Origin of the sequence: Vulcanococcus limneticus LL (assembly GCF_002252705.1) — a bacterium.
GTDB classification, from domain to species: domain Bacteria; phylum Cyanobacteriota; class Cyanobacteriia; order PCC-6307; family Cyanobiaceae; genus Vulcanococcus; species Vulcanococcus limneticus.
The window spans coordinates 1-49,741 of sequence record NZ_NQLA01000022.1 but is presented as its reverse complement, the minus strand read 5'-3'; the positions used below and the strand labels follow the sequence as shown (position 1 = coordinate 49,741).

Genomic DNA, 49,741 nt, shown 5'->3' with positions numbered 1-49,741 from the left:
AGCCACCAGCTTGCGACGCTAGAGGCCAATCCAGGCTTAAAGAATATTGGCTGATCTAAGCGGGCACTCAAGCCTCTATTGTCCAGAGTTTCCCTAGGCGACGACCAGCTTCATTGGCAGCGAATGTCCACCCTCTCGGCGAACTTCATACTTCGTATCGATGGGCACTACAGATTGGCGATGCCAGAATGATTGAGGCCCAAATCCTGTGGTCAGGATGGATCTGACGCTGCAACCGGTTGCCGAGTCCCGCCTGGTGGATGGGTCGCTTGTGACCACGCCGGCCCTGGCGCCCACGGGCACAGAGCCGCTGCTGGAGTCGCTGCTCTGCAGGGCCAGAGTCCAAAACACCAGCTACAGGGCCTGGTGCGTCGCCTGCCAGACCCCTCGGGATCTCATCATCGACCTGGAGTGGGGCGGCAGCCGGGAGGGGGCCCGCTGGCGCCCCAACTGGAGAGAGCGGCTGGAATGCCCTGTCTGCAGGCTCAACAACCGCATGCGGCTGTCGCTGCAGCTCCTGCGCCAGGCCGCCTTTGAGCAGCGCCCAGGCACCGCCAGGGTGTACTGCATGGAGCAAGTCACGCCATTCTTTCAGTCCGCAGGCAACCTGGATGATCTGGAGCTGATCGGCAGTGAATACCTGGGGCCCGGCATCAGCAGTGGCACCACCAATCCTGGGGGCATCACTCACCAGGACGCCTGCCATACGAGCTTTGCCGATGCCTCGTTCGACATCATCGTTTCCAACGATGTATTTGAACACATCCCCGAACCGGACGTTGGCTTTCGCGAAAGCCACAGGATTCTGAAGAGCCACGGAACCCTGATCGCCACCTTCCCCTGGAATCCAGCCTTGCTACACTGCCGCTCCAGGGCAAAGCTGAAGCCCGATAGCGGCGCGATCGAACACCTCGAGAAACCGCTTTACCACGGCAATCCCCTATCCTCCAAAGGCAGCCTGGTATTCACGGACTTTTCCTCCAGGGTGTTGCACACCATCCAAGAAGCAGGCTTCAGCGATGTTCGGGTGTACTGGTATCGATCCGAAGTCTTTGGGCATCTGGGTGGCTATCAGTCCGTTTTCATGGCATCAGCCTGATCCGCGCCATCGCCCCCATGGGATCAGCTCACGAACGTGAAGCGGATCGGCGCAGCAGGGCGGCCATGAGCCAGCCGAGCCCGGCAGCAGGCAGCATCCGCAACGGGGGCCGCAACACCAGCAACAGCACCACCTGCGCCCAAGGCAACAGGCCCTCACGGCCACAGGCCCAGAGGAAGGCCACCTCACGACGGGCATAGCCCCAACCCTGGCGACGACCGAGGTGGGCCGGGCCCACGCGGGCCAGCACCACCGGCTCAGCCAGGTTGTCGAGGCTGTCGCCTCGGCGCAGCAGGCGCAGCCAGAGGTCGTAATCCTCGAAACCAGATCGGGCACGGTAGTTGCCGGCGGCCAGGACGCGCGAACGACGCAGAATCACCGCAGGGTGGTTGAGGGGATTGCGCCAGCGGCTGAAGCGCCGCAACCGATGGGCGCCCCGGGGCACTGTGCGGCAGCCGCTGGCCTGCTGCGGATCCACCTGGAATTCCGCAAGAGGCGCGCTCAGGGCAGCCAACTCGGGGCGGCGGACCATCGCCTGGACCTGCCACAGCGCCCGATCGTGCAGGCAGAGATCGTCGGCATCAAAACGCAGCACCAGCTCCTCACGGCAGGCCAGCAGGCCCCGGGCCAGCACCGGGCCCAGGCCCTCGCCCCCAGGGCCCAACACCAGATCCATGGGGAGCTCGGCGCGCTCCAGCTCCAGGGCCAAGGCTTCGGGGGGCGGACCATCGCAGCTCACCACCACCTGGGCAGGTGGCAGGCCCTGGGCCACCAGGCTGGCCAAGGCCTCCCGCAGCACCGGCGGCGACTCCCAGGGTGCCAGGGGCAACAACACGCTGTAAGCAGGCAGGGCGGCGGGAGACACGCTCATGGATGGGGCCCCGGCAGCGGATCGGTCAGGCCGGCACAGATCGCCCGGGCATTGGCTGGCCGCCGGGGCTCGAACAGCAGCCAAAGCCAAGGTTTGACCAGCATCTTGAGCACCTCCTTCACCTTGAGATCCAGGGGTACCTCGGGCTGGCGGCAGAGCCAGCGCAGGTTGCGCAAGCCGTAGTAGTGCCGCTGCGGGCTGTAGAGCTTCATTCCAAGCCAGCGACACAGGGGCTGGGGGTGGGGAGCGCCAAAGCGCTGAGCCAGCTCCACCCGCCGGTCCTGGAGCAGGAGACAACCCCTGGCAGCAGCGCGGAAGCACCAGATATGGTCCAGGAAATCGATGAACAACTCGGTGTGGAAGGGGCCGAGACGGTCCCAGTCCCGACTGCGGAAGGTGGTGCCGGAACTGATCAGCAGACGCGGGCGGTCGTAGGGATCCCCAGCGCTGACGTCCAGCACAGGCGCGGCCGCGCCATCCAGATCCCGGATGCTCGGACCCACCAGCAGCAGGCGATCAGGGAGAAGCTGCCAGGCCTCCCGCAGGCGCAGCAAGGACAGCGGATCGATGGCGCTGTCCTGGTCCAGCAGGGTGACCCACTGGGCACCCGCCGCGATCGCGGCACGGATACCGGCATTGAAGCCCCCCGCCAGACCGCCCCGGTTGGCCCTGTGGACCACGCGGATGCCGCCACCCTCCAGGGCCATGATCCGGCTGTCTGCCAACGGGTTGTTGTCCACCAGCACCACCAGGCCGAGGGCTTGACGCAGGGCCTGGATCCGTCGCTGGAACTCCGTGAAGCCCGGTCCCTGCGGCAGGCCGTACACAGGCACAACGACCCCGTGGGTGCCGGCGGCCTCAGCCAAGCGCTCGTGGGTGGTGCAGCAGCCGCGGGGCGATCCTCTGCTCCATCAGTCGATCCAGCCGCTGCTCGAACACGGCCTGGGAAAAGCGGGCCTGGAACACGGCCTCAGCCCGGTCCGATGTGACCTGCCACAGCTGGGGATCCGTGCTGAGGGCCATCAGCTGGGCCACCATCTGCTCCGGGCTGTCGGCAATGACCACGGAGGACTGATCCGGCAACTCCAGCCCCTCAGCTCCGATCGTGGTGGTGACACAGGGCAGGCCATGCTGAATGGCCTGCACCACCTTGCCCTTGATCCCGCTGCCATAGCGCAGGGGCACCAGCATCGCCAGCGACGTGGAGAACAGGGGCATCACATCTTCGATATAACCCAGAAACGCGACATGAGGATTAGACAGAAGCTCGGCATCCTCGCCACGAGAAAAACTCTCGTACAGCTCCTGGCCAATCACATTGAGCCGATACTCAGGCAGGCTTTGCTGCAGCAAAGGATGGATCGCGGCCTGAAAATAACGCAGAGCATCCACATTGGGCTGATGTGCGGAGCCAATAAAGAGAAAATCACGGCGCTGCTCAAAGCCCTGCGTCGCACCGATGAAGGGCCGACACTGAGGCACATGGAAGACCGAATTCACCTCAGGCAAGATATCCGCCAACAGATCCCGCTCGTAGGAACTGATCACGATGCTGGCATCGGCTCGCTGGATGTAGGCAAGCTCCCTCTGCCGCAACTGCGCCAGACGGACAGAGGAACCACCAGGACTGGCCTTTAGAGGCTGGCGACCAGCCAACTGCGAGTCCACAAGCCCAGCCTCCCGGCTCTCACGCAGGAAATGCAGATCCACCGTGTTATAAATCAGCGCCGCATCCGGGAGAGCACGCTCGATCAAGGGCAGGAAATGATCAAGCTGATAGTAGCGAGAAACAAAGACTAATCGGATTGCATCGGATCTCTCAGCCAGCAGAGAGGGCAGTGACTGGAAGTTGTCCTGAAGCACCTCGACACCAATCGCCTCAAGGGATTGGCTATAGCCCTCAAAATAGTTATTATGGTGTTGGGCGTAGAAAACTACATGATAGCCCCGGGCTATGAAATACTCCAGGTAGGCCATGGCATCAATACTGCCGGACCCCTTGTCAGGCATCGGCAGATAGGCATCGATGAACAGCAGCTGGGGCTTGGCCTCAAATCGCTCCTGGGTGGAGATCGGTGCAGGATGGAGCTGGTTGAACAGCGCTCGCTTCTCCTCCTGCACTGCAGCAAAGGCATGCTTCCCAAAGGAGGCACCCTCCTCATGCAACAGCAGGGAAGCCGGCTGGACATAGGTTCGACAGCCGCGCTGGCGCAATCGCTCACACAGATCTGGATCTTCGTAGTACCCAGGACTGAATCGTTCATCAAATCCGCCTAGCTCCAGAAACAACTGGCGAGGCACCAACAGGGAGCAGGCCGAGACGAAATCCACCTCGCGCAGAAAGCTGAAACGCGGATCAAAGGCGTGGGCACCCCGTCCCAGGGGACTGGGGTGCCCACCGGCCTTCATCAGACAGCCACTCTCCTGGATGCGCAGATGGCTGTGGAGAACCTTGGAACCCACAGCTCCCACCTGCGGACTCGATCCCAGCCTGCGATAGGTGGATACCAGCTGATCAAGCCAGAGAGGGTGGCAGAACGTGTCGTTATTGAGGATGACTAACAGCTCTGCCGAAGCGCGACGGGCAGCAGCATTGACATTCCGCGTAAAGCCGAGATTTACCGGGTTACGATGATAGTGAATGTTGGCAGCCTGTAGCCGGGCCGCATAGCCAGAAAGGGTGGGATCGCTAGGCAGATCGTCCGCAAGATAAATATCGAAAGCGACATCAGTCTGCTGCCTGAACAATGAGTCCAGACAGAGCAGCGTGTAAATTGCATGACCATGGGCCGGGATAATCACCGACACCTGGGGAACCAGGGTTTTGGTCAGATGACTCGCCCGCAGCCGTCTCTGCAACATGGGCAGCAGCCAACCGGCAACCTCTTCAGGCGGCAGGGCCAACAGATCAGTCCAGCGTTGCTGTATCCCATACAGAAACAGCTCATCTTCACCGCCATAGATCGCATCACCATTCTGGGCAATGAGCCGACGGCGGCGCTCAAACTTTTGCTTTGCCTGCCAGGCCTTGAGAAATCCCGCCTCAGGATTCACCAAAGAGACAGCACCAAAGCAGGCGTCTTTAACAGCGCGCTTGAACCCGAATCCAATCGGAGCCGCCAGATACAATTCCCTGACGACGTTATAGGCCTTCCCTGCAATCCCACGATTTGAGGACGGGGAGGGCATGGGTCTCAATCAAGAGCGAACGTGAACCGTCTCATTGGCCCCTTGGGCCAGCTAGCCAACCTACCACGGAGATGTAGGAGCAAAACCCGAAGGTGTCAACGTCCCTTGGCCTTGAGAACCGTCTTGATGGTCTTGGCAAGAATCAATAGATCGAGCCAGGTGCTCCAGTGGCGCAGATAGAAGAGGTCATAGCTCAGCTTGAGCTCCGCCTCTTCCACACTGGCTGCATAGGGTGCGCAGACCTGGGCCCAGCCGCTCAGCCCCGGCCGCATCCAGTGGCGTTTGCGGTAATGGGGGATCCGCAGCTCCAGCTCATGCTCCAGTTCGGGGCGTTCCGGCCTTGGGCCGATCAGGCTCATGTCGCCCCAGAGCACATTCAGCAACTGGGGCAGCTCATCCAGGCGCGTACGGCGCAGCAGCAGGCCCACCGGCGTGATGCGCTGATCCCCCGGCTGGGTCCAGGTGGCTGGTGCGTCGGGCCTGGCGCAGGCCATGGAGCGGAGCTTGAGCAGCTGGAACGTCTGCCCCATCCAGCCACTGCGCTCCTGGACATAGAACACCGGACCCCTGTCCTGGAGCCAGATCAACAGCGCGGCCAGGCCGATCACCGGCAGGGTGAGCAGCAGCAGCAGCGCAGCCACCGCCACGTCGGCCATGCGCTTGAGCTGACGCTGGACGCTGAACGTATCCGCCCAGGGGATCTCCTCCATGGCCAACCACTGCTCGGGCAGCAGGGAGGGAGGCAACCGCTCCAGCTGATCTTCCACCAGCTCCAGAACCATGGCCAGGGGCACGGCTCCCTCAGCTCCGAGGGTGGCCAGCCGCTGCTCCGGGGCAGGATCAAGGCGAAGATCACGGTCCAGCAGCAGACCGCCGGGAGGAACCGGCCGCCAGCCAGGGGGCAGGGCCAGGGGCGACGGCGTGCGGGCCCACTCCAGCTGGATGCGTCGCACGTGCTCCGGGTCAGCCAGCAGTGGCCAGGGAGGTTGGGGCCAGCGGCGATCCAGCCAGCGCAGCCCCAGGCGCAGCAGCAGTGACCAGACCGCCAGGGCACCCAGAAGCATCAGCAAGGTGCTGCGGTGGGTGAGAGAGAACGAGGCCGGCAGATTCAAGGACCAATCCACCAGGATCACAGCGGCCAGCGTGGCCAGGGCCGTGAGGCCGAGGCGCAGCAACACCAGGCGCAGGCGCAACCACGGCCAGCGCAGCACGGTGTAGCTACCGAACAGCCAGCCGAACAGCAGATAGAGCAGCCCCAGGCCCAGAACCCAATGGGGGCGGCTCAGAACATCAACACCCCTGAACCGATCCAGCAGACCCACCAGCACGAACAGCCCAGCCAGGTCGAGGCAGGCGCAGAAGGCAAGCTGCTGGCGAGGCCGGCGCCAGGGCATGGGCAGGAGGTCTGTACTGGGGAAACCCTACGTCTGCAGCCCGGCCTCACCCCGGCAGCGCCGCCATCAGGCTCCCCATCTCAATGGCCTCCAGGCCGTAGTTCCAGCCCAGGTTGCTCTTGATGCCGGCACGCTCCAGGGCCTGCTGCAGCGTGTCGGTGGTAAGCACGCCGAAGATCACCGGAACACCGGTATCACGGGCCACGGCGGCAACGCCCTTGCTCACCTCGGCCACCACCACGTCGAAGTGGGGGGTATCGCCGCGGATCACGGCCCCCAGGGTGATCACCACCTGGTAGCGGCCGCTGACTGCCAGCCGCTGAGCCACAAGGGGGATCTCAAAGCTGCCGGGCACCCAGGCCACATCCAGCTGGCTGCTGCTGGGGCTGGTGTCGATGCCATGGCGGAAGAGGCAATCGAGGCAGCCGCTGAGGAGCTTGTCGGTGACCAGATCGTTGAAGCGGGCGACAACAACAGCCACGCGCAGGCCGCTGGCCTCGGTGAAGCGTCCTTCGAAAACCGTCACGCGGGTTCCCTGAGCCAGTGGCACCAGCCTACGGAAGGGGGCGAGGCCGGCCTCAGACCACGAAGAAGCTCACGCCCCAGTTGAGCAGCACCAGGGCCACCCAGGCCAGGCCGCCCAGCAGGATCAGGCGGTTGGAACGGCCGGCATCTTCGCTGGAGGCGTAGAGCACGGGCACCGCCACGATCAGCGCGAACGACAGCACCACCAGGGCCAGAACGGTGAGGGTGTTGAGGATCTGCATGGATCGGTGGCAGGGGGATCGGCGGCGGCGCCAGCCGGTCAGTTTCGGGATTCTCACACGCCGGATCGGCTCGCCCTGGGGCCGGCCGGGGGTTCCTTCACAAGTTGTGGGAGGGGCTGGCCGGGGCAGCGACCGCGCTCCCGGGCGGGGCCCAGGGAAGGGCGGACCGGCGCCCCTACGATCAGTCCCCCCTGCCCCTGAGCGCCCGTGGCCGCGGAAGCCGAGCAGCAGCTCTCGCTCGTGCCGGAGCTGGGCCTGCAGGGCGATCTGTTCGGCGGGGCGTTCGGGGAGTCGGCAGCGCCGATCCGCGCCGGAGGCGCCCGATCTGGAGTCGAGCCCGCAGGGCACGCCAGGGAATCGCGCAGGCCGGACGCCCCGCCTGAGCCTGGCGACCTTGACGCCAACGATCTGGAAGCCGATGCCCGGGCCCGGCCGCGCCGCCGCCGCACTGGCGCCAGGGGGAAGCCGGGCGCCGCCGATCCCGGCAGCAGCACCGCCGCCAGTGAAGGCACCGCTCCCGCCCCGGAAGCCGCCGCCGCTGCAGCCGAAAGCGAGGTCGGCGAGCCCAGCGACCTGCCGCGCTGGCATCACCACGGCCTGGTGGAGCCCGAGCAGCTCACGCCGATGCTGCGCCACTACGTGGAGCTCAAGCGTGCCCATCCCGAGCGGGTGCTGCTCTACCGCCTGGGCGACTTCTTCGAGTGCTTCTTCGAGGACGCCATCCGCCTCTCCCGCCTGCTGGAGCTCACCCTCACCGGCAAGGAGGCCGGCAAGGCGCTCGGTCGGGTGCCGATGGCGGGTATCCCCCACCACGCCGCCGAGCGCTACTGCGCCGAGCTGGTGCGCCGCGGCCTGAGCGTGGCCCTGTGCGACCAGCTGGAGGAGGCCGCGGCCCGGAGCCCGGCCAAGGGCGCCCTGCTCAAGCGCGACATCACCCGCGTGCTCACCCCCGGCACCGTGCTGGAGGAGGGGATGCTCGCCGCCCGCCGCAACAACTGGCTCTGCGCCGTGGTGCTGGAGGGCGAGGGCAGCGGGGCCGCCCGCTGGGGCCTGGCGGTTGCCGATGTGAGCACGGGCGAATTCCGCGTGACCGAGCGGCGGGGCAGCGACCAGCTGCACCAGGAGCTGCTGCAGCTGGAGGCGGCCGAGGTGGTGTGGCCCGCGTCCGAGCGCGCCGCCGCCGATGGCGGTCCGGAGGCCATCCCCGCCTGGTGCCCTGACGCCCTGCGGCTCACGCCCCTGCCCCGCACCCCCTTCGCGGCCCCCGAGGCCCGCGCCAGCCTGCTGAAGCGCTTCCGTCTGGCCAGCCTCGACGGCCTGGGGCTGGGCGAGGCGCCCCTGGCCCTGCGGGCCGCCGGCGGCCTGCTCCGCTACCTGGACGACACCCAACCCGGCAGCGCCATCCCCCTGGAGCTGCCCACCACCTGGCACGCCGGCGACCAGCTGGTGCTGGACGCCCAGACCCGCCGCAACCTGGAGCTGACCCGCACCCAGATGGGCGGCGGCGTCCACGGCTCACTGCTCTGGGCCCTGGATCGCACCCTGACCGCCATGGGAGGCCGCTGCCTGCGCCGCTGGATCGAGGCGCCCCTGGTGGACCGCACGGCGATCCTCGCCCGCCAGGACGGCGTGGGCGAGCTGGTGGCGGACCGCTCCCTGCGGCTGGCCCTGCGGCGACTGCTGCGGCCCATGGGCGACCTGGAGCGCCTGGCGGGCCGGGCCGGGGCCGGCACCGCCTCGGCCCGGGACCTGGTGGCCCTGGCCGACGGTCTGGAGCGACTGCCCCAGCTGGCGGGGTTGCTGGCCGGAACCAGCAGCCCGCCCCTGGCGGCCCTGGCCCGCCCCTGGCCGGAGCTGGCCGCGCTGGCGGAACTGCTGCGCCACACCCTGCTCGACAGTCCGCCCCTCTCCCTCAGCGAGGGCGGCCTGATCCACGACGGCGTGGATCCCCAGCTGGATGGCCTGCGCAACCAGCTCGACGACCAGGAGGCCTGGCTGGCGGAACAGGAGGCCGCCGAGCGTCGGGCCAGCGGCATCAGCACGCTGCGGCTCCAGTACCACCGCACCTTCGGCTACTTCCTCGCGGTGAGCCGGGCCAAGGCCGCGGCCGTGCCCGGGCACTGGATCCGCCGCCAGACCCTGGCCAACGAGGAGCGCTTCGTGACCCCCGAACTCAAGGGGCGCGAGGGTCGCATCCTGCAGCTGCGAGCCCGAGCCGCCCAACGGGAATACGAGCTGTTCTCCGCGCTGCGGGCCAAGGTGGGTGAGCAGGCCGGCCCGATCCGCGCCGCGGCCCGCCTGGTGGCGGAGCTGGATGCGCTCGCCTCCCTGGCAGAGGTGGCGGCCACCGGCGGCTACTCCCGGCCCGAACTCACCGATCCCGCCGGCCCCGATGCCCGCCTGGTCGAGATCAGGGCCGGCCGACACCCGGTGGTGGAGCAGCTGCTGGTGGAGGAGCCCTTCACCCCGAACGACATTGCCCTGGGTTCGTCGGGAGCCGAGTCGGGAGCCGAGAACGAAGCCGCCGCGGCCGATCACCCCGATCTGCTGGTGCTCACCGGTCCGAACGCCAGCGGCAAGAGCTGTTATCTCCGCCAGACGGGCCTGCTGCAGCTGATGGCCCAGATCGGCAGCTGGATTCCGGCCCGCTCGGCCCGCCTCGGCATCGCCGACCGCATCTTCACCCGGGTCGGTGCCGGGGACGACCTGGCGGCGGGCCAGTCCACCTTCATGGTGGAGATGGCGGAGACCGCCAACATCCTCCACCACGCCACCGAGCGCTCGCTGGTGCTGCTCGATGAGATCGGCCGCGGCACAGCCACCTTCGACGGCCTCTCGATCGCCTGGGCCGTGGCCGAACACCTGGCCGGCTCCGGCGGAACCGGCATCCGGGCCCGCTCGGTGTTCGCCACCCACTACCACGAGCTCAACGAGCTGGCAGACCTGCTGCCCAACGTGGCCAACGTGCAGGTGCTGGTGGAGGAAACCGGCGACGAACTGGTGTTCCTGCACCAGGTGGTGAGCGGCGGCGCCAGCCGCAGCTACGGCATCGAGGCGGCACGGCTGGCCGGGGTGCCGCCAGCGGTGGTGGCCCGGGCCCGCCAGGTGCTGGGCCGCATCGAGGCCAACAGCCACGTGGCCGTGGGACTGGAGCGGCAGGACACGCGGCGCGGCCAGAACCGCCGGCTGGCGGCCTGAGCGTTCAGGCCTCGGGCCTCAGCGCGCCCCCTACCCCTGAACGCCTGGCAACGCACCAGCGCGATCCAGCCAGGCGCGCCGCAGCAGGGCATTGGCGGCGGCCCCCACCAGGCCAGCGCCGCCGCGGCTGCCCTCGAGGCGGATCTGGGGCAGGGCGCTGGCCGCCAGGTGGGCCTTGCTCTCGGCCACCCCCACGAAGCCCACCGGCATGCCGATCACGAGGGCGGGGGGGGCCAGGCCGATGACTGCCTCGCTGGTCCGGGCTGGATCCACCAGCTTCAGCAGCACCTCCAGGGCGGTGGGGGCACTGCCGATCAGCACCACCGCGCCGGGGTGCTCGGCCAGGGCCAGGGCCATGCCGGCCGCGGCCCGGGTGCCGCCGGGAGGAGGCGTAGCGGGCGCCCAGTCGAGCACGCTGCAAACGGGGTTGGCGAAGGTGCGCCGGGCCATGGGGGCCACGGCCGCCGCGGCCATGGCCGTATCGGTGAGGATCACGGCGCCGGCGGCCAGGGCTGCCAGCCCCCGCTCACAGGCCTCGGTGGAAAAGCGCAGGTCGGGGGCGATGGTCAGGTCGCCACTGCTGTGGACCAGGCGCTCCAGCACGTCCTGCTGCACGGGGCTGAGACCCAGCAGGGCTCCGCTGGGCTCCAGGGCCGCCCGGATCAGCCGGATGCTCTGCCGGAAGATCGGGTGATCGAGGGGGAAGGACTGGCTGCCAGAGGCGGTGGTGGGGGAGGGCTCAGGCAAGGGGCAGGCGGCGGCCAAGGGCGGAGACGGCAGTCCCCCATGGTGAAGCCAGGGACGGCTTGGGCGGCAGGATCCGGCCCTCCATGGCACCTACGCGATCGAGCTGGCCTCGGCCTTTCAGGCCAACGCCGCGGTGCTGGTGAGCAACAACTCCGCCCTGACCCACACTGGGCTGGCCGCCACCGAGTACCTGCCGGTGCTGTCAGCCCTGCGCCGCCGACCAGGCACGGCAGGGGTACTCCGCTGATGCGCTCCCCCGATGCCGATCCACCTGTACTGGGGCGACGACGAGGCGGCCCGCAACCGGGCCGTGGAAGCCCTGATCGAACAGGTCACCGATCCGGCCTGGCAGAGCATCAACCTCACCCGCCTCGACGGCACCGACCCGGCCCAGGCCGCCCAGGCCCTGGAGGAGGCCCGCACCGCGCCCTTCGGCGGCGGCGATCGGGTGGTGCTGCTGCAGCGGAGTCCCTTCTGCCACCAGTGCCCGGCCGAGCTGGCGGAGCGGCTGGAGGCCAGCCTGGAGCTCGTGCCCGAGGGCTGCCACCTGCTGCTGGTGAGTCCCAACAAGCCTGACGCCCGCCTGCGCACCACCAAGGCCCTGCAGAAGCTTGTGAAGGGCGGCCAGGCCACGGAGCACAGCTTCAGCCTGCCGGCGGTGTGGGATGGGGCCGGCCAGGTGGAGCTGGTGGCGCGCACTGCCCGGGAGCTGGGGCTGGCCCTGGAGCCCGCCGCCGCCGAGGCCCTGGCCGAGGCCATCGGCTCCGACAGCGCCCGGCTCGCCAGCGAACTGGAGAAACTGGCCCTCTACGTGGGCGCAACGGCCACCCCGGGGGAGAGGCCCAGCGGCCCGGCGATCACGGCCGCGGCGGTGGCGGCGCTGGTGGGCAGCCACGCCACCAACGCCCTGCAGGTGGGCGATGCGCTCCTGGCGGGCCGGCCCGCCGAGGCCATCGCCCTGGTGGAGGCCCTGCTGACGGCCAACGAACCGGCCCTGCGGATCGTGGCCACCCTCACCGGCCAGATCCGGGGCTGGCTGTGGGTGAGCCTGCTGGATCGCCAGGGCGAGCAGGACGTGGCCGCCATCGCCAAGGCCGCCGGCATCGGCAACCCCAAGCGCATCTATGTGATGCGCAAGCAGATCCGCGGCCGCAGCCCCGGGCGCTTCCTGGCCTTGCTGGGCCAGCTGCTGGAGGTGGAGGCGGCCCTCAAGCGCGGCAGCGAAGCCGGCGATGCCTTCCGCGACGGCTTCCTGCTGGGGGGCCTGGGCGGGGAATCCGCGCCCCAGGGAGCCTGGGGTTCTCAGTAGGCAGGGCCGGAGTATCGCCCGCCATCAGTAGGCCGCGTAGCTCTTCTCCTCCACCAGCTCCGAACCGCTCAGGGCGTTGATCTGGCGCTTGAGGGCGGCGCGGCGGTCGTTGGTCACGTAGACGACACAGGCACCTGCACGGATGTGCTCGTCGCCATCGCCGTCCCAACCCGCCAGGTTCGCCGCACGGTAGGCAGGCTCCGGCACGGAAGCCCGACGGATCGAACGCGACAGCCAACCGGACGCGACAGATAATCAGCTGTTCACGCCGCGTCGACACCGGGCATGGCCCTGCTGGTTCAGAAGTTCGGGGGCACCTCGGTGGCCGATGTGGAGCGGATCCAGGCCGTGGCCCGCCGTATCGCCGCCAGCCGCAACGCCGGCAACGACCTGGTGATCGTGGTGTCGGCCATGGGGCACACCACCGACGAGCTCTCGGGCCTGGCCCGGGCCATCAGCAGCGACCCCCCGCAACGGGAGATGGACATGCTGCTGGCCACCGGCGAGCAGGTGTCGATCGCGCTGCTGGCCATGGCCCTCAACGCCATCGGCGTGCCGGCGGTGTCGATGACGGGGCCCCAGGTGGGCATCGTGACCGAGTCGGCCCACGGCCGGGCCCGCATCCTGGAAGTGCGCACCGAACGTCTGCGCCGCCTGCTCGACGACGGTCAGGTGGTGGTGGTGGCCGGATTCCAGGGCACCAGCAGCGGCCTCTCGGGCACCCCGGAGATCACCACCCTGGGCCGCGGCGGCTCCGACACCTCCGCCGTGGCCCTGGCCGCCGCCCTCGGCGCCGATGCCTGCGAGATCTACACCGACGTACCGGGGGTGCTCACCACCGACCCGCGCAAGGTGGCCGATGCCCAGCTGATGGACACGGTCACCTGCGACGAGATGCTGGAGCTGGCCAGCCTCGGCGCTGCCGTGCTGCACCCGCGGGCCGTGGAGATCGCCCGCAACTACGGCGTGCCCCTGGTGGTGCGCTCCAGCTGGAGCGAGCGGCCCGGCACCCTGCTGACCAGCGACGGGGCCAGTCGGCGCAGCGGCAGCGAGGGCCTGGAGCTGGGCAAGCCCGTGGATGGCGCCGAGCTGGAGCAGGATCAGGCTGTGCTGGCCCTGGCCCATGTGCCCGACCGGCCCGGCGTCGCTGCCCAGCTGTTCGAGGCCCTCTCGGCCGCAGGCCTCAACGTGGACCTGATCGTGCAGGCCACCCACGAGGTCGAGGGCGGCAACGCCACCAACGACATCGCCTTTACCCTCGCCGAGGTCCAGCGGGACTCTGCTGAAGCCGTGTGCCGTCAGGTGCTGGCCGCCATGGGCGCCGAAGGCGCCACCCTCAGCGCCCAGGGCGGCATGGCCAAGCTCAGCATCTCCGGCGCCGGCATCATGGGCCGTCCCGGCGTGGCTGCCCGCCTGTTCGACACCCTGGCCAGGGGCGGCATCAACCTGCGCCTGATCGCCACCAGCGAGGTGAAGGTGAGCTGTCTGGTGGCCGGGCACCAGGGGGCCAAGGCCCTGCAGGCCGCCGCCAGCGCCTTCGAACTCAGCAACCAGCAGCTGTACCACGATCCGGCCCCCTGCGGGGTCGGGGCCCCGCCGGTGCGCGGCGTCGCCCTCGACCGCGACCAGGCCCAGGTGACCGTGCGCCACATCCCCGACCGGCCCGGCACCGCCGCCGCGGTCTGCCGGGCCCTGGCCGATGCCGGCCTCAGCCTCGATGCCATCATCCAGTCGGAGCGCAGCCACGGCAGCGGCGAACAGCGCAGCCGCGACCTGGGCTTCACCCTGCGCCGCGACGACCTGACAAGGGCCCGCGCCGCCCTGCAGCCGCTTCTGGCCAGCTGGCCGGGCGCCCGCTTTGAGGAGGGACCGGCCATCGCCCGGGTGAGCGCCGTGGGGGCGGGCATGCCCTGCACCCCCGGCACGGCTGCCCGCCTGTTCCGCTCACTCGCGGAGGCCGGCATCAACATCGAGATGATCGCGACCAGCGAGATCCGCACCAGTTGCGTGGTGCCGGAGACCGATGGGGTGCGGGCCCTGCAGGCGGTGCATGCCGCCTTCGGCCTGGGCGGCGCTGTGGTGCACAGGGCGGAAGGAACGGAAGCACCCAACGAAATCAACGCCGGCTGAACACAACGCCGTCAGCTCACGTCTTCCCCACCAGCTTCTGCCGGAGCAGCTTGATCTTGTCCCGCAGGTTGGCGGCATCCTCAAAGTCGAGGTTTTTCGCTGCCGCCCTCATCTTCTCTTCGAGCAGCTGGATCAGCTCCGGGAGCTCGTCGAGGGGAACGTCATGGTGTTCAGCCTGCTCGGTGGCCTGCTCAAGCTGATCGTCGTTGGCCCGTCGCGACACCTCCAGAAAAGACAGGATGGAATTGCCCGCCCGCTTGCCGGCAGGGGTGGGGGTGATGCCGTGCCGTTCGTTATAGGCATGCTGGATGGCGCGGCGGCGGTCGGTTTCGGAGATGGCCTTGGCCATCGAATCGGTGAGGTTATCGGCGTAGAGCAGGGCGACCCCCTCCACATGGCGAGCGGCGCGGCCGATGGTCTGGATCAGGGAGCGCTCGGCCCGCAGGAAGCCCTCCTTGTCGGCATCGAGGATCGCCACCAGCGACACCTCCGGTAGATCCAGGCCTTCGCGCAGCAGGTTCACGCCCACCAGCACGTCGTACTCGCCATTACGCAGGTCCTGGATGATCTCGATCCGCTCGATCGAGTGGATCTCCGAGTGCAGGTAGCGCACCCGCACGCCGTTCTCGGCCAGGTAGTCGGTGAGGTCCTCGGCCATGCGCTTGGTGAGGGTGGTCACCAGAACCCGCTCCTGCTTGTCAGCCCGCACGCGGATCTCGCCCAGCAGGTCGTCCACCTGGCCATCGGTGGGACGCACCTCCACGATCGGATCCAGCACGCCGGTGGGGCGGATCACCTGCTCCACCACCTGCCCCTGGCTCTGGGCCAGTTCCCAGCTACCCGGCGTGGCGCTCACGAAGATCGTCTGTCGGGCCTTCTCCCAGAACTCCTCCCCCTTGAGCGGACGGTTGTCGGCGGCGCTGGGCAGGCGGAAACCGTGCTCGATCAGCACCTGCTTGCGCGACTGATCGCCGTTGTACATCGCCTGAAGCTGGCTGCAGGTGACGTGGCTCTCATCCACCACCAGCAGCCAGTCGTCGGGGAAGTAATCGATCAAGCACTCGGGCGGCGTGCCAGCGGGGCGACCCGCAAGATGGCGGGCGTAGTTCTCAACGCCGTTGCAGTAGCCCACCTGCTCGAGCATCTCCAAGTCGTAGGTGGTGCGCTGCTCCAGACGCTGGGCCTCCAGCAGCCGACCTTCGCCGTTGAGGCGGTCCAGCCGCTCCCGCAGCTCGCTGCGGATCGCCTGGATCGCCTCCTCCAGCCGCTCCTTGGGCGTCACGAAGTGCTTGGCCGGATAGATGTTGATCGCCTCCAGGCTCTGCAGGATCTCGCCAGTGGTGGGATCCACGTAGCGGATCGCCTCCACCTCATCGCCGAAGAGCTCGATGCGCACCAGTCGATCTTCGTAGGCGGGGCCAATCTCCAGCACATCGCCGCGCACCCGGAAGCGACCTCGCGAGATCTCCAGGTCGTTGCGGGAGTACTGGTTGTTCACCAACTCCCGGAGGGAGCTGCGCAGGTTGAGGGTGTCGCCCACCTGGAACTTGACGGCGGCCTTGAGATATTCGCTGGGGATACCCAGGCCGTAGATGCAGCTGATCGAGGCCACCACAATCACGTCACGCCGCTCGAACAGCGAGCGCGTCGCCGAGTGGCGCAGCATATCGATCTCTTCGTTGATCGATGCCGTCTTGGCGATATAGGTATCCGAGACCGCAACATAAGCTTCGGGCTGGTAGTAGTCGTAGTAGGAGATGAAGTATTCAACGGCGTTGTTCGGGAAGAACTCCCGCAGCTCGTTGCAGAGCTGGGCGGCCAGGGTCTTGTTGTGGGCCAGCACCAGCGTGGGGCGCCCGGTGTGGGCGATCACGTTGGCGATGGTGAAGGTCTTGCCGGTACCCGTGGCGCCGAGCAGGGTCTGATAGCGCTGTCCGCCCTCCACACCGGTCACCAAGCCGGCGATCGCCGTGGGCTGATCACCCTTGGGCTGGTAGGGGGCGTGGAGCTGGAATGGGGCCATGGCGCCCATTCTCGGGGCCGCCGGCTCACGCCGTGGTGTGCGGTGAACCGGCACGGACTTGGATCGCGTTAGAGCGGCTCAGGCCGCAGCCGGTTGGGCCGCAGCGACAGCGCGCATGACGTTGCCGTCATCCCACGGCAACACTGCCCGTGAGCAGGCCGCCGACCCTGGTGTAGTCGACCTCCAGGCCCAGAACCCTCAGGATCACCGTGGAGAGCACCGCGTAGACCACCGCTCCGAGGATCGCGCTCACCAGACCGTTCCGGAGCCGGAACCCCGGAATCAGCCAGGCCGCCAGGCCGAACAGGATCACGGTGATGATCCAGTTGAAGATCCAGGAGATCGGCGTCAGCAGCCCCCCGAAACTGGTGATGGCCCAGGGCAGGGCGAAGAGCAGCTTCAGCGGCCAGATCAGCAGGGTGCCGAGCAGGCCGATCACCGCGGCCGCCAGCAGGGCGATCGGGAAGCTCTCCACCTCCACCCCCAGGGGCAGCCAGGCAACGAGCAGCAGCACCGCGGCCCGGATCGGCCACTGCAGCAACCACAGCAAAGAACCCATGACACGTGCGACGGGGTCAACCTCCGCAACGTAGTCATGGGTTCAGAGGGGCACCACAGGCTGACGCAATCCGCGATTGGGACTACCGATCAGCCGGGGCCACAAGGGATGTGGCTGCTGCCCGGGTTCAGGCCGCCACCACGGGAGCCGCGCTGCCCAGGGCCTCGCGCAGGCCGCGCACCACGGCCACCATGGCCAGTTCATCGCCCAGGCGGTTCACGGCGGAGCCCACGCCCACACCGCTGGCACCGGCGGCGATGGCCAGCGGCAGGGTCACGGCGGAGAGGCCGGAGGCGCAGAGCACGGGCAGGGGCTGGCCAGCGGTGGCCAGGGCGCGGCTGATGGCGTGGGCAGCAGCCAGGGTGGGGGCAGCCTTCTCGATCAGGCCCAGGGTGCCGGCACTGAAGGGCTTGGCGCTGGTGCCGCCCTCGGTCTGGATGATGTCGGCGCCGGCGGCCACCAGATCCAGCGCCAGCTGCTCCTGCTCGTCCAGGGGCAGCACGTGGGGCACGGTCACGCTCAGCACCACCTCGGGCAGCAGCTCACGGGTGCGGCGGGTGATGGCCAGCACCTCGGCGGCGTCGAAGACGCGGCCGAGGGGATAGAAGGCGTCGTAGTTGCCGATCTCCACCAGGGCGGCGCCGGCAGCGACGGCGGCAGGGAACAGCTCAGGATCCACGGCCGACACGCAGATCGGCAGACCCGACGCCTCAGCCGCCAGCCGCACCAGGGCCGGATCGCAGGCCACGTCGATCACGTCGGCACCACCGGCCCCGGCGGCGCGGCTGATGCGCTGCACGGACGCGGCATCAAAGTTGGTGAGGCCGGCGATCACCTTGAGCAGGCGGCGCGCGGCGAGCGCCTGCTGAAGTTGAGTGGGCAGGCGGTCGAGGCGGGACATCGCGGACGCACGGAGATGGAACCCATTCTCCCACTCCAGGCCTCGGCGCGGCCGGCGCGGCCGCCCTGGAGCGGGCTGCACGCACGCCTGCACCGACAGCTGAAGCGCGATCCAGCCCTGCTACCGCCGGGGGCGTCGCTGCTGGTGGCGGTGTCGGGCGGGCAGGACTCGATGGCCCTGACCCGCCTGCTGCTGGACCTGCGCCGCCTGCACCTCTGGCGGCTGCACCTCTGGCACGGCGACCACGGCTGGCGAGCCGAATCCGGCCAGCAGGCCGGGGAGCTGGCCAGCTGGGCCGCGGCCCAGGGGCTGGCGATCACGGTGGAGCGGGCCGGAGCCGACGGGGCCGCTCCCCTGGAGGGCACCACGGAGGCCGCCGCCCGCCAGTGGCGCTACGGGCGCCTGGCGCGGCTGGCCGCAAGCCTGGACTGCCCGCGCGTGGTGACGGCCCACACCGCCAATGACCGGGCCGAGACGCTGCTGCTACACCTGGCCCGCGGCAGCCACCGCCGCGGCCTGGCCAGCCTGCGGCCGCGACGCCCCCTGGAGCCAGGGTCGACTCGGGAGCTGGTGCGGCCGCTGCTGGGCTTCTCCCGGGACGACACCGCCGCCCTCTGCGCCCGCGGCGGCCTGCCGATCTGGCCCGACCCCAGCAACGACACGCTGCAGTGGAGCCGAAACCGGGTGCGACGGCAGGTGCTGCCGGTGCTGGAGCAGCTCCACCCCGGCGCCACCCGGCGCATCAGCGCCTTGGCGGCCCGGCTGCAACAGGAACAGGAAGCAATGGAGGAGCTGCTGCCCCTGGCCCTGGCCCAGCTGCGTCACCCGGACAACCCGGACGGCCTGGATCTCAGGCGGATGGCCGCCCTGAGCCCGCCCAGCCAGCGTCAGCTACTGCGGCACTGGGTGGCCGAGCAGGCCCAGATCCAACTGGACGCCAACAGCCTGGAGCAGCTGGTGCAACGCCTGCAGCCCCATTGCGGAGCGGGGATCCATGACCTAGGACGTGGGCGCCGCCTGGTCTGGGGCGCGGGGGAAATCCGGCTCAGCCAGCCGCCAGTCAGCGGGCCCAGCGGCCCCAGCGCCCCCTAGCCGGCCCCCTCCGACAGTCCCCCTTCGCGAGCCCGAATCGATGGATCCCCAACTCCAGGAGGCGTACATCGCCGTCGAGCGGGCCTACAGCCAGGGGCAATTCCCGGTGGCCCTGGAGCGGGCGCGGCAGCTGGCCGGCCAGCTGCCCGAGGGCTCGACCGACCAGCTGGCCCTGCGGCTGCGGATGCTCACAGCCCACATCCACCTGTACGGGCTGCAGCAGCCCAGCCAGGCCCTGCCGCTCTACGAGCAGGTGCTGGAGCAGAGCAGCGATCCCACCTACCACGAGCTGGCACGCCAGGGCATCGCCCTGAGCAGCCAGCTGGCGGCGGCGGCACCGGAGTCCAGCAACTCTGACGGGCCGGAGGCGGAGGCGAGCACGAGCGCAGCACCTCCTCCGGCCCCCGCCACCCTGGAGGCGACCTTCCCGGCAACGACGCCGGACTTCGCCAGCGGCGCCCCAGCGGCGGCGGGAGCCGTGGCGGCAACGGCCGCCGCCATGCCCTGGCTGAACGATCTGGCTGATCCCGCCGCCGCCACCAGCGCCCCAGCCGCCAGCCCAGGGCCCTTCGCGCTGAACAGCATCCCACCGGCAGCAACATCAGCCCCCACAGAAGCCCCGGGCCCAGCGGATCAGACCGCCCTCAGCCTGTCGCCGTGGGACAAACCTGCGGCCGAACCAGAGGCGGCCATGGTGACGGTGGTGGACACGACCACGCCCTCTGGCCAGGGCGGGGACACGGCAGCGGGCGGGGCCAAATCGGACACTCCCGCGGCAGGGGACGCCCAGCCCATCGAAGCGGAGCTGATCGAGCCGGAACCCATCGAGCCGCAGGCCGTACCCACGGACGCCAGCGGCGGCGGGGTCCTACCAGCGAGCGAGGCTGAGCAGGCCCACATCGCCTTCAGCCCCGCGGAGGCCGCAGAGCTGGCGAAGGGGCTGCTGTTGGTCAAGTTGGCCTGAGGCCGGGTTGCCTACGGGCAGCACGGGCCACAGGCCAGGACGGGCCTCAGCTGGCGGCCGTCGAGCGGCGGCGACGGGTGCGGTTCGGGGCGATCTCCAGCTCTTCGCTGCGGGGCGCTGCGGCGGCAGGCGCCGGAGCGGCTCCCACGGCCGCCAGTTCACGCTGGGGCAGAGCCGCCGCTGCCGGGGTCACCTCAGAACGCGGGGCGGGAGCCACCTGGGGCGCGCGCTCGCCGCGGTCCCGATCGCGGTTGCCGTCGCGATAGCCATCGCGGCGGCCCCTGGGAGCCGGCCGGCTGTCGGGTTCGGCATCGGCGCGGCCCTTGTAGGCGGGGGTGCCGCCGGGGGCCGGCTGCACCAGGCAGATGATCAGCGGCTCCACCTGCAGCTCGCGGCGCAGGCGCCGCTGAAGGCCCAGCTCGATCTCGCGCTGCACGCCCATCCAGTCCACGTCGGGAGCCTTGCCGCCGCTGTTGCGCGAGAGCTGTTGCCAGCGGTTTTCGAGCACCCAGGTGATCTCGCGCTCGGCCCACAGACTCATCTTGCGGGCATCGGCGGTGGTCACCACGCCGCGCAGGTTGACCCGCGGCGGTGCCGCCATCACACCATCCGTGCTGATCACCGCCAGCAGGGTGATCACACCATCCTCAGCCAGTTGCTGGCGCTCCTTGAGCACACGGGCATCGACGATGCCGTTGCGGGAGGCATCCAGCAGCTCGATGCCGGCCTTGACGGGTTCACCCTTGCGGATCGAATCCGGGGTGAGTTCCACCACATCGCCATTGTCGATGATCAACATGTTGTCAGCGGGAATGCCCATCGACTGACCGGTCTTGCTGTGGGCCACGAGCATGCGGTGCTCGCCATGCACCGGCACGAAGAACTTGGGCTTGGTGAGGGCAAGCATCAGCTTCTGGTCTTCCTGGAAGCCGTGGCCGGACACGTGGATGCCCTCGCCCTTGCCATAGACCACATGGGCACCGAGCTGCATCAGCCGGTCGATCGTGTTGACCACCGAGATGGTGTTGCCGGGGATCGGGCTGGCCGAGAAGATGATCTTGTCGGTGGACTTCACCTGCACCTGGGGGTGCTCACCACGGGAGATGCGGCTGAGGGCGGCGAGCGGCTCGCCCTGGCTGCCGGTCATCAGCAGCAGGGTCTCGCGGTCAGGCAGATCACGGATCTGCTTGATCGGCACGAACAGATCATCGGGAGCCCGCATGTAGCCCAGCTCGCGGGCCTTGGCGATCACGTTGAGCATGGAGCGACCCAGCAGGCCCACCTTGCGGCCGTTCTTGAGGGCCAGCTCCAGAATCATCGCCACCCGGTGAATCGAGCTGGCGAACGTGGTGATGATCACCCGCCCCTCAGACTGGGCGATGTGGCGATCCAGCACGGGGAACACCGAGCGCTCCGGGGGACAGAAGCCCGGCACCTCGGCATTGGTGGAATCGCTGAACAGGCACAGCACCCCCTGCTCGCCGTAATGGGCGAGACGGGCCATGTCGAAGTGCTCGCCGTCCACCGGGGTGTGGTCGAACTTGAAATCGCCGGTGAAGATCACCGTGCCCACCGGCGTGGTGATGGCCAGCGAGAAGCTGTCGGCCATCGAGTGGGTGTTGCGGATGAACTCCACCGAGAAGTGCTGGCCAACCTTCACCACATCGCGCGGAGCCACCGTCTGGAGAATGGTGCGGTCGGTCACGCCGGCCTCCTCCATCTTGCCGGTGAGCATCGAAAGGGCCAGACGGGGCCCGTAGATCACCGGGATGTTGAAGTTCTTGAGGTGGTGGGCAATGCCACCAATGTGATCTTCATGGCCATGGGTCACCACCATGCCGCGGATGCGCTTCTGGTTCTCGCGCAGATAGCTCGTATCCGGCATCACCACGTTGACGCCGTGCATGCCGTCACTGGGGAAGGCCAGGCCGGCATCCACCAGCATGATGTCGTCGCCATACTCGAACACACAGGTGTTCTTGCCGATCTCGTGCAGGCCGCCGAGGGGAATCACCCGCAGGGCGGGCTGGCGATTAGCGGCGTGGCCGTTGGAGCCAATGGCGCTGGAGCCGTTGCGGGAACCGTGGCGCTGGATGTTGCTGGAGGTCATTCCGATAGGGGTGCCGGAACACTCCGGCAAAACAACAGATGAAGCGGTTGAAGTGAACGGATCAACTGGAGGGGTTGAACGGGAAGCGTGGAACGGAGAGGTTGTGAATGGAGGCTGTGGACGGAAGAGGTGCGCTGAAGCAGGAAGCTGAAGCGGGAGGTCCGGGGCTGGCGGGCGCAGGAGGCGCGGATGCCAGCGGCGGCGGACGTGGGCCTTGGCGTCAGGTGGGACGCAGGGCGGCCAGCACGGTGGTCAGTCGAGTTCTCACGTCGTCATTTGCAGAAACGAGGGGAAGCCTTGGGGAACCCACCGCCCAGCCGCTGAGCTCCAGCGCGGCCTTGACGGGGATGGGATTGGTGGTGCAGAAGAGGGCCTTGCACAGGGGCAGCAACTGCTCGTGCAGAGCCAGGGCGGTGGCGTGGTCGCCGGCGAGGAAGGCCTGCACCAGGCGCTGGATCTGGACGCCGGCCAGGTGGCTGGCCACGCTCACCACACCCACCGCGCCAACGGCGAGCATCGGCAGGGTCAGGGCATCGTCGCCGCTGTAGATCGCCAGGCGCTCGCCGCAGGCAGCCCGCAGCTGGCTCACCTCCTCGGTGGTGCCGCTGGCGGCCTTGAAGCTCACCACATTGGGGAGATCCATCAGCCGGGCCGTGGTGTCGGCGCTGATGCTGGTGCCGGTGCGGCCGGGGATGTTGTAGAGCATCAGCGGCAGCTCGGGCGCCGCCTCGGCCACGGCCCGGAAATGGGCCTCGAGGCCCTCCTGGGGGGGCTTGTTGTAGTAGGGCACAACCACCAGGGCGGCATCGGCGCCGAGGGCCGCCGCCTGGCGGGTGGCCGCCACCGCCTCGGCGGTGCTGTTGCTGCCGCAGCCGGCGATCAGGCTGGCCCGCCCCCCCACGGCCTGCTTGACGGCGGCGAACAGGCGGTGCTCCTCCTCCCAGCTGAGGGTGGGGGATTCGCCGGTGGTCCCGCTCAGCACCAGGCCGTCGGAGCCGTGGTCCACCAGGTGGCTGGCCAGCCGCGCCGCCAGCTCGAGATCCAGCGACCCATCGGCGGCGAAGGGGGTGACCATCGCGGTGATCACCCGGCCGAAGGGGGCGGGGGAAGGGGCGCCGGGGCTGAGGGGAGAGGCGCCGCTCATGCAGACGCTCCGATCGGGGCCGCGGACCCGGCAGCGGCGGCACTCGCGGCACGGGCCGGATCCAGCAGCAGCTCGGCGATCTGGATCGCATTCAGAGCCGCGCCCTTGCGGATCTGGTCACCGCAGAGCCAGAGCTCCAGGGCGTTGGGCTCGCTCAGGTCCTGGCGAATCCGGCCCACCGCCACCGGATCGCGGCCTGTCACATCGGTGGGCATCGGGAAGCGGTTGGCGCCGAAGTCCTCGATCAGCTCCACTCCGGGGGCAACGGCCAGCAGGGCGCGGGCCTCGTCCACCGGGAAGGGCTCCGTGAACTCGATGTTGAGGGCCTCGGAGTGGGCCCGCAGCACCGGGACCCGCACACAGGTGGCCGACACCCGCAGCTCCGGCAGACCCATGATCTTGCGGGTCTCGTGAAGCATCTTCAGCTCCTCCTCGCAGTAGCCGCTCTCCTGCAGCGGCGAGTTGTGCAGGAACAGGTTGAAGGCCAGGGAGTGGGGCAACACCTCGCTCTGGGGCTCGCCGCCGTCCAGCACGGTGCGACTGAGGTCCCGCAGCTCGTCCATCGCCCGGGCCCCGGCACCGCTGGCTGACTGGTAGGTGCTGACCACGATCCGTCGCAGGGGCCGTCGGACCGCCAGCGGCGCCAGGGCCAGGGTCATCAGGATTGTGGTGCAGTTGGGGTTGGCAATGATCCCGTGGTGGGCGAAGGCCGCCTCGGGGTTCACCTCGGGCACCACCAGCGGCACCGTGGGATCCAGGCGGAAGGCGCTGGAGTTGTCGATCACCACGGCACCGGCCGCCGCCGCCACCGGCGCCCACTGCCTGGACACCGAACCGCCGGCGGAGGCCAGCACGAGATCGATGCCGTCAAAGGCCTCGGCGCTCACCGGCTGGATCGTGAGTTGGCGGCCGTTCCACTCCAGGGTCTGGCCGGCGGAGCGGGGCGAGGCCAGCAGCACCAGCTCAGCCACAGGGAACTGGCGCTCGGCCAGCAGGGCCAGCAGTTCCTGGCCCACGGCGCCGGTGGCCCCGAGCACGGCGACGTTGAGGGGGCGCTGGGGCAGGGAGCCTGGGGCGGAGCTGGTCTGGAGGGTGGAGGTCAAGGGCGGCGAGGGGAATGGGCGGGGAGGGTCGCCAGGGGCGGAACCCGGGGGAAAACTGTTGGGGACTGCGTTCGACGCACCCACGGCGGCGGGGTTTGGAAGGGAGCCGGGCTACAGGCCCTCAGGCCCTCAGCAGCGTCATGACCCACGAACCGGGCAGAGATGCAAAGGCCGGGTTGCGGCGAGCCGGATCGGGGTCAGGGAACCCGTGATGTGGCGCGGCGAAGAAGGCAGCGTGGGCGCGGGTGAAACTCGGGGGTAAGAAGGGAGGTGGTGGGAGGAAAGCGAGGCGAGCAGGGGCGGATCGAGGAACGGCGTCTCGAGCGGCAAACCTGTGCGATGTCGCCCACAATACGCGGAGCTGCCGCGCATGGAGCAGACGGCGCTGGCTGGTGACCCAGGCCCGGACGCCCTGGATACCGGTAAGGGGCGGACCGCTTCCTAGGATCGGGGGCTGCCCTGACGATCCGGTCCGGTCGACACCCCCTCCTGAACTCCATGAGTCCTGCCGCCCCTGCGAGCCAAGCCGCCAAGACCGACAAGGCCAAGACGGCGACGTCTGCCAAGGCTGACCCGGCCAAGGCCGATCTGACGGTCACCGCGAGCCCCCGCCCCGGCAGCCGCGTGGCGCTGGAGGTGGCGGTGCCCGGCGACCGCACCCAGGCCAGCCACGAGGCGGCCGTTGAGAAGCTGAGCCGCAGCATCAAGCTGCCCGGCTTCCGCAAGGGCAAGGTGCCCCGGGGCGTGCTGGTGCAGCAGATCGGACCACTGCGCATCCGCGCCACCGCCCTCGAGGAGCTGGTGGACAGCGTCTTCCGCGATGCACTGCAGCAGGCGGATGTGGCGGCGATCGGCCAGCCCTCCCTGGAAGGGGGCTTCGAGGGTCTGCTGGAGCGCTTCGCCCCCGGCGAGGCCCTCACCCTGGTGCTGGAACTGGACGTGGAGCCCACCCCCAGCCTCAAGGCCACCAAGGGCCTCAAGGCGGAAGCCGTGAGCGTCAGCTTCGATCCCGCCCGCGTCGATGAGCTGATCGAGCAGTCGCGGCGCCAGCTCGCCACCCTGGTGCCCGTGGAGGGCCGGGCCGCCGCGGCCGGCGACGTGGCCGTGATCGGCTTCGAGGGCACCTACGTCGACAGCGGCGAAGCGATCGCCGGCGGCAGCGGTGAGGCGATGGAAGTGGAGCTGGAGGAAGGCCGCATGATCCCCGGCTTCGTGGAGGGAATCCTGGGCCTGAAGCCCGGCGACACCAAGACGGTGGAGTGCCAGTTCCCCGATGACTACCCCCAGCAGGACGCCGCCGGCCGCAAGGCCAGCTTCGTGATCAGCCTCAGCGAGCTGAAGACCCGCGAACTGCCCGCCCTGGACGACGCCTTCGCCCAGGAGGCCAGCGACAAGCAGACCCTGGCTGAACTGCGTGCAGACCTTGAGGCCCGCCTCAAGGAGGATGCCGAGCGGCGTCACACCGCCAACCGCCACGAAGCCCTGCTGGAGGCGCTGGTGGAGCAGCTGGAAGTGGAGTTGCCCGAGACCCTGATCCAGCAGGAGATCGTGTCGCTGCTGGAGCAGACCGCCGGTCAGCTGGCCCAGCAAGGGATGGACGTGAAGAAGCTGTTCACGCCCCAGCTGATCCAGAGCCTGCGGGACACCTCGCGCCCCGAGGCCGAGCAGCGGCTCAAGCGCAGCCTGGCCCTCAAGGCCCTGGCCGCCGCCGAGACGATCGAGCTGGCCGCCGAGGAGATCGAGGCCAAGGTGAAGGAGCTGCGCCGCGGCTTCAGCGAGACCGCCAACATCGATCTGGATCGCCTGCGCGAGGCCGTGCAGGAGGACCTGCTGCGCGAGAAGCTGCTGGGCTGGCTGGATGAGCACGCCACCATCACCGAGAAGAGCGAGGGCGAGGACGCCTCGACCGACGCCTGATCGCAGGCCCCGGCCCCGATCGGATCGCCGACCCCTGCGCCCCGGTGGGCGGGAGTCCGTCTCCACCCACCAGGGCGATCCCCACGCGATCCCCATAGATTGGACCGACCGCCCACCCTGTTCCCGCCGGCCGCGTGATCGACGCCTCCCGCCTCCATCCGATCCAAAACCGCTGGCAGGGCCCGCGACCGGACGCGACCTTCATGGGCCGATCCGGGGCCACCGCCCTGGCGGACGCCGGCGGACGACCCGGCGCCTCCCCGGGCGTGCTGCCCACGGTGGTGGAGCAGTCAGGCCGGGGCGATCGGGCCTTCGACATCTATTCGCGCCTGCTGCGCGAGCGAATCATCTTCCTGGGCAGCGGCATCGACGACCAGGTGGCCGACGCCCTGGTGGCCCAGCTGCTGTTCCTCGAGGCCGAGGATCCCGAGAAGGACATCCAGATCTACATCAACTCGCCGGGGGGCTCGGTGACCGCGGGCCTGGCGATCTACGACACCATGCAGCAGGTGGCCCCCGACGTGGTGACCATCTGTTATGGCCTGGCGGCCTCGATGGGCGCCTTCCTGCTCTCGGGCGGCACCAAGGGCAAGCGCCTGGCCCTGCCCAACGCGCGGATCATGATCCACCAGCCCCTCGGTGGCGCCCAGGGCCAGGCGGTGGACATCGAGATCCAGGCCAAGGAGATCCTGTTCCTCAAGGACACCCTCAACCGCCTGATGGCCGAGCACACCGGCCAGCCGCTGGAGAAGATCGCCGAGGACACCGACCGCGACTACTTTCTTTCGCCGGCGGAGGCAGTTGAATACGGCCTGATCGATCGGGTCGTGACCGACGCCAGTGCCGCCGGATTTTCGCCGCACTGACGAGTTCCAATGGCCGGCCTTGTTGAGGACGGTCTTAAGGACTGCTGACGAACCGTGGGATCGGGCCGATCCTGAAATTCAGGGCCCCGCCCACCTCCGCTCCGGCTCCGCGCCGCCCCCTCCGCCCGATGGCCAAGTTCGACGCCCACCTGAAGTGCTCGTTCTGCGGCAAGTCGCAGGACCAGGTGCGCAAGCTGATCGCCGGGCCGGGGGTCTACATCTGCGATGAATGCATCGACCTCTGCAACGAGATCCTCGATGAGGAGCTGGTGGAGGGTCAGGGCAGCGGCAGCCGGCCCGGCAGTGAGGTGAAGGCCAAGGCCCAGCCCAAGAAGGGCCAGAAGCCGGCGCCCACCCTGGCCGAGATCCCCAAGCCCCGCGAAATCAAGGCCTTCCTCGACGCCCAGGTGGTGGGCCAGGAGGAGGCCAAGAAGGTGCTGTCGGTGGCGGTCTACAACCACTACAAGCGACTGGCCTGGCAGGGCGACGGCGAGGGCGAGGCCCGCGAGACCGCCACGCAGCTGCACAAGAGCAACATCCTGCTGATCGGCCCCACCGGCTGCGGCAAGACCCTGCTGGCCCAGACCCTGGCCGAGCTGCTGGATGTGCCCTTCGCCGTGGCCGACGCCACCACCCTCACCGAGGCGGGCTATGTGGGCGAGGACGTGGAAAACATCCTGCTGCGGCTGCTGCAGAAGGCCGACCTGGATGTGGAGCAGGCCCAGCGCGGCATCATCTACATCGACGAGATCGACAAGATCGCCCGCAAGAGCGAGAACCCCTCGATCACCCGCGACGTATCGGGTGAGGGGGTGCAGCAGGCGCTGCTGAAGATGCTGGAGGGCACCGTGGCCAACGTGCCGCCCCAGGGGGGCCGCAAGCACCCCTACCAGGACTGCATCCAGATCGACACCAGCCAGATCCTGTTCATCTGCGGCGGCGCCTTCGTGGGTCTCGAAGACGTGGTGCAGCGGCGCATGGGCCGCAACGCCATCGGCTTCGTGCAGGCCGACGGTCGCGGCCGCCACCGCCAGCAGCGCGACCAGCAGGCCGCCCAGGCCCTGCGCCACCTGGAGCCGGACGACCTGGTGAAGTACGGCCTGATTCCTGAGTTCATCGGCCGCCTGCCGGTGAGCGCCGTGCTGGAGCCCCTGGACACCGACGCCCTGGAGGCGATCCTCACCGAGCCCCGCGACGCCCTGGTCAAGCAGTTCCAGACCCTGCTGAGCATGGACGACGTGCACCTCGACTTCGAGCCGGGGGCGGTGCAGGCGATTGCCCTCGAGGCCCACCGCCGCAAGACGGGAGCGCGGGCCCTGCGCGGCATCGTCGAGGAGCTGATGCTGGATGTGATGTACGACCTGCCCTCCGACCAGAGCGTCAAGAGCTTCACGATCACCCGGGCCCTGGTAGAGGAGCGCACCAGGGGCAAGGTGCTGCCCCATCCGAGCCTCACGGAGCGGGAACAGCAGGAATCGGCCTGAGGCGTCGCCCATGGCCGCCGCCGACCATCTGCAGGTGCCCCGGCAGCACGGCCTGTTCAACCACCACGGCATCGACCTGGGCGATGGCACGGTGGCCCACTACCTGGAGGGCCGCCAGATCCTGCGCAGCCCGCTGGAGGAGTTCAGCCGCAGCGAGCCGGTGAGCGTGGTGGCCTACACGGAGCCCTGCTCACCGGTGGGCGTGACCCTGCGGCGGGCCATGGGCCGGCTGGGGGAGCAGAACTACAACCTGCTGTTCAACAACTGCGAGCACTTCGCCCACTGGTGCAAGACCGGCCGCCACCGCAGCGCCCAGGTGGAGGGCTGGCTGCACACCGGCAGCCTCGGCGCCCTGGCCCTCGGCCAGTTCGTGCCGGCGGCGCTGCTCACTGGCGTGCGGGTGCTGCTGCGCCAGGGCCTGAAGCTGGATGGCCAGCAGCTGGAGCAGGGCCGAGCCCTGGCGGCCCGCAGCCTGGAGCAGCTCGACGGCCTGCGGCTGAAGCTGCAGCAGAAACTGGAGGAGGAGCTGGCCCGGGCCGAGGCCCGCTGGGGCGAGGGCAGCGCCGGCACAGGTCTGGGTCCCGACCAGTTCGCGGGCCTGCGGCTCGCGGCCCAGAAGCTGGCCGATCAACTCTCGGAGGTGGAGGAGCTGGAGGCCAAGCTGGAGCGACTGCTGGGGCCAGAGCCCGACGGCGACCCCCGGTAGCCTGGTTCTTCGGCCCGGCGCCGGCAGCGCCCCCAGAGCCGCCATGAGCATCGCGATGCGTTCGGGCTACCAGCCGCTGCACCACAAGTACCGGCCCCAGCGCTTTGACCAGCTGGTGGGGCAGGAGGCGATCGCGGCCACCCTGGGCAACGCCCTGCGCCAGAACCGGATCGCGCCGGCCTACCTGTTCAGCGGCCCGCGCGGCACCGGCAAGACCTCCAGCGCCCGCATCCTGGCTCGCTCGCTCAACTGCATCGCCAGCGACGGGCCCACGCCCGAACCCTGCGGCACCTGCGAGCTGTGCGTGTCGATCGCGGCCGGCAACGCCCTCGATGTGATCGAGATCGACGCCGCTTCCAACACCGGCGTCGACAACATCCGCGAGCTGATCGAGCGCTCCCGCTTCGCGCCGGTGCAGGCCCGCTGGAAGGTGTATGTGGTGGACGAGTGCCACATGCTCTCCACCGCCGCCTTCAACGCCCTGCTCAAGACCCTGGAGGAGCCGCCGCCCCGGGTGGTGTTCGTGCTGGCCACCACCGACCCCCAGCGAGTGCTCCCCACGATCCTCAGCCGCTGCCAACGCTTCGACTTCCGGCGGATTCCGCTGGAGGCCCTGGAGCGGCACCTGGCCTGGATCGCCGAGCAGGAGTCGATCGGCATCACCCCCGAGGCGCTGCACGTGGTGGCCCAGCGGGCCCAGGGCGGCCTGCGGGATGCCGAGAGCCTGCTGGACCAGCTCAGCCTGCTACCGGCCCCGATCGAGCCGATTGCGGTGTGGGAACTGGTGGGGGCGGTGCCGGAGCAGGAGTTGCTGACCCTGGCCGAAAGCCTGGCCGGCGCCGAACCCCTGGGGGTCATTGATGCCAGCCGGGAGCTGCTCGAGCGGGGCCGTGAACCCGGCGCCGTGCTGCAGGGCCTGGCGGGCCTGCTGCGGGATCTGGTGCTGGCGGGCGTGGCCCCCGATCGCCTCGAACTCACGGGCTTCTCGCCCCAGTTCCGCCCACAGCTGCCGGAGCTGGCGCGCCGCATCGGCAAGGCGCGGCTGCTGCAGTGGCAGGCCCAGCTGCGGGGCAGCGAGCAACAGCTGCGCCAAAGCGTCCAGCCGCGGCTGTGGCTGGAGGTGCTGCTGCTGGGCCTGCTGGCGGAGGCAGCTCCAGCTCTGGCGGCAGCTGGCACCAGGGCCCCAGCCAGTCGACCCGTGCCAGGTGTTGACGCCGGGCGGCCCGGAGCGGCCCGTGGCAGTGAGGGCAGTGGGGCTGCTGCTGGGGCCGACCGAACCCCCCTGGGCCCTGGCAGCGGCCAGGGCGGCGGGCAGAACGTCCAGAGCGGACTGAGCAGTGCAGAGCCAGAGGCACCCCCAGCGCCTGCGGGCGGGGCACCCGCACACCAGGCCGTCGCCAGCACCCCGGCTCCGCCGATCAGCGCTGAAGCGCCGCCGCCGATCCCGACGACGGCCAACCTGGCCGAGCTCTGGCAGCAGATCCTGGCTGGGCTGGAGCTGCCCTCCACGCGGATGCTGCTCTCGCAGCAGGCGGTGCTGGCCCGGCTGGATCAGCAGCGGGCGGTGGTGCAGGTGGCCGGCAACTGGATGGCCATGGTGCAGAGCCGTCTGCCCCTGCTGGAGAAGGCCGTGGCCCAGGCGCTCGGCAGCCCGCGGCAGGTGGTGCTGGAGGGCGGCAGGGCCCTGGAGCAGGGAGCAACGGGGCTGCCCGCAGACACCGGCAGGCCGAGCGCAGGGATGGCCAGTGCGGCAGCTCCTCACCGGGCCATGCCGAACCCGACGGCATCGAGCCCAACGGCCCCAACCCCAGCAGCCCAAGGGGAGCCCCCGGCTGCGCCAACCCTGGCGCCGCCTGTGCCCACCGGTCGACCGCCGACCCAGCCCAGGCCGGCCCCAGCCACCACCGCAATCCCAGCCAGTGGCTCGACTCCGCCCAGTGCCGCGCCGCCGGCCAGCGCAGCGACCGCCGGACAGCCGATGGCCACCACCCTGCTGGACGAGAAGGCCCGGCGGCTGGCGGACTTCTTCAACGGCGAGGTGATCCAACTGGATGGTCCACCCCTGGACGACGAGGAGTCCGCCGCCTGAACCGCCGTAGCTGACGGGGGCTCAAGGGCTGACACTTCAGCGATAATCCCAAACCCAGGAGCACGACGCGGCCGTGAACCATCTCCCGTCGGACGACTACCTGGAACTGCAGAGAGTGCAGCGGGAACTGGCTGCCACCCGAGGCAAGATCAGCGAACTGGAGGAGCTGATCAACGAGGTTCCGGAGATCTACGAGCGCAAATTCGACCAGAAACTGCAGCCCCTTGTGGAGGACGTGCGCCTGCTGTCGGAGCGGAACCAGGCCCTGAGGGAGCAGCTGCGCCACGCCCTCAGCCCGGCGGCAGCGGACGCCGCGCCCCCCCCTGCCACGCCGGCCGCCCCCGACGCCGAAGCCGCAGCCACTGGGCCTGCTGCGCCCGCCCAGTCCATCGAAGAGGCCGCGCCACCCCCGCCCCCCAGCCAACCCCAACGGCAGCGGAGCGGGAAGCGGCCCGCCAGCCGGCTGGCTTGGCCCCGGCGTTGGCGCTGGCCGCAGTTGGCCTGGCCCAACCTGCGCTGGCCCCAGCAGACCCAGCCGCCGCGTCCCCTGAGGCTGGCCCTGCTGGCGGCCGCAGGCGTGGGCGTGGTGGGCGGACTGGCACTGCAGCAGTGGCGCGTCTACTCAAGCGGCGACAGGTCTGCCGGCAGCCGTGCCGCAGGCGGTGCCGACAGCGGCATCGCTGGTCGGGACGCGCAGTCGGGGCTGATCCTGGAGCTTCGCAGCCCCAGCGAAACCTGGCTGGACGTGCGCAACCTGCGCGGCGCCCCGCTCTACTCCGGCCTGTTCAGCGGCGAACGGCGCTTCCCCATTGGCCAGGGCCTGCGCCTCAATGCCGGCAAGCCGGAGCTGGTGAGGATCCGCATCGGCGACGGCCCCGAGCGCGGCCTGGGCCATCCCGGCTGGTGGGTATGGCACAGCTTCGGGCCGGACGGTCGCCAGGGCATCAAGCCGTAGGGCCAGCGCGCACGGCTGCCGGACCCAGTCCCCAACCCATTCGCCTCAGGAGGCCTGCGACCGGAGATCTCCCTCCTCCGGCTCTGGCCCGGCTGGAGCCTCGGCGCCCTGATCCCCCAGGTGCAGGGTCTTGGCCCAGACCAGGCGCTTGGGCAGCAGCGCCATGCGCAGGGTGGTCCAGGGGATCACCGCGAACCAGTGGCCCAGATAGACGATGCCCAGGGCCAGATTGAGAGGCCCCATGGGCGGCAGCGCCGGCCCCTCGCTGGGCCGCCGGCAGCCCTGGAGGATGCCGCCACCGGAGAGCGCGAAGGCCACGATCGAGAGGGGCCAGATCGCCGGTGCGGTGCCGGTGAGGGCAGCGCCGATCAGGTCGGTCACCGCCAGCAGCGGCAGGACGTACTGGAGCAGGAAGAAGCAGGCGAGATCGAGCTTGCGGGCGGCGGAGAGCCGATCACCGGTGAGCCCGGGCCAGTAGTCGAAGAAGCGCTGCAGACCGCCCTCGGCCCAGCGCTGGCGCTGGCGCCACAGGGCCGCCAGGGAGGTGACGGCCTCCTCCTGCACCGGCGGATCCCAGACGATGCCCACGGCGGTGCCGTCAAGCAGCAGCCGAAAGCTGAGGTCGAGGTCATCGGTGACGGTGGCCTCGTTGAAGCCGCCGCAGGCGAGCACCAGGTCGCGGCGCAGCAGCTGGCCGTTGCCGCGCAGCTCCACCACACCACCCGCGGCCAGCCGGCCCTGCTGGATCAGGGCATCGAGCGCCATCTCCATCGCCTGGGCGCGGGTGAGGAGGTTGCGCTCGGCGTTCACCACGGCCTTGCGCAGCTGGACCGCCCCCCAGCCGCCGGCCTCGGCGTAGGGCACCAGCCGCTCGAGCGCCTCCGGCTGGAGCTCGGCATCGGCATCCAGCACCATCAACCAGCGGCCCTGGAGCCGGGGCAGCACCGCATTGAGGGCACCGGACTTGCCGCCACCCGCATCGCGGCCGCGGTGCAGGACCTGCAGCTGGGGATAGCGGAGCTGAAGCTCGGCCAGGCGCTCGGGGGTGCGGTCCTCACTGCCGTCGTCCACCACCCAGATCTGCAGCCGGCCGTCGGGATAGCGCACCTGGGCCAGCCGCTCCACCAGCCGACCGACCACAGCCTCCTCGTCGCGGGCGGCCACCACCAGATCCACCGCCGGCGGGTCCGGAGGATCGGCCTCCGGAGCTGAGGCGGGCGCGGGCACGGGGTTGCGCCGCGGCGCCAGGAACACGGTGCGCAGGCCGTAGCCGCCCAGCAGCAGGGTGAGGGTGATCGAGGGCACCAGGCTGGCCAGCCCCGCGAGCCGGTGGGGCAGGATCCCCGCGGCCAGGCAGCAGAGCAGGAACAGGGCCGCCTTGGGCCGGCGGGCTTCTGTCGCGGTGCCGCCGGCAGCCATGGCTCCTCCAAGGGTGGCAGGACTCTAAGGGCCGTTCCCAAGGCCCTGAATCGGCAGGAGGGCCGTGCCCGGGTAATAGCGGGCCAGGATGCGCTCCAGGCTCCAGCCCCGGGCCGCCAGGTCAATGGCCCCCGCCTGGGACAGGCCGGCGCCGTGGCCGAAGCCGCCGCCGCTGACACGCCAGACTCCCGGCCCCTCCGGCGTCAGGGTGAACAGGGTGCTGGGCAGCTGGCGCAGGCTGCGGCGGATGCCATCGAGCCGCAACACCTGGCGACCGGCACTGCCGGTGATCGCCAGGGCCAGGACCCGGCCACTGGGGCCCCGCTCCAGCACCGTCAGCTGGCGCACCTCCCCCAGGGCCCTGCCGGCCGGCCCCAGGGCCTCGCGGATCTGCTGGCGGTCCAGGCGGCGCTGCCAGCGGTAGCGGGGGTGGTCGGCCCCGTACCCGGCTGGAGCGGTGCGCTGCAACAGGGCCGGCAGGGAGAGCGCCGGATCCAGCGGCAGCGGATAGGCCGCCACGAACGGCGCCGGGCCATCGGCGAAGGCCTGCAGGTAGGGCAGCGGCTCGCCGCGCCACACCTCCTCAAAACCTGCCGCCACCCCGCCATTGGTGGCGTGATAGACGGCATGGATCGGACGGCCCTGCCAGCTCAGCACTCGCCCCGCCGTGGTGGTGATGGCAGCCCGCACCGCTGGCCCCGCCTGGCGGGGATCGCCGTAGACCTGGCACTGGGTGTCGGCGCAGAGGTGGTAGCCGTCCACGGCGAAGCGGTGGCTGTTGCGCAGGGCCCAGGTGCGGGCCAGCACGGCCTGGGCCGCCAGGGCCGCCGCCGGGGCGCCGGCCCCGATCTCATGGGGCACCACGCCCTGGAGGTAGCGCTCCAGAGGCACCTGCTCCACCAGGCTCCAGCTGCCGTAGGCATCGCTCTGGAGCCGGAAGGGCCCGCGGAACACCCCATCGCCCCAGCGCAGCCCCCCTGGCACCCGGATCTCCAGGGGTCCCTGCAGGGGTTTCGGCCCCCCGGGGGAGGCCAGCACCAGGGCGCTCCGCGCCGTCACCTGCTGGCTCTCGGCGCGGGCGGTGTGGCCGGGGGGAGCAGGGGTGTCCGCCGGCGCCCACACCTCCCAGTCGCCGGGATGGGCGATGCGGGACTCCACACCCTGCTGGCGCCAGCTGAGGGCGGCCTGCTCGGCGGTCTCGAAGCTGGGGAAGGGGCCGAGCACCGTGCGGGACAGGCGGATAGGCCTGGGCAGGGGCTCTGCCCGCCAGCGCAGCTCCAGTCGCGGAGCCGAGATCCGCAGACCGCCCGCATCCACCACATCGATGGTGCCCTCGGCGGCGGTGAGCACCAGGGGTAGTGTGGTTGCTGCACTTGAGGCCAGCTTCGGACCGAGATGGGCCGCCAGGGCCACCCACAGCACCGGTCGCTCGGCCGTGACCGCGGGGGGTTCCGGCACCGACCAGTGGGTCAGGGTCTCCTGGGGAAGCGGCTCCCCGTTCAGGGCTTGCTCGGCCCGGCAGCCGGGAGCCAGGGTCACCAGAGCCAGGACCAGTGCGGCCGGCAGCACCGGCCGCAGGGAACCGCGAGCCCGCCAAGCCGAGCTCGCCTGCCTGGAACGCATCGACATCAAGACTGGCGGTGGGGGGCCTCGACGCTAGGGGGTGTTGGCGGATGGCACTTCCGCGTCGTACCTTCATTGTTTGTGCCAGAGCGCGTAGACATGCCGAAGCTCAAGACCCGCAGAGCAGCCGCTAAGCGGTTCAAGGCCACCGGCAGCGGGAAGTTCATGCGCCGGCACGCCTTCCGCAATCACCTGCTCGACCACAAGAGCCCGAAGCGCAAGCGCCACCTCGGCACGATGGCCGTGGTCGACGAGCGCGATGCGGACAACGTGCGCGCCATGCTCCCCTACAGCTGACCGCTGCGCTGACCTGCCCGACCACCCACACCTGAGATCCACCCATGGCCCGCGTTAAGAGGGGCAACGTCGCCCGCAAACGCCGCAACAAGATCCTGCGCCTGGCGCGCGGGTTCCGCGGCGGCAACGGCTCCCTGTTCCGCACCGCGAACCAGCGGGTCATGAAGGCCCTCTGCAACGCCTACCGCGACCGTCGCCGCCGGAAGCGTGACTTCCGTCGCCTCTGGATCGCCCGCATCAACGCCGCAGCTCGCCTGAACGGGCTGAGCTACAGCCGCCTGATCGGTGGCCTCAAGAAGGCCGACGTGCAGCTGAACCGCAAGATGCTGGCCCAGCTGGCCGTGCTTGACCCCGCCAGCTTCACCAGCGTGGTCGGCGCCGCGAAGGCCTGAGGGCGCAACGGTAGGCCCCATGGACTTCTCCCTGCCTCAGGCCTACCTGATCGGTCTGATCCTGCTCCTGGGCAGCGCCGCCGTGGTGGTGGCCCGTCAGATCCTGCGCGTGCGGCGCGATGAGGCCGCCTTGGCCCGGCTCGAAGCCGAGGTTCAGGGCGGCCAGCGATCCGCCGCCGATCTCTACGAGCTGGCCTCGGTGCAGCTGCGCAAGCGGCTGTATGGCCAGGCCGCCGACAACCTCAAGCAGGCGCTCAAGCGCGCCGGCAACGAGCCCCTCGAGGCCCAGGCGGTGATCGAAAACGCCCTGGGCTTCGCCCTGGCGGCCCAGAACAACTACCCCGCTGCGGTCCGCCATTACCGCGCCGCCCTCAAGGCGAAGGCGGACTACCCGGTGGCCCTCAACAACCTGGCCTTCGCGCTCGAGAAGCAGCAGAAGCAGGAGGAGGCCCGCGAGGCCTACACCAAGGTGCTGGAGCTGGACAGCGCCAACCGCACCGCTCGCAAGCGCCTCAAGCGCCTGGAACGCCGGACGGCGGCCTGAGCTTCCGGACGCCAGTCGAGTGCCAGAAGAGCCACGTTCACTGACCACAAGAAAGCCGCCCCTGGGGGCGGCTTTTTGCTGGCATCCAGGCCGACACGTTCAATCGTGCGGCTGGCTCGGCAGGGCAGATCGGTGCCCGAACGAGCCAACCGGGCCCAGCTGCATGCTACTGGAGCCTCACCAGAGGCCGCGAATCTCCTGACGGTTCTGAAGGGGGGACGCCGGCGGCTGGACCGGCGCCGCCGGGTTGAGCACCAGCTGGCCGCCGGGATGGGTGAGACGCGGCGCCACCCAGCCGCTGAGGTTGATGGCCTGCAGGCCCAGGAAGGCGCCCCCCAGCTCAAGCCCGGCCACGTCGCACTGGCAGAGCACCAGCAGATCGAGCTGATCGGACTTGGCGTTGAGGTTGCCCTGCACCGGGGTGACCACCGAGCCCACGGTCATCTCGCCGCGCACATCCACCATCTGGCCGAAGGCCGTGATGCTGGCCAGGTTGAGGGCCACCGGCACCGAGGCGCCGCCATCGAAGGGCTGGTAGGTGCCGCTCCAGTTACGGGGCATGGTCTGGGCCAGGGCTGAGGCCCGGGCGGCCGGATCGAAGGTCTCGACCGGAGACAGGGTGCCGAGCAGGTAGGTCTCGGCAGCCTGGGGCGAACCGGCGGGAGGGTTGTAGGGCACGTAGCCGCCCACCGGCACGGGACTGCCCACCGGCAGGGAGTTGGCGGCGGCCAGGAGGAGGGGAAGCACGACGACACCAGGCGTTGGAGCCAGGCTAGGGGCAAAGGCCGCGTTGGGAAGGGCTGCGCGGTACCTTCGCTGAATGGCCCAGCCCACTCCCTTCGCCCCGGCGGACTACCCCGATCCCCTGGTGATCGGCGGGCGCCGCTTCCGCAGCCGGCTGATGACCGGCACGGGCAAATACCCCAGCCTGCAGGCGATGCAGACCAGCCTGGAGGCCAGCGACTGCGACATCGTGACGGTGGCGGTGCGCCGCGTGCAGAGCCAGGCCGCGGGCCACGAGGGCCTGATGGAGGCGATCGACTGGCGGCGGATCTGGATGCTGCCCAACACCGCCGGCTGCGCCACGGCCGAGGAGGCGATCCGGGTGGCTCGGCTCGGCCGCGAGCTGGCCAAGCTGGCCGGCCAGGAGGACAACAGCTTCGTGAAGCTGGAGGTGATCCCCGACTCCAGGCACCTGCTGCCGGACCCGATCGGCACCCTGGAGGCGGCCGAGCAGCTGGTGAAGGAGGGCTTCACCGTGCTGCCCTACATCAATGCCGATCCGCTGCTTGCCAAGCGGCTGGAGGACGTGGGCTGCGCCACCGTGATGCCACTGGGCTCCCCGATCGGCTCGGGCCAGGGCATCCGCAACGCCGCCAACATCGCTCTGATCATTGAGAACGCCCGCGTGCCGGTGGTGGTGGACGCCGGCATCGGCGTGCCGAGCGAGGCGGCCCAGGCGATGGAGATGGGGGCCGACGCCCTGCTGATCAACAGCGCCATCGCCCTGGCCGGGGATCCGCCGGTGATGGCCAGGGCCATGGCGCTGGCCTGGCAGGCCGGCAGGGCCGCGCTACAGGCCGGCCGGCTGCCGGTGCGGGCCCAGGCCAGTCCGAGCTCCCCCGTCCAGGGACGCATCGGCACGTGAAGCTTCCGGGCGGGGCGCCGTTGTCCTTGCCAGCACTCCGTAGGGTCGCCTGAACCACATACCCGTGCCATGCAGGTCACCGAAGAGGACGGCGGCAAGCTGAATGCCTTCGCCAAGGAACCCCGCATGCAGGTGATGGAAGCGGGGGAAGGCGGCCCTGCCAGCAGTCGCCTGCTGCTGATTGGCGGGGCGCTGCTGGTGCTGCTGCTGGTGGCGGTGGCCGTGGGGATCAGCTGAGGGGACGCCAGACGCCTGTAGTAGCTTGCCTTCCAAGGAGCGCTCGCTCATCCAGCAGGAGTTCAGGTGAAGGTTCTCGTTCTCGGCGGTGACGGCTTCTGCGGCTGGCCCTGCGCGGTGAACCTGGCCGAGGCGGGCCACGACGTGGTGATCGTCGACAACCTCAGTCGCCGCAAGATCGACATCGACCTGGAGGTTGAGTCGCTCACGCCGATCGCCACGATCGGGGAGCGGCTGCGGGCCTGGGAGCAGGTGGGCGGCAAGGCGATGCGCTTCGTGCACCTCGACATCGCCCAGGACTACGACCGCCTGCTGGAGCTGCTGCGCAGCGAGAGGCCCAGCTCGGTCGTGCACTTCGCCGAGCAGCGGGCGGCTCCCTATTCGATGAAGAGCAGCGCCACCAAGCGCTACACCGTCGACAACAACGTCAACGGCACCCACAACCTGCTGGCCGCCATCGTCGAGAGCGGCCTGGACGTCCACATCGTCCACCTGGGCACGATGGGGGTCTACGGCTACGGCTCCCACCGCGGCGCCACGATTCCCGAGGGCTACCTCACGGTGGAGGTGCCCCAGGCCGATGGCAGCCGCTTCACCGAGAAGATCCTGCACCCCACGGATCCTGGCAGCGTTTACCACATGACCAAGACGCTCGATCAGCTGCTCTTTTACTACTACAACAAGAACGACGGCATCCGCGTCACCGACCTGCACCAGGGCATCGTGTGGGGCACTAACACCGACCTCACCGAGCGGGATCCGCGCCTGACCAACCGCTTCGATTACGACGGCGACTACGGCACGGTGCTGAACCGCTTCCTGATGCAGGCGGCGATTGGCTACCCGCTCACGGTGCACGGCACCGGCGGCCAGACCCGCGCCTTCATCCACATCCGCGACTCGGTGAAGTGCGTGCAGCTGGCCCTGGAGCATCCGCCGGTCGCCGGCGAGAAGGTGAAGATCTTCAACCAGATGACCGAGAGCCACCAGGTGGGCGAGCTGGCCCGCAAGGTGGCTGGCCTCACCGGCGCCCAGATCAACTACCTGCCCAATCCCCGCAAGGAGGCGATCGAGAACGACCTGATCGTGGACAACCGCTGCTTCATCGAGCTGGGCCTCAGGCCCACCACCCTTGATGACGGCCTGCTGGCCGAGGTGGTGGATGTGGCCCGCCGCTGGGCCGACCGCTGCGACCGCAGCCGCATCCCCTGTGTCTCGACCTGGACCCAGGCCCAGGCCGTGGCGATCCAGTCCGCCTGAGCCGGCGCGACCCCTCCCGGTTCCCCTCTGCAGGCGGTTCTCCCTTGAAGATTGCCCTGTTCACCGAGACCTTCCTGCCAAAGGTCGACGGCATCGTCACCCGCCTCACCAAGACGATCCAGCACCTTGTGGCCGCCGGCGATGAGGTGCTGGTCTTCTGCCCAGAGGGCGCACCTGCCAGCTACCTGGGCGCCCGGGTGGTGGGGGTGCCGGCCCTGCCCCTGCCCCTTTACCCCGAGCTGAAGCTGGCCCTGCCGCGGCCCTCGGTGTCGGAGGCGCTCGAGGCCTTCGGGCCGGATCTGGTGCACGTGGTGAACCCGGCGGTGCTGGGGCTGGGGGGCATCTGGCTAGCAAAGACCCGCAGCATTCCGCTGGTGGCCAGCTACCACACTCACCTGCCCAAGTACCTGGAGCACTACGGGCTGGGGATGCTGGAGCCAGTGCTGTGGGAGCTGCTCAAGGCGGCCCACAACCAGGCCCAGCTCAACCTCTGCACCTCCACGGCGATGGTGGCGGAGCTGAGCGAGCGGGGCATCCAGCACACGGCCCTGTGGCAGAGGGGGGTGGACACCGAGCTGTTCCGGCCCGAGCTGCGCAGCCAGTCCATGCGCGAGCGGCTGCTGGGGGGCCGCAGCGACACGGACCAGTTGCTGCTTTACATCGGCCGCCTCTCGGCCGAGAAGCAGATCGAGCGCATCCGGCCAGTGCTCGATGCCCTGCCCGGGGCGCGGCTGGCGCTGGTGGGGGATGGGCCCTACCGCCAGCAGCTGGAAACCCTGTTCGCCGGCAGCGCCACCACCTTCGTGGGCTACCTGGCCGGGGAGGAGCTGGCGTCCGCCTACGCCAGCGCCGACGCGTTCCTGTTCCCCAGCAGCACGGAGACCCTGGGCCTGGTGCTGCTGGAGGCCATGGCCGCTGGCTGTCCCGTGGTGGGTGCCAACCGGGGCGGCATCCCCGACATCGTGACCGATGGCGAGAACGGCTGCCTGTATGAGCCCGAGGGCGGAGATGGCGGCGCCGGCAGCCTCACCGCCGCCACCCTGCGGCTGCTGGGGGATGGCAGCCAGCGCCAGCAACTCCGCCAAAACGCACGCCAGGAGGCGGAGCGCTGGGGCTGGGTCGGGGCCACCGAGCAGCTGCGCGGCTACTACCGGCAGGTCTTGAACGGCAGCCGTCGGCCGGCCCTCGTGGGCTGAGGCAGCTCAGCGAGCCTGAAATTAGCCGGCTTTGGGCCGGGCCCCATCCGCCGCCAGGGAGCCGCGGAACCAGGTGGTCATCAGGGCCTTCACCATCGGCGCCGCGACCGTGCCGCCGTAGCCGCCGCTGTTCTCGCCGAAGGCCACAATCACCAGGCTGGGCTTGTCAGCCGGCGCATACCCCCCGAACCAGGCATGGTCCGGCCGGGGCGGATCTTCGCCAGTGCCGGTCTTGCCGGCCACGGGCGGCAAGGACGGATCGTTGAGCACCTTGCCGGTGCCCTCGGTCACCACATCGCGCAGGCCCTTGCGCAGCACCCGCAGGGTGTCGGGCCGCAGGCCGAGCCACACCCGCTTGGTCGGCTTCTCCACCAGGTGGGGCGTCACCAGCCAGCCGCCGTTGGCGATGGCCCCGTAGAGCCGTGCCATCTGGATCGGGGTCACCGTGACCGCACCCTGGCCGATGGCGGAGGTGATCGTGTCCACGGGGGTCCAGGGCTCCCCCAGTACCCGCCGCTTCCAGGCCGCGTCCCCCAGCAGACCCTCGGTCTCCTCGTTGCTCAGCTCCACCCCGGTGAGGCTGCCGTAGCCCAGGCGCCGGGCCGCCTGGAACAGCTGGTCGGGGCCCACCTTGAGGCCGAGCTGGTAATAGAAGCTGTTACTGCTCACCGCCAGGGCGAAGGGATAGCCAATCGCGCCGAAGGCGCCATGGTCGGCGTAGCACTGGCCGTAGTAGCAGAAGGAATTCATCGTCGGCAGGGTGCCGTTCGCGGGCAGTGCGCCCGATTCGATGCCAGCGATCGTGGTGACGACCTTGAAGGTGCTGGCGGGCGGGAAGCCCTGGAAGGCGCGGTTGAGCATCGGCGCCTCGGGCCGGCTCAGGTCGTTCCACTGGGCCGTGGTGGGACCGGTGGAAAAGATGTTGGGATCGAAGGTGGGGCGGCTGGCCATGGCCCGGATCGCGCCAGTTTGGGGATCCATGGCGATGATCGCCCCCTTGCGCACGCCGTCGAGGGCGCGCTCGGCCGTCTTCTGCAGCTCCAGGTCCAGGGTGAGGCGCAGGTCCTTGCCGGCGCGGGCCTGCTTGTCGCCCAGCACCCGCTGCACCTGGCCAGCGGCGTTCACCTCCAGCTGCTGGCCGCCCCACTCGCCGCGAAGGGTGGATTCGAACACCCGCTCCACACCGCTGCGGCCGATGCGGTCCTGCACCCGGTAGCCCTTCTCGGCGAGCTTGTCGTACTCCTCCGCGGTGACCGAGCTGGTGTAACCCAGCACATGGGCGGCGAGGCTGCCGTAGGGATAGGCCCGCAGGTAGTCGACATCCACCTCGGCGCCGGCCAGATTCGGGGCCTGCTCGCGGAAGCGCAGCACCTGCTCGGGCCTGAGGTTGCCCGCCAGCTCGATCCGGTAGCCCTCGTTGTTGCGGCCGGCGCGGCGCTGCCGATCGAGCTCAGACGCCGGCACCCCCACCAGACTGGCCAGGCGGTCGCGCAGGCCGGGCCACTGGCCGTCGCTGACCAGACGGGGCTGGATGTAGAGGTTGTAGGTGAGCCTGCTGGAGGCCAGCACCCGCCCGTCGTGGTCGAGGATGCGGCCGCGCATCGGATTGCGCGGCACCAGCCGGATGCGGTTCTCGTCGGCCAGGGCCAGGTTCTCGCGGCCGTGCAGGATCTGCAGCCACACCAGGCGGGCCACCATGGCCCCGCTGAACAGCAGCACAACCACCAGCAGCACCACCGGCTGCTGCTGCATGCCGGTGTGGCGGGTGGAGGGGGCGATGGCGCCGAAGCCCCGCACCATCAGGGTTGCTCCCCGCCGGCTAGCTCCAGGCGCTGCTCCAGCAACCGCAGGCGGGCGTCGATCCGCGCCAGGGTCGCCTGCAAGACCGCCCGCTCCGGGCCCGTGGCCTGGGCCGCGGCGCTGGACGCCGAACCGCTGGAGCTCGAACCGCTGGACGTCGAACCGCTTGATGGTGACGACTCCGCCGGCACGTCCTGGACACTCACCTTGATCACGGGATTGCCCAGGCCGGGCTGAAGCCGGTCGAGGTTCTCGCGCACGCCGCGGGCAGCCGGCTCGCCCTCCTGCTTGAGCTGGGCCAGGGGGTCCCCACCGGCGGTGAACACCTCAACCACCCCCTGGGGCCCGGACCTACGGGCCCGCTCCACGACGGCCATGCCCATCGGCAGAACGTCCTGCATCAGGGCCAGACGCAGGGCATCGAGGGGATCAGCCGCCATGGCACACCGGACGGGCCGGTCACGCGCAGAGTCCCTCCAGTCTGCAGGGCCCGGGGCTCAGGGCGTGCGGCCGGTGCCGGGCTGGGCGATACCGGACTTATCGATGCCGGGCTGGACAATCTGCTGACGGCAGAACTGCTGGGCCCCGAGCCACCAGCCCACGGAGCCGGCCAGCACCAGCGCGGCCGTGGCCGGCAGCAGGGCCTGACGGGTGGTGGGCAGGGCCAGCCACTCGCCCCAGTCGCGCAGCAGGCGCTCCCGATCGAAGCGGCGCCGCTCGCTGGTCTGCTGTCGCTGGCGCCGCCGCAGGGCCTTGGCCACCCAGCGCTCGAAGGCCCGCTTCTTGGTCACGGCCATCTTGCGCTCCACCTCCAGCAGGTGGCCGGCGCTGAGCTCAGGGTTGAAGGTGCTGATCAGCTCCAGGCTCTTGAGGAACATCTCCACCGCCCCTTCCTTCACGGCGAGCTCCTCGGCCGGCAGCTGGTCCCAGGCGAGCTCGGGGTAGAAGCGCTGGCGGTTGCGGGCGATCTGGTCCTCCGGCAGCTGGCCGGGCTCCCGCAGCCAGCGGTCGGTGTTGGTGTCGAAGCGACGCCAGTAGAGGAAAGGATTGAGGTAGATGACCTTGCCGGCCAGCTCAATGCTGTCCTGCTGGAGTCGGCGCTGCAGCTGGAGGTCCTGCTGAGGGGCGGCGGTCAAGACTCCAAGGCCGAGGGCCCCGAGGGTAACGGAGGGCCCCCGGACTGGCCAGCGACCGGCCGCGCCTCAGGGGCCGTTGCTGGGCCTCACTCCCACTCGATCGTGCCGGGGGGCTTGCTGGTGATGTCGAGCACCACCCGGTTCACGCCCTTCACCTCGTTGACGATCCGGTTGGAGATGGTTTCCAGCAGGTCGTAGGGCAGGCGCGACCAGTCGGCCGTCATGCCGTCCTCCGACGACACGCAGCGCAGCACCACCGGGAAGGCGTAGGTGCGCTTGTCGCCCATCACGCCCACGCTGCGCACCGGCAGCAGCACGGCGAAGGCCTGCCACACCGCGTTGTAGAGGCCGGCGGTCTTGATCTCCTCGCGCACGATCAGATCGGCATCCCGCAGGATATTGAGCTTCTCGGCGGTCACCTCGCCCAGGATCCGGATCGCCAGGCCGGGGCCCGGGAAGGGATGGCGCCCCACGATCTCCTCGGGCAGGCCCAGGCTGCGGCCCACCTTGCGCACCTCGTCCTTGAACAGACGGCGCAGCGGCTCGACCAGCTTGAATTGCAGATCCTTCGGCAGGCCGCCGACGTTGTGGTGGCTCTTGATCTTCACCGCCACCCGCTCGCCGGTTTTGGGGTCAATGCCGGTGCCAGCGCTCTCGATCACATCCGGGTAGAGGGTGCCCTGGGCCAGGTAATCGAAGGGGCCGAGCCGCTTGCTCTCCTCTTCGAACACACGGATGAATTCGGTACCGATCAGCTTGCGCTTCTCCTCAGGATCGGTGACGCCTGCGAGCTTGTTGATGAAGCGATCGCGGGCATTGATGTACTCCACATTGATGTGGAAGCGCTTGTCAAAGAACTCCACCAGGAACTCGGGCTCGCCCTTGCGCATGAAGCCCTGATCGATGAACATGCAGGTGAGCCGATCGCCGATCGCCCGGTGCAGCAGGAAGGCCAGGGTGGAGGAATCGACACCACCCGAGAGGGCCAGCAGCACGCGCTTGTCACCCACCTGACGGCGCACATCGGCCACAGCCTCATCAATGAAGGCGGCGGTGGTCCAATCGGGCTCACAGCCACAGATGTGGTACACGAAATTGCGAATCAGCGCCATGCCGTGGGTGGAATGCACCACCTCGGGATGGAACTGCACGCCATAGAGCCGGCGCTTGTGGTCAGCGACGGCCGCCTCGGGCGTGTTGTCGGTGTGGGCCAGGCGCACGAAGCCCTCGGGCAGGCGCTCCACCGAATCGCCGTGGCTCATCCACATCGTCGAGCCGTCCTCGACGTTGGTGAGCAGGTCGATCGGATCGTCCACATGCAGTGGCGCCTTGCCGTATTCAGCCCGACCGGCGGCCACCACCGACCCACCCAGCTGCTGCACCATCAGCTGCATGCCGTAGCAGACCCCCAGCACCGGAATGCCGAGGTTCCAGATCTCCGGATCGCACACCGGCGCATGCTCGGCATAGACCGAATTGGGCCCGCCGCTGAGGATGATCCCCTTGGGATTGATCGCCTTCAGCTCCTCGGCGCTGGTGCTGTAACCAAGTACGAGCGAGAACACCTCCGTTTCGCGCACCCGCCGGGCGATCAGCTCCGAATACTGGGATCCGAAATCGAGGATCACGATCGCCGGATGGCGGTTCGTCTCACCGATGGCGGTGGGGTTGGCGCTGGACATGGGGAATGGAAGCGGGGCGAGGAATCGGGGCGCGGGCGCCGAAGGACTGGGCCAGGACCAGCGGCAGCGCGGCCGGGGATCCAGGGGGAAGGGAACCGAACGGCCCGGGGCCGAACGGTCGGGCTGGGGGGCGCGGCGGGGGGCGCAGGCGGCTGGAGGGGCCACCGGAACAGTGGGTGCACCCTAGATCTCGGCCCTGAACGCGGTCTCGGCGCTGAAGGCCCCCCAGAGCTCGGACCCCAGCGGGCCCAGGGCGGCAAGACCCCGACTGCGGTTGAACAGCGCAGCCCCCACCGCCATGGCCTGCTGGCCATAACGGGCCAGGTAGGCGGCGCTGCGCTGCTCCACCTCCGCGGCAATGCGGCGCCGCAGCCGTTCCGCCGCCCCGGGATCCGCCGCGGCCAGGTCCGCCAGGGCCGCCTCCACCGTGGCGGCGGCATGCAGCCGCCGCAGCTGGGCATGGGGAAGGCCCTCGAGGGCCGCCAGGGCCGTGAGCACCTCGGCGCGGCCATCAGCCAGGTGGTGGTGGGTGTGGAAGATGCCGCCCGCCAGCTTGATCAACTTGCCCTGGTAGCCGAACAGCAGCAGCCGCCGCACCCCCTGCTCGGCCGCCGCCACCAGCAGCGGGCCCAGCCAGTTGCCGGCCTTGAGCAGCAGCGCCGGTGGCAGGCCCAGCTGGGGCGCCAGGTCCAGGCCGTTCTCGCCGATCACCATCACCAGATCGCCGCTGAACTCCGGCGTCGCCACCCGGCGGGCCAGCTCGGAGCGGGCCGCCGCCAGCTGGTCCGGGGCAGCGCTGCGCTGCACCAGCGCCTGGGTGCCGATCAGGGCCAGCCCATCCACCACGCCGAAGGCGGCGTTGCTGGTGCGCTCCGCCAGGCGCCGGCCCACGGGGAAGATCACCTGCAGGCGCAGGACCCGCCCCGCCGGCAGCAGCGGCCGCAGGTTGTGCTCCAGCAGGCGGCGGGCAAAGACCGAGAGGCAGAGCTGCCGCGTGGCGGCGTGGACCCCCACGCCCTCGCCGGCCTGCAGCTCCAGCCAGGCCGGATCGTCAGGGGACCGCTGGATCGGCGCCTCCGGGGAAGCCGTGCCCGCCGGCGGCTGCAGGGTCCGCCAGCTGGCCTCCACCCACACCACCAGCCCGCGGGTGAGGTCCAGGCCATCACCGGGGTCGCAGCGGGCCACCGCCAGGGCCCGACCTTCGCCCAGAGGGGCGGCGGCCACCACCGGCACCAACTGGGGCCCGGCGGCCCCTTCCTGCTCCAGCAGCAGCAGCTGCTCCGCCTGGAACGGCTCGCCCCGCAGCTGGGCCAAGGCGGCCCGGGCCGCGGCGGCCACCCACACCGGCAGCGTGTACCCGCTTGTAGCCATGGCCGTCGCGCTCAGGCGCCGCCAGGGGGGCGGCAGGAACTCCGTTTTTTATGGTGGTCGATTGCGCCGCTCCGGCGTCGCTCGCGATCCGCCCCGCCACCCGCCGCCCCGCCCATGCAGGACAAGCTCACCCTGATGATTCCCGGCCCCACCCCGGTGCCGGAAACGGTGCTGCTGGCGCTGGGCCGCCACCCGATCGGCCACCGCAGCGCCGATTTCCAGAAGATCGTCAAGCGCACCACCGAGCAGCTGCAGTGGCTGCATCAGACCAGCAACGACGTGCTCGTGCTCACCGGCAGCGGCACCGCCGCCATGGAAGCCGGGATCATCAACTTCCTGAGCAAGGGCGACAAGGTCCTCTGCGGTGACAACGGCAAGTTCGGCGAGCGCTGGGTGAAGGTGGCCCAGGCCTACGGCCTGGATGTGCAGGTGATCAAGGCCGAGTGGGGCCAGCCGCTGGATCCCGAGGCCTTCCGCGCCGCCCTGGAGGCCGACACGGCCAAGGCGATCAAGGCCGTGATCCTCACCCACTCGGAAACCTCCACGGGCGTGATCAACGACCTGGAGACCATCGCCCGGCACGTGAGGGCCCACGGCACGGCCCTCACGATCGCGGACTGCGTCACCAGCCTGGGCGCCACCAACGTGCCCATGGATGCCTGGGGCCTGGACGTGGTGGGTTCCGGCTCCCAGAAGGGCTACATGATGCCGCCGGGCCTGGCCTTCGTGGCCGTGAGCGACAAGGCGTGGGAGGCCTACAAGCACGCCGATCTGCCCAAGTTCTATCTGGATCTGGGCAAGTACCGCAAATCCGCCAAGGCGGACAGCAACCCCTTCACCCCGGCCATCAACCTCTACTTCGCCCTGGAGGCGTCGCTGGAGATCATGCAGAAGGAAGGTCTGGAGGCGATCTTCAGCCGCCATGCCCGCCACCGCGCCGCCGCCCAGGCCGGCATGAAGGCGATCGGCCTGCCCCTCTATGCCGCCGAGGGCCATGGCAGCCCTGCCATCACCGCGGTGGCGCCCGAGGGCATCGACGCCGAAGCTCTGCGCAAGGCGGTGAAGGACCGCTTCGACATCCTGCTGGCCGGCGGCCAGGACCACCTCAAGGGCAAGGTGTTCCGCATCGGCCATCTGGGCTTCGTCTGCGACCGAGACGTGCTCACCGCCGTGGCTGCCATCGAGGCCACCCTGCAGGGGCTGGGCCTGCACAAGGGAACCACGGGTGCCGGCGTAGCCGCGGCAGCGGCGGCACTGAGCCAATGACGGTGTGCCCCTGAGGGGAGTCCCTGAGCCGGGAAGCGGAGCACGTGGCGAAAACAGCGGATGTTCCTACTGTTCGTGGTGAACAGTCTTGCTTCGTCATGCGCCGTTCCATTATTGCTCTTCTTGGCCTCGTGGCCCTCAGCACCTCTGCCTGCCAGAAGCCTGACCTCGCCGAGCGCAAGCAGCGGACCGAGGACCAGGTCTGTGCCCAGCTGAGGGCCGTCGGCCAGGCCCTCGACCAGGTCGCGGCCCTCAGGCCCACCTCCACAGTCGGGGAGGCCGCCGCCGCCGACAAGGCTCTCGGCACAGCCCTGGAGGCCCTTCAGGCCTCCGAGAAGAAGCTGGAGAAGCTGCGGTTGCAGAGCTTCCAGGATCAGCTCAAGTCCTTCAAGGGGCAAGTGAGTCAGGTCACCTCCAACAAGAAGCTGACCCTGGAGGAGGCCGCCAACGAACTCCGCACCAAGGCTCAGCCGGTGATCGCCGCCCGTCGTCAGCTCTCCGCCACCGTGAAGTGCAGCGAAATCCCCCAGCCTGCTGCCAAGCCCTGACGGAGAAGCGCCAAGGGGCAAACTGCCGGCTCGCCAGTGGGGCCAGTCGGCAGTTTGCTAAGTTGACCTCATGAGGCTAGAGGGCTTTCAACGCTCTATTTCTCTTTTTGCGGGTGTAATTCAGTGGTAGAATGTCAGCTTCCCAAGCTGAACGTCGCCGGTTCGAGCCCGGTCACCCGCTTCTAGTCCAGGACTGAGAAATCCCCCAAAAAGCTAGTCTGGCACTGGCTTTAGGGCTGCCAACGGCTGACCGCACCTGACAGGCCGTGCCAGGCTGTAGGACCGACCTTCTCACAGACCTTCTCACATGGCTGAGGCAGCCCCCTGGGAGATCGCCATCCGCGTCGAGACCGCTCACGCCTTGTCCCGCAAGGGATGTCCAAGGGGCTGGGCGCTCACGGAGCATCGAGGCTTCGCCAGACTGAACATCACGGCCAAAGCGGGCGGCGGCAAGCGGCGTCAGATACAACTACCGATCCCCTGGCACTTCGATCACGCCAAGAAGATTGGTGAGGCCGTTTGCAGGATCTACGACGATTTCAGCAGCGGAATAGAGCCCGAACAGGCAGCAAAGAAGATCACATTTACCTCATCAGAGCAATCAGATGGGCCGCGTCCCTTCGCGTGGTGTAAATCCCGAGGCCCGAATGCCCTGATCAGAGGTTGAACAAGGTGGAATGACGAGCTGTCATTCCGGAGGTGCGG

The 49,741-nt window shown here is 69.5% G+C and carries 44 protein-coding genes and 1 tRNA gene; 23 read left to right on the top strand and 22 right to left on the bottom strand.

What is annotated here, in order from left to right; all coding sequences use genetic code 11:
- The first annotated feature begins 217 nt into the window (after positions 1-217).
- The gene (locus CJZ98_RS10280; RefSeq protein ID WP_094591023.1) at positions 218-1,099 is read left to right on the top strand and encodes a class I SAM-dependent methyltransferase; all 882 of its coding nucleotides are present in this window, start codon (positions 218-220) and stop codon (positions 1,097-1,099) included.
- A gap of 28 nt (positions 1,100-1,127) precedes the next feature.
- On the opposite strand, the gene CJZ98_RS10275 is transcribed toward CJZ98_RS10280, so the two are convergent.
- The 6 genes from CJZ98_RS10275 to psbZ form a co-directional block, all read right to left on the bottom strand.
- Positions 1,128-1,970, bottom strand: a complete 843-nt coding sequence (locus CJZ98_RS10275) for a glycosyltransferase (RefSeq protein ID WP_094591021.1) — start codon at positions 1,968-1,970, stop codon at positions 1,128-1,130.
- Positions 1,967-2,836 carry a glycosyltransferase gene (locus CJZ98_RS10270; protein WP_094591019.1) on the bottom strand — a complete coding sequence of 290 codons (870 nt, stop codon included), beginning with the start codon at positions 2,834-2,836 and terminating at the stop codon, positions 1,967-1,969. The genes CJZ98_RS10275 and CJZ98_RS10270 overlap by 4 nt, the downstream gene beginning before the upstream one ends.
- A complete protein-coding gene (locus CJZ98_RS10265) occupies positions 2,829-5,159 on the bottom strand; it encodes a glycosyltransferase (protein ID WP_094591017.1) in 2,331 nt (776 codons plus the stop codon). Before CJZ98_RS10265 ends, CJZ98_RS10270 begins: the two co-directional genes overlap by 8 nt.
- Positions 5,160-5,254: 95 nt before the next feature.
- Entirely contained in the window at positions 5,255-6,553 is a 1,299-nt protein-coding gene (locus CJZ98_RS10260) for a sugar transferase (protein ID WP_094591015.1), read from the bottom strand.
- A 46-nt stretch (positions 6,554-6,599) separates the two neighbouring features.
- Positions 6,600-7,079: a 6,7-dimethyl-8-ribityllumazine synthase gene (ribH, locus tag CJZ98_RS10255; RefSeq protein WP_094591013.1), complete on the bottom strand. Its 480-nt coding sequence runs from the start codon at positions 7,077-7,079 to the stop codon at positions 6,600-6,602.
- Positions 7,080-7,131: 52 nt separating this feature from the next.
- A complete protein-coding gene (gene psbZ, locus CJZ98_RS10250) occupies positions 7,132-7,320 on the bottom strand; it encodes a photosystem II reaction center protein PsbZ (RefSeq protein ID WP_094591011.1) in 189 nt (62 codons plus the stop codon).
- 207 nt (positions 7,321-7,527) lie between these two features.
- Here psbZ and mutS point away from each other — a divergent pair, with 207 nt between their 5' ends.
- A complete protein-coding gene (gene mutS, locus CJZ98_RS10245) occupies positions 7,528-10,518 on the top strand; it encodes a DNA mismatch repair protein MutS (RefSeq protein ID WP_232756381.1) in 2,991 nt (996 codons plus the stop codon).
- A 30-nt stretch (positions 10,519-10,548) separates the two neighbouring features.
- Here the strand turns inward: mutS and CJZ98_RS10240 are convergent, their stop codons facing one another.
- The gene (locus CJZ98_RS10240; protein ID WP_094591030.1) at positions 10,549-11,265 is read right to left on the bottom strand and encodes a precorrin-8X methylmutase; all 717 of its coding nucleotides are present in this window, start codon (positions 11,263-11,265) and stop codon (positions 10,549-10,551) included.
- Positions 11,266-11,524: 259 nt separating this feature from the next.
- Here CJZ98_RS10240 and holA point away from each other — a divergent pair, with 259 nt between their 5' ends.
- Entirely contained in the window at positions 11,525-12,574 is a 1,050-nt protein-coding gene (gene holA / locus CJZ98_RS10235; protein ID WP_094591009.1) for a DNA polymerase III subunit delta, read from the top strand.
- Between the two features lie 24 nt (positions 12,575-12,598).
- Here the strand turns inward: holA and CJZ98_RS18000 are convergent, their stop codons facing one another.
- Positions 12,599-12,781, bottom strand: a complete 183-nt coding sequence (locus CJZ98_RS18000; RefSeq protein WP_108723294.1) for a hypothetical protein — start codon at positions 12,779-12,781, stop codon at positions 12,599-12,601.
- Positions 12,782-12,859: 78 nt separating this feature from the next.
- Between CJZ98_RS18000 and CJZ98_RS10225 the strand changes: the two genes are divergently transcribed.
- Positions 12,860-14,704, top strand: coding sequence for an aspartate kinase (locus tag CJZ98_RS10225; protein WP_094591007.1), 1,845 nt, complete (start codon positions 12,860-12,862; stop codon positions 14,702-14,704).
- Positions 14,705-14,720: 16 nt separating this feature from the next.
- On the opposite strand, the gene uvrB is transcribed toward CJZ98_RS10225, so the two are convergent.
- The 3 genes from uvrB to CJZ98_RS10210 form a co-directional block, all read right to left on the bottom strand.
- Positions 14,721-16,727: an excinuclease ABC subunit UvrB gene (gene uvrB, locus CJZ98_RS10220; RefSeq protein ID WP_094591005.1), complete on the bottom strand. Its 2,007-nt coding sequence runs from the start codon at positions 16,725-16,727 to the stop codon at positions 14,721-14,723.
- A gap of 127 nt (positions 16,728-16,854) precedes the next feature.
- Positions 16,855-17,286 (bottom strand): phage holin family protein, encoded by a 432-nt coding sequence (locus CJZ98_RS10215; RefSeq protein WP_094591003.1) that lies wholly within the window; start codon positions 17,284-17,286, stop codon positions 16,855-16,857.
- Between the two features lie 127 nt (positions 17,287-17,413).
- Positions 17,414-18,187, bottom strand: a complete 774-nt coding sequence (locus CJZ98_RS10210) for a DUF561 domain-containing protein (RefSeq protein ID WP_094591001.1) — start codon at positions 18,185-18,187, stop codon at positions 17,414-17,416.
- Between the two features lie 15 nt (positions 18,188-18,202).
- Between CJZ98_RS10210 and tilS the strand changes: the two genes are divergently transcribed.
- Positions 18,203-19,279 carry a tRNA lysidine(34) synthetase TilS gene (gene tilS / locus CJZ98_RS10205; protein WP_094591000.1) on the top strand — a complete coding sequence of 359 codons (1,077 nt, stop codon included), beginning with the start codon at positions 18,203-18,205 and terminating at the stop codon, positions 19,277-19,279.
- 40 nt (positions 19,280-19,319) lie between these two features.
- Positions 19,320-20,243: a hypothetical protein gene (locus CJZ98_RS10200; RefSeq protein WP_094590998.1), complete on the top strand. Its 924-nt coding sequence runs from the start codon at positions 19,320-19,322 to the stop codon at positions 20,241-20,243.
- A gap of 46 nt (positions 20,244-20,289) precedes the next feature.
- Here the strand turns inward: CJZ98_RS10200 and CJZ98_RS10195 are convergent, their stop codons facing one another.
- The 3 genes from CJZ98_RS10195 to CJZ98_RS10185 form a co-directional block, all read right to left on the bottom strand.
- A complete protein-coding gene (locus CJZ98_RS10195; RefSeq protein ID WP_232756380.1) occupies positions 20,290-22,353 on the bottom strand; it encodes a ribonuclease J in 2,064 nt (687 codons plus the stop codon).
- 220 nt (positions 22,354-22,573) lie between these two features.
- Positions 22,574-23,497, bottom strand: a complete 924-nt coding sequence (gene dapA, locus CJZ98_RS10190; RefSeq protein WP_094590996.1) for a 4-hydroxy-tetrahydrodipicolinate synthase — start codon at positions 23,495-23,497, stop codon at positions 22,574-22,576.
- On the bottom strand, positions 23,494-24,600 hold the full coding sequence (locus CJZ98_RS10185; protein ID WP_094590994.1) for an aspartate-semialdehyde dehydrogenase: 1,107 nt from the start codon (positions 24,598-24,600) through the stop codon (positions 23,494-23,496). The genes dapA and CJZ98_RS10185 overlap by 4 nt, the downstream gene beginning before the upstream one ends.
- 498 nt (positions 24,601-25,098) lie before the next feature.
- Here CJZ98_RS10185 and tig point away from each other — a divergent pair, with 498 nt between their 5' ends.
- The 6 genes from tig (at position 25,099) to CJZ98_RS10155 (ending at position 32,617) form a co-directional block, all read left to right on the top strand.
- The gene (gene tig / locus CJZ98_RS10180) at positions 25,099-26,517 is read left to right on the top strand and encodes a trigger factor (protein ID WP_094590992.1); all 1,419 of its coding nucleotides are present in this window, start codon (positions 25,099-25,101) and stop codon (positions 26,515-26,517) included.
- A gap of 203 nt (positions 26,518-26,720) precedes the next feature.
- The gene (gene clpP, locus CJZ98_RS10175; protein ID WP_261348174.1) at positions 26,721-27,383 is read left to right on the top strand and encodes an ATP-dependent Clp endopeptidase proteolytic subunit ClpP; all 663 of its coding nucleotides are present in this window, start codon (positions 26,721-26,723) and stop codon (positions 27,381-27,383) included.
- A gap of 128 nt (positions 27,384-27,511) precedes the next feature.
- Positions 27,512-28,867, top strand: coding sequence for an ATP-dependent protease ATP-binding subunit ClpX (clpX, locus tag CJZ98_RS10170; protein ID WP_094590988.1), 1,356 nt, complete (start codon positions 27,512-27,514; stop codon positions 28,865-28,867).
- A 10-nt stretch (positions 28,868-28,877) separates the two neighbouring features.
- Positions 28,878-29,573, top strand: coding sequence for a lecithin retinol acyltransferase family protein (locus CJZ98_RS10165; RefSeq protein WP_094590986.1), 696 nt, complete (start codon positions 28,878-28,880; stop codon positions 29,571-29,573).
- Positions 29,574-29,628: 55 nt separating this feature from the next.
- The gene (locus CJZ98_RS10160; RefSeq protein WP_094590984.1) at positions 29,629-31,662 is read left to right on the top strand and encodes a DNA polymerase III subunit gamma/tau; all 2,034 of its coding nucleotides are present in this window, start codon (positions 29,629-29,631) and stop codon (positions 31,660-31,662) included.
- Between the two features lie 73 nt (positions 31,663-31,735).
- Positions 31,736-32,617, top strand: coding sequence for a hypothetical protein (locus CJZ98_RS10155; protein WP_094590982.1), 882 nt, complete (start codon positions 31,736-31,738; stop codon positions 32,615-32,617).
- A 45-nt stretch (positions 32,618-32,662) separates the two neighbouring features.
- Here CJZ98_RS10155 and CJZ98_RS10150 read toward each other — a convergent pair whose 3' ends face one another.
- Entirely contained in the window at positions 32,663-34,036 is a 1,374-nt protein-coding gene (locus tag CJZ98_RS10150; protein WP_094590980.1) for a glycosyltransferase, read from the bottom strand.
- A 24-nt stretch (positions 34,037-34,060) separates the two neighbouring features.
- A complete protein-coding gene (locus CJZ98_RS10145; protein ID WP_332835048.1) occupies positions 34,061-35,605 on the bottom strand; it encodes a SpoIID/LytB domain-containing protein in 1,545 nt (514 codons plus the stop codon).
- 153 nt (positions 35,606-35,758) lie between these two features.
- Here CJZ98_RS10145 and rpmI point away from each other — a divergent pair, with 153 nt between their 5' ends.
- The 3 genes from rpmI to CJZ98_RS10130 are packed head-to-tail and all read left to right on the top strand — an operon-like array spanning position 35,759 to position 36,892.
- Positions 35,759-35,956, top strand: a complete 198-nt coding sequence (gene rpmI / locus CJZ98_RS10140; protein ID WP_094590976.1) for a 50S ribosomal protein L35 — start codon at positions 35,759-35,761, stop codon at positions 35,954-35,956.
- A gap of 44 nt (positions 35,957-36,000) precedes the next feature.
- Positions 36,001-36,348 carry a 50S ribosomal protein L20 gene (gene rplT, locus CJZ98_RS10135; RefSeq protein WP_094590974.1) on the top strand — a complete coding sequence of 116 codons (348 nt, stop codon included), beginning with the start codon at positions 36,001-36,003 and terminating at the stop codon, positions 36,346-36,348.
- Between the two features lie 19 nt (positions 36,349-36,367).
- Positions 36,368-36,892, top strand: coding sequence for a tetratricopeptide repeat protein (locus tag CJZ98_RS10130; RefSeq protein WP_094590972.1), 525 nt, complete (start codon positions 36,368-36,370; stop codon positions 36,890-36,892).
- 177 nt (positions 36,893-37,069) lie between these two features.
- Here the strand turns inward: CJZ98_RS10130 and CJZ98_RS10125 are convergent, their stop codons facing one another.
- The gene (locus CJZ98_RS10125; protein ID WP_232756379.1) at positions 37,070-37,639 is read right to left on the bottom strand and encodes a hypothetical protein; all 570 of its coding nucleotides are present in this window, start codon (positions 37,637-37,639) and stop codon (positions 37,070-37,072) included.
- A gap of 73 nt (positions 37,640-37,712) precedes the next feature.
- Between CJZ98_RS10125 and CJZ98_RS10120 the strand changes: the two genes are divergently transcribed.
- The 4 genes from CJZ98_RS10120 to CJZ98_RS10105 all read left to right on the top strand — a co-directional run bounded on the left by CJZ98_RS10120 (position 37,713) and on the right by CJZ98_RS10105 (position 41,233).
- Positions 37,713-38,540 carry a thiazole synthase gene (locus CJZ98_RS10120; protein WP_094590970.1) on the top strand — a complete coding sequence of 276 codons (828 nt, stop codon included), beginning with the start codon at positions 37,713-37,715 and terminating at the stop codon, positions 38,538-38,540.
- Between the two features lie 69 nt (positions 38,541-38,609).
- Entirely contained in the window at positions 38,610-38,777 is a 168-nt protein-coding gene (gene psb34 / locus CJZ98_RS10115; RefSeq protein WP_094590968.1) for a photosystem II assembly protein Psb34, read from the top strand.
- Between the two features lie 66 nt (positions 38,778-38,843).
- Entirely contained in the window at positions 38,844-40,037 is a 1,194-nt protein-coding gene (locus CJZ98_RS10110) for an NAD-dependent epimerase/dehydratase family protein (protein WP_094590966.1), read from the top strand.
- 44 nt (positions 40,038-40,081) lie between these two features.
- Entirely contained in the window at positions 40,082-41,233 is a 1,152-nt protein-coding gene (locus tag CJZ98_RS10105) for a glycosyltransferase family 4 protein (protein WP_094590964.1), read from the top strand.
- A 21-nt stretch (positions 41,234-41,254) separates the two neighbouring features.
- On the opposite strand, the gene mrdA is transcribed toward CJZ98_RS10105, so the two are convergent.
- From mrdA to cbiD, 5 genes are all read right to left on the bottom strand, one after another.
- Entirely contained in the window at positions 41,255-43,033 is a 1,779-nt protein-coding gene (mrdA, locus tag CJZ98_RS10100) for a penicillin-binding protein 2 (protein ID WP_094590962.1), read from the bottom strand.
- Positions 43,033-43,473: a hypothetical protein gene (locus tag CJZ98_RS10095; protein WP_094590960.1), complete on the bottom strand. Its 441-nt coding sequence runs from the start codon at positions 43,471-43,473 to the stop codon at positions 43,033-43,035. Before CJZ98_RS10095 ends, mrdA begins: the two co-directional genes overlap by 1 nt.
- 57 nt (positions 43,474-43,530) lie before the next feature.
- The gene (locus tag CJZ98_RS10090; protein WP_094590958.1) at positions 43,531-44,169 is read right to left on the bottom strand and encodes a hypothetical protein; all 639 of its coding nucleotides are present in this window, start codon (positions 44,167-44,169) and stop codon (positions 43,531-43,533) included.
- Between the two features lie 86 nt (positions 44,170-44,255).
- Positions 44,256-45,851: a glutamine-hydrolyzing GMP synthase gene (gene guaA / locus CJZ98_RS10085; protein WP_094590956.1), complete on the bottom strand. Its 1,596-nt coding sequence runs from the start codon at positions 45,849-45,851 to the stop codon at positions 44,256-44,258.
- A gap of 183 nt (positions 45,852-46,034) precedes the next feature.
- Positions 46,035-47,222, bottom strand: a complete 1,188-nt coding sequence (gene cbiD / locus CJZ98_RS10080; protein WP_094590954.1) for a cobalt-precorrin-5B (C(1))-methyltransferase CbiD — start codon at positions 47,220-47,222, stop codon at positions 46,035-46,037.
- A gap of 114 nt (positions 47,223-47,336) precedes the next feature.
- On the opposite strand from cbiD, the gene CJZ98_RS10075 reads away from it, so the two are divergent.
- The 4 genes from CJZ98_RS10075 to CJZ98_RS18315 all read left to right on the top strand — a co-directional run bounded on the left by CJZ98_RS10075 (position 47,337) and on the right by CJZ98_RS18315 (position 49,703).
- Complete coding sequence (locus CJZ98_RS10075; protein ID WP_094590952.1) at positions 47,337-48,488, top strand: pyridoxal-phosphate-dependent aminotransferase family protein; 1,152 nt, start codon at positions 47,337-47,339, stop codon at positions 48,486-48,488.
- Between the two features lie 98 nt (positions 48,489-48,586).
- The gene (locus CJZ98_RS10070) at positions 48,587-49,036 is read left to right on the top strand and encodes a hypothetical protein (protein ID WP_157910952.1); all 450 of its coding nucleotides are present in this window, start codon (positions 48,587-48,589) and stop codon (positions 49,034-49,036) included.
- Positions 49,037-49,145: 109 nt separating this feature from the next.
- Positions 49,146-49,217: transfer RNA gene (locus CJZ98_RS10065), tRNA-Gly, on the top strand.
- Between the two features lie 126 nt (positions 49,218-49,343).
- Positions 49,344-49,703 (top strand): hypothetical protein, encoded by a 360-nt coding sequence (locus tag CJZ98_RS18315; RefSeq protein WP_157910951.1) that lies wholly within the window; start codon positions 49,344-49,346, stop codon positions 49,701-49,703.
- The last annotated feature ends 38 nt before the right edge of the window (positions 49,704-49,741 follow it).

What these genes read in the sequence shown, in the direction of transcription:
- CJZ98_RS10280 (WP_094591023.1), top strand. Translation starts at nt 218, where the DNA reads ATGGATCTGACGCTGCAACCGGTTGCCGAGTCCCGCCTGGTGGATGGG.
- CJZ98_RS10275 (WP_094591021.1), bottom strand. Translation starts at nt 1,970, where the DNA reads ATGAGCGTGTCTCCCGCCGCCCTGCCTGCTTACAGCGTGTTGTTGCCC.
- CJZ98_RS10265 (WP_094591017.1), bottom strand. Translation starts at nt 5,159, where the DNA reads ATGCCCTCCCCGTCCTCAAATCGTGGGATTGCAGGGAAGGCCTATAAC.
- CJZ98_RS10260 (WP_094591015.1), bottom strand. Translation starts at nt 6,553, where the DNA reads ATGCCCTGGCGCCGGCCTCGCCAGCAGCTTGCCTTCTGCGCCTGCCTC.
- psbZ (WP_094591011.1), bottom strand. Translation starts at nt 7,320, where the DNA reads ATGCAGATCCTCAACACCCTCACCGTTCTGGCCCTGGTGGTGCTGTCG.
- holA (WP_094591009.1), top strand. Translation starts at nt 11,525, where the DNA reads ATGCCGATCCACCTGTACTGGGGCGACGACGAGGCGGCCCGCAACCGG.
- CJZ98_RS10225 (WP_094591007.1), top strand. Translation starts at nt 12,860, where the DNA reads ATGGCCCTGCTGGTTCAGAAGTTCGGGGGCACCTCGGTGGCCGATGTG.
- uvrB (WP_094591005.1), bottom strand. Translation starts at nt 16,727, where the DNA reads ATGGCCCCATTCCAGCTCCACGCCCCCTACCAGCCCAAGGGTGATCAG.
- CJZ98_RS10215 (WP_094591003.1), bottom strand. Translation starts at nt 17,286, where the DNA reads ATGGGTTCTTTGCTGTGGTTGCTGCAGTGGCCGATCCGGGCCGCGGTG.
- CJZ98_RS10210 (WP_094591001.1), bottom strand. Translation starts at nt 18,187, where the DNA reads ATGTCCCGCCTCGACCGCCTGCCCACTCAACTTCAGCAGGCGCTCGCC.
- tilS (WP_094591000.1), top strand. Translation starts at nt 18,203, where the DNA reads ATGGAACCCATTCTCCCACTCCAGGCCTCGGCGCGGCCGGCGCGGCCG.
- CJZ98_RS10200 (WP_094590998.1), top strand. Translation starts at nt 19,320, where the DNA reads ATGGATCCCCAACTCCAGGAGGCGTACATCGCCGTCGAGCGGGCCTAC.
- CJZ98_RS10195 (WP_232756380.1), bottom strand. Translation starts at nt 22,353, where the DNA reads ATGACCTCCAGCAACATCCAGCGCCACGGTTCCCGCAACGGCTCCAGC.
- dapA (WP_094590996.1), bottom strand. Translation starts at nt 23,497, where the DNA reads ATGAGCGGCGCCTCTCCCCTCAGCCCCGGCGCCCCTTCCCCCGCCCCC.
- tig (WP_094590992.1), top strand. Translation starts at nt 25,099, where the DNA reads ATGAGTCCTGCCGCCCCTGCGAGCCAAGCCGCCAAGACCGACAAGGCC.
- clpP (WP_261348174.1), top strand. Translation starts at nt 26,721, where the DNA reads ATGGGCCGATCCGGGGCCACCGCCCTGGCGGACGCCGGCGGACGACCC.
- clpX (WP_094590988.1), top strand. Translation starts at nt 27,512, where the DNA reads ATGGCCAAGTTCGACGCCCACCTGAAGTGCTCGTTCTGCGGCAAGTCG.
- CJZ98_RS10165 (WP_094590986.1), top strand. Translation starts at nt 28,878, where the DNA reads ATGGCCGCCGCCGACCATCTGCAGGTGCCCCGGCAGCACGGCCTGTTC.
- CJZ98_RS10160 (WP_094590984.1), top strand. Translation starts at nt 29,629, where the DNA reads ATGCGTTCGGGCTACCAGCCGCTGCACCACAAGTACCGGCCCCAGCGC.
- CJZ98_RS10150 (WP_094590980.1), bottom strand. Translation starts at nt 34,036, where the DNA reads ATGGCTGCCGGCGGCACCGCGACAGAAGCCCGCCGGCCCAAGGCGGCC.
- rpmI (WP_094590976.1), top strand. Translation starts at nt 35,759, where the DNA reads ATGCCGAAGCTCAAGACCCGCAGAGCAGCCGCTAAGCGGTTCAAGGCC.
- rplT (WP_094590974.1), top strand. Translation starts at nt 36,001, where the DNA reads ATGGCCCGCGTTAAGAGGGGCAACGTCGCCCGCAAACGCCGCAACAAG.
- CJZ98_RS10130 (WP_094590972.1), top strand. Translation starts at nt 36,368, where the DNA reads ATGGACTTCTCCCTGCCTCAGGCCTACCTGATCGGTCTGATCCTGCTC.
- CJZ98_RS10120 (WP_094590970.1), top strand. Translation starts at nt 37,713, where the DNA reads ATGGCCCAGCCCACTCCCTTCGCCCCGGCGGACTACCCCGATCCCCTG.
- psb34 (WP_094590968.1), top strand. Translation starts at nt 38,610, where the DNA reads ATGCAGGTCACCGAAGAGGACGGCGGCAAGCTGAATGCCTTCGCCAAG.
- mrdA (WP_094590962.1), bottom strand. Translation starts at nt 43,033, where the DNA reads ATGGTGCGGGGCTTCGGCGCCATCGCCCCCTCCACCCGCCACACCGGC.
- CJZ98_RS10095 (WP_094590960.1), bottom strand. Translation starts at nt 43,473, where the DNA reads ATGGCGGCTGATCCCCTCGATGCCCTGCGTCTGGCCCTGATGCAGGAC.
- guaA (WP_094590956.1), bottom strand. Translation starts at nt 45,851, where the DNA reads ATGTCCAGCGCCAACCCCACCGCCATCGGTGAGACGAACCGCCATCCG.
- cbiD (WP_094590954.1), bottom strand. Translation starts at nt 47,222, where the DNA reads ATGGCTACAAGCGGGTACACGCTGCCGGTGTGGGTGGCCGCCGCGGCC.
- CJZ98_RS10075 (WP_094590952.1), top strand. Translation starts at nt 47,337, where the DNA reads ATGCAGGACAAGCTCACCCTGATGATTCCCGGCCCCACCCCGGTGCCG.
- CJZ98_RS10070 (WP_157910952.1), top strand. Translation starts at nt 48,587, where the DNA reads ATGCGCCGTTCCATTATTGCTCTTCTTGGCCTCGTGGCCCTCAGCACC.
- CJZ98_RS18315 (WP_157910951.1), top strand. Translation starts at nt 49,344, where the DNA reads ATGGCTGAGGCAGCCCCCTGGGAGATCGCCATCCGCGTCGAGACCGCT.